The 57,406-nt window shown below is 69.7% G+C and carries 49 protein-coding genes and 1 pseudogene (2 of these 50 only partly in view); 28 read left to right on the plus strand and 22 right to left on the minus strand.

Going from position 1 to position 57,406, the window contains the following annotated elements:
• From ABZ154_RS09365 to ABZ154_RS09400, 8 genes are all read right to left on the minus strand, one after another.
• A protein-coding gene (locus ABZ154_RS09365; RefSeq protein ID WP_356830597.1) for a DUF3987 domain-containing protein crosses the window boundary here: on the minus strand, nt 1-1,061 show its 5' portion. 256 nt of this gene lie to the left of the window's left edge; only the first 1,061 of its 1,317 coding nucleotides appear in the window; its start codon is at nt 1,059-1,061; the stop codon falls past the left edge of the window.
• Nucleotides 1,058-1,246: a hypothetical protein gene (locus ABZ154_RS09370; protein ID WP_356830599.1), complete on the minus strand. Its 189-nt coding sequence runs from the start codon at nt 1,244-1,246 to the stop codon at nt 1,058-1,060. Before ABZ154_RS09370 ends, ABZ154_RS09365 begins: the two co-directional genes overlap by 4 nt.
• A gap of 265 nt (nt 1,247-1,511) precedes the next feature.
• On the minus strand, nt 1,512-1,748 hold the full coding sequence (locus ABZ154_RS09375) for a hypothetical protein (RefSeq protein WP_356830601.1): 237 nt from the start codon (nt 1,746-1,748) through the stop codon (nt 1,512-1,514).
• 606 nt (nt 1,749-2,354) lie between these two features.
• Nucleotides 2,355-2,738: a hypothetical protein gene (locus tag ABZ154_RS09380; RefSeq protein WP_356830603.1), complete on the minus strand. Its 384-nt coding sequence runs from the start codon at nt 2,736-2,738 to the stop codon at nt 2,355-2,357.
• A gap of 948 nt (nt 2,739-3,686) precedes the next feature.
• Entirely contained in the window at nt 3,687-3,962 is a 276-nt protein-coding gene (locus tag ABZ154_RS09385; RefSeq protein WP_356830605.1) for a hypothetical protein, read from the minus strand.
• Nucleotides 3,963-4,401: 439 nt separating this feature from the next.
• Nucleotides 4,402-4,689: a hypothetical protein gene (locus tag ABZ154_RS09390; protein ID WP_356830606.1), complete on the minus strand. Its 288-nt coding sequence runs from the start codon at nt 4,687-4,689 to the stop codon at nt 4,402-4,404.
• Between the two features lie 76 nt (nt 4,690-4,765).
• Nucleotides 4,766-5,020 carry a hypothetical protein gene (locus ABZ154_RS09395; protein WP_356830608.1) on the minus strand — a complete coding sequence of 85 codons (255 nt, stop codon included), beginning with the start codon at nt 5,018-5,020 and terminating at the stop codon, nt 4,766-4,768.
• 1,403 nt (nt 5,021-6,423) lie between these two features.
• Nucleotides 6,424-6,663, minus strand: a complete 240-nt coding sequence (locus ABZ154_RS09400; protein WP_356830610.1) for a hypothetical protein — start codon at nt 6,661-6,663, stop codon at nt 6,424-6,426.
• A 385-nt stretch (nt 6,664-7,048) separates the two neighbouring features.
• Between ABZ154_RS09400 and ABZ154_RS09405 the strand changes: the two genes are divergently transcribed.
• Nucleotides 7,049-7,603, plus strand: a complete 555-nt coding sequence (locus ABZ154_RS09405; RefSeq protein ID WP_356830612.1) for a hypothetical protein — start codon at nt 7,049-7,051, stop codon at nt 7,601-7,603.
• A 207-nt stretch (nt 7,604-7,810) separates the two neighbouring features.
• Here the strand turns inward: ABZ154_RS09405 and ABZ154_RS09410 are convergent, their stop codons facing one another.
• The 3 genes from ABZ154_RS09410 to ABZ154_RS09420 all read right to left on the minus strand — a co-directional run bounded on the left by ABZ154_RS09410 (nt 7,811) and on the right by ABZ154_RS09420 (nt 9,775).
• Entirely contained in the window at nt 7,811-8,227 is a 417-nt protein-coding gene (locus tag ABZ154_RS09410; RefSeq protein ID WP_356830614.1) for a helix-turn-helix domain-containing protein, read from the minus strand.
• Nucleotides 8,224-8,463, minus strand: coding sequence for a hypothetical protein (locus tag ABZ154_RS09415; protein ID WP_073881602.1), 240 nt, complete (start codon nt 8,461-8,463; stop codon nt 8,224-8,226). The genes ABZ154_RS09410 and ABZ154_RS09415 overlap by 4 nt, the downstream gene beginning before the upstream one ends.
• A gap of 472 nt (nt 8,464-8,935) precedes the next feature.
• On the minus strand, nt 8,936-9,775 hold the full coding sequence (locus tag ABZ154_RS09420; protein WP_356830617.1) for a GntR family transcriptional regulator: 840 nt from the start codon (nt 9,773-9,775) through the stop codon (nt 8,936-8,938).
• A 280-nt stretch (nt 9,776-10,055) separates the two neighbouring features.
• On the opposite strand from ABZ154_RS09420, the gene ABZ154_RS09425 reads away from it, so the two are divergent.
• The 17 genes and pseudogenes from ABZ154_RS09425 to ABZ154_RS09505 all read left to right on the plus strand — a co-directional run bounded on the left by ABZ154_RS09425 (nt 10,056) and on the right by ABZ154_RS09505 (nt 33,578).
• Nucleotides 10,056-11,318: an extracellular solute-binding protein gene (locus ABZ154_RS09425; RefSeq protein WP_356830618.1), complete on the plus strand. Its 1,263-nt coding sequence runs from the start codon at nt 10,056-10,058 to the stop codon at nt 11,316-11,318.
• 39 nt (nt 11,319-11,357) lie between these two features.
• Nucleotides 11,358-12,338, plus strand: a complete 981-nt coding sequence (locus ABZ154_RS09430; RefSeq protein ID WP_356830620.1) for a sugar ABC transporter permease — start codon at nt 11,358-11,360, stop codon at nt 12,336-12,338.
• A complete protein-coding gene (locus ABZ154_RS09435; protein WP_356830622.1) occupies nt 12,335-13,198 on the plus strand; it encodes a carbohydrate ABC transporter permease in 864 nt (287 codons plus the stop codon). The genes ABZ154_RS09430 and ABZ154_RS09435 overlap by 4 nt, the downstream gene beginning before the upstream one ends.
• A gap of 55 nt (nt 13,199-13,253) precedes the next feature.
• Nucleotides 13,254-14,859, plus strand: a pseudogene (locus tag ABZ154_RS09440) (beta-N-acetylhexosaminidase); the annotation flags it as partial.
• Between the two features lie 43 nt (nt 14,860-14,902).
• Nucleotides 14,903-16,357: a cellulose binding domain-containing protein gene (locus ABZ154_RS09445; RefSeq protein ID WP_356830623.1), complete on the plus strand. Its 1,455-nt coding sequence runs from the start codon at nt 14,903-14,905 to the stop codon at nt 16,355-16,357.
• A gap of 216 nt (nt 16,358-16,573) precedes the next feature.
• Entirely contained in the window at nt 16,574-17,413 is an 840-nt protein-coding gene (locus ABZ154_RS09450) for a TIM barrel protein (RefSeq protein WP_356830625.1), read from the plus strand.
• Nucleotides 17,414-17,492: 79 nt separating this feature from the next.
• A complete protein-coding gene (locus ABZ154_RS09455) occupies nt 17,493-18,386 on the plus strand; it encodes a 2-hydroxy-3-oxopropionate reductase (RefSeq protein WP_356830627.1) in 894 nt (297 codons plus the stop codon).
• A 187-nt stretch (nt 18,387-18,573) separates the two neighbouring features.
• Nucleotides 18,574-20,031 carry a catalase gene (locus tag ABZ154_RS09460; protein WP_356830629.1) on the plus strand — a complete coding sequence of 486 codons (1,458 nt, stop codon included), beginning with the start codon at nt 18,574-18,576 and terminating at the stop codon, nt 20,029-20,031.
• A 538-nt stretch (nt 20,032-20,569) separates the two neighbouring features.
• Entirely contained in the window at nt 20,570-21,616 is a 1,047-nt protein-coding gene (locus ABZ154_RS09465) for an iron-containing redox enzyme family protein (protein WP_356830631.1), read from the plus strand.
• A 34-nt stretch (nt 21,617-21,650) separates the two neighbouring features.
• Nucleotides 21,651-22,343 carry a 2OG-Fe dioxygenase family protein gene (locus tag ABZ154_RS09470; RefSeq protein WP_356830633.1) on the plus strand — a complete coding sequence of 231 codons (693 nt, stop codon included), beginning with the start codon at nt 21,651-21,653 and terminating at the stop codon, nt 22,341-22,343.
• Nucleotides 22,344-22,416: 73 nt separating this feature from the next.
• Entirely contained in the window at nt 22,417-23,319 is a 903-nt protein-coding gene (gene dapF / locus ABZ154_RS09475; protein ID WP_356830635.1) for a diaminopimelate epimerase, read from the plus strand.
• Nucleotides 23,316-24,458, plus strand: a complete 1,143-nt coding sequence (locus tag ABZ154_RS09480; protein ID WP_356830637.1) for a pyridoxal phosphate-dependent aminotransferase — start codon at nt 23,316-23,318, stop codon at nt 24,456-24,458. Before dapF ends, ABZ154_RS09480 begins: the two co-directional genes overlap by 4 nt.
• 2 nt (nt 24,459-24,460) lie before the next feature.
• Complete coding sequence (locus ABZ154_RS09485) at nt 24,461-27,640, plus strand: amino acid adenylation domain-containing protein (RefSeq protein ID WP_356830639.1); 3,180 nt, start codon at nt 24,461-24,463, stop codon at nt 27,638-27,640.
• The gene (locus ABZ154_RS09490) at nt 27,633-29,045 is read left to right on the plus strand and encodes a serine hydroxymethyltransferase (RefSeq protein ID WP_356830641.1); all 1,413 of its coding nucleotides are present in this window, start codon (nt 27,633-27,635) and stop codon (nt 29,043-29,045) included. Before ABZ154_RS09485 ends, ABZ154_RS09490 begins: the two co-directional genes overlap by 8 nt.
• Nucleotides 29,042-31,441 carry a non-ribosomal peptide synthetase gene (locus ABZ154_RS09495; protein ID WP_356830643.1) on the plus strand — a complete coding sequence of 800 codons (2,400 nt, stop codon included), beginning with the start codon at nt 29,042-29,044 and terminating at the stop codon, nt 31,439-31,441. Before ABZ154_RS09490 ends, ABZ154_RS09495 begins: the two co-directional genes overlap by 4 nt.
• A complete protein-coding gene (locus ABZ154_RS09500; protein ID WP_356830645.1) occupies nt 31,438-32,253 on the plus strand; it encodes an alpha/beta fold hydrolase in 816 nt (271 codons plus the stop codon). Before ABZ154_RS09495 ends, ABZ154_RS09500 begins: the two co-directional genes overlap by 4 nt.
• Complete coding sequence (locus ABZ154_RS09505; protein WP_356830647.1) at nt 32,250-33,578, plus strand: MFS transporter; 1,329 nt, start codon at nt 32,250-32,252, stop codon at nt 33,576-33,578. The genes ABZ154_RS09500 and ABZ154_RS09505 overlap by 4 nt, the downstream gene beginning before the upstream one ends.
• Nucleotides 33,579-33,629: 51 nt before the next feature.
• Here the strand turns inward: ABZ154_RS09505 and ABZ154_RS09510 are convergent, their stop codons facing one another.
• Nucleotides 33,630-35,249 carry a BTAD domain-containing putative transcriptional regulator gene (locus tag ABZ154_RS09510; RefSeq protein WP_356830649.1) on the minus strand — a complete coding sequence of 540 codons (1,620 nt, stop codon included), beginning with the start codon at nt 35,247-35,249 and terminating at the stop codon, nt 33,630-33,632.
• An 896-nt stretch (nt 35,250-36,145) separates the two neighbouring features.
• Between ABZ154_RS09510 and ABZ154_RS09515 the strand changes: the two genes are divergently transcribed.
• The gene (locus ABZ154_RS09515; RefSeq protein ID WP_356830651.1) at nt 36,146-36,925 is read left to right on the plus strand and encodes a TetR/AcrR family transcriptional regulator; all 780 of its coding nucleotides are present in this window, start codon (nt 36,146-36,148) and stop codon (nt 36,923-36,925) included.
• 22 nt (nt 36,926-36,947) lie between these two features.
• Here the strand turns inward: ABZ154_RS09515 and ABZ154_RS09520 are convergent, their stop codons facing one another.
• Together ABZ154_RS09520 and gcl are read right to left on the minus strand one after the other, a co-directional pair.
• The gene (locus tag ABZ154_RS09520; RefSeq protein ID WP_356830653.1) at nt 36,948-37,865 is read right to left on the minus strand and encodes a pyridoxamine 5'-phosphate oxidase family protein; all 918 of its coding nucleotides are present in this window, start codon (nt 37,863-37,865) and stop codon (nt 36,948-36,950) included.
• A 165-nt stretch (nt 37,866-38,030) separates the two neighbouring features.
• On the minus strand, nt 38,031-39,815 hold the full coding sequence (gcl, locus tag ABZ154_RS09525; RefSeq protein WP_356830654.1) for a glyoxylate carboligase: 1,785 nt from the start codon (nt 39,813-39,815) through the stop codon (nt 38,031-38,033).
• A 261-nt stretch (nt 39,816-40,076) separates the two neighbouring features.
• Here gcl and ABZ154_RS09530 point away from each other — a divergent pair, with 261 nt between their 5' ends.
• The 3 genes from ABZ154_RS09530 (at nt 40,077) to ABZ154_RS09540 (ending at nt 41,675) form a co-directional block, all read left to right on the plus strand.
• A complete protein-coding gene (locus tag ABZ154_RS09530) occupies nt 40,077-40,787 on the plus strand; it encodes a hypothetical protein (protein WP_356830763.1) in 711 nt (236 codons plus the stop codon).
• Between the two features lie 75 nt (nt 40,788-40,862).
• Entirely contained in the window at nt 40,863-41,468 is a 606-nt protein-coding gene (locus ABZ154_RS09535) for a GNAT family N-acetyltransferase (RefSeq protein WP_356830656.1), read from the plus strand.
• A 9-nt stretch (nt 41,469-41,477) separates the two neighbouring features.
• Nucleotides 41,478-41,675 (plus strand): hypothetical protein, encoded by a 198-nt coding sequence (locus ABZ154_RS09540; protein WP_356830658.1) that lies wholly within the window; start codon nt 41,478-41,480, stop codon nt 41,673-41,675.
• Nucleotides 41,676-41,762: 87 nt separating this feature from the next.
• Here ABZ154_RS09540 and ABZ154_RS09545 read toward each other — a convergent pair whose 3' ends face one another.
• Entirely contained in the window at nt 41,763-41,960 is a 198-nt protein-coding gene (locus ABZ154_RS09545) for a hypothetical protein (RefSeq protein ID WP_356830773.1), read from the minus strand.
• Complete coding sequence (locus ABZ154_RS09550; RefSeq protein WP_356830660.1) at nt 41,957-43,633, minus strand: AMP-binding protein; 1,677 nt, start codon at nt 43,631-43,633, stop codon at nt 41,957-41,959. Before ABZ154_RS09550 ends, ABZ154_RS09545 begins: the two co-directional genes overlap by 4 nt.
• Before the next feature lie 132 nt (nt 43,634-43,765).
• On the opposite strand from ABZ154_RS09550, the gene ABZ154_RS09555 reads away from it, so the two are divergent.
• On the plus strand, nt 43,766-44,614 hold the full coding sequence (locus tag ABZ154_RS09555; RefSeq protein ID WP_356830661.1) for a helix-turn-helix transcriptional regulator: 849 nt from the start codon (nt 43,766-43,768) through the stop codon (nt 44,612-44,614).
• 98 nt (nt 44,615-44,712) lie between these two features.
• Here ABZ154_RS09555 and ABZ154_RS09560 read toward each other — a convergent pair whose 3' ends face one another.
• Nucleotides 44,713-45,834 carry a winged helix DNA-binding domain-containing protein gene (locus tag ABZ154_RS09560; protein WP_356830663.1) on the minus strand — a complete coding sequence of 374 codons (1,122 nt, stop codon included), beginning with the start codon at nt 45,832-45,834 and terminating at the stop codon, nt 44,713-44,715.
• 198 nt (nt 45,835-46,032) lie between these two features.
• Between ABZ154_RS09560 and ABZ154_RS09565 the strand changes: the two genes are divergently transcribed.
• Nucleotides 46,033-46,914 carry a DMT family transporter gene (locus ABZ154_RS09565; protein ID WP_356830665.1) on the plus strand — a complete coding sequence of 294 codons (882 nt, stop codon included), beginning with the start codon at nt 46,033-46,035 and terminating at the stop codon, nt 46,912-46,914.
• 10 nt (nt 46,915-46,924) lie between these two features.
• Here ABZ154_RS09565 and ABZ154_RS09570 read toward each other — a convergent pair whose 3' ends face one another.
• Together ABZ154_RS09570 and ABZ154_RS09575 are read right to left on the minus strand one after the other, a co-directional pair.
• Nucleotides 46,925-47,962 (minus strand): glutathione S-transferase C-terminal domain-containing protein, encoded by a 1,038-nt coding sequence (locus ABZ154_RS09570; protein ID WP_356830667.1) that lies wholly within the window; start codon nt 47,960-47,962, stop codon nt 46,925-46,927.
• Entirely contained in the window at nt 47,959-49,458 is a 1,500-nt protein-coding gene (locus tag ABZ154_RS09575) for an MFS transporter (protein ID WP_356830669.1), read from the minus strand. The genes ABZ154_RS09570 and ABZ154_RS09575 overlap by 4 nt, the downstream gene beginning before the upstream one ends.
• Before the next feature lie 89 nt (nt 49,459-49,547).
• Here ABZ154_RS09575 and ABZ154_RS09580 point away from each other — a divergent pair, with 89 nt between their 5' ends.
• The 3 genes from ABZ154_RS09580 (at nt 49,548) to ABZ154_RS09590 (ending at nt 54,370) form a co-directional block, all read left to right on the plus strand.
• Nucleotides 49,548-49,943 carry a VOC family protein gene (locus tag ABZ154_RS09580; protein WP_356830670.1) on the plus strand — a complete coding sequence of 132 codons (396 nt, stop codon included), beginning with the start codon at nt 49,548-49,550 and terminating at the stop codon, nt 49,941-49,943.
• Nucleotides 49,944-50,122: 179 nt separating this feature from the next.
• On the plus strand, nt 50,123-51,208 hold the full coding sequence (locus tag ABZ154_RS09585; RefSeq protein ID WP_356830672.1) for a glycoside hydrolase family 5 protein: 1,086 nt from the start codon (nt 50,123-50,125) through the stop codon (nt 51,206-51,208).
• Nucleotides 51,209-51,961: 753 nt separating this feature from the next.
• On the plus strand, nt 51,962-54,370 hold the full coding sequence (locus ABZ154_RS09590; protein ID WP_356830674.1) for an endonuclease/exonuclease/phosphatase family protein: 2,409 nt from the start codon (nt 51,962-51,964) through the stop codon (nt 54,368-54,370).
• A 25-nt stretch (nt 54,371-54,395) separates the two neighbouring features.
• On the opposite strand, the gene ABZ154_RS09595 is transcribed toward ABZ154_RS09590, so the two are convergent.
• Genes ABZ154_RS09595 through ABZ154_RS09605 form a run of 3 tightly spaced genes read right to left on the minus strand, consistent with a single transcriptional unit; the run spans nt 54,396 to nt 56,821 of the window.
• A complete protein-coding gene (locus ABZ154_RS09595) occupies nt 54,396-55,295 on the minus strand; it encodes an alpha/beta fold hydrolase (RefSeq protein WP_356830675.1) in 900 nt (299 codons plus the stop codon).
• 21 nt (nt 55,296-55,316) lie between these two features.
• A complete protein-coding gene (locus ABZ154_RS09600; RefSeq protein ID WP_356830677.1) occupies nt 55,317-56,591 on the minus strand; it encodes a beta-ketoacyl-[acyl-carrier-protein] synthase family protein in 1,275 nt (424 codons plus the stop codon).
• On the minus strand, nt 56,588-56,821 hold the full coding sequence (locus tag ABZ154_RS09605; RefSeq protein WP_356830679.1) for an acyl carrier protein: 234 nt from the start codon (nt 56,819-56,821) through the stop codon (nt 56,588-56,590). Before ABZ154_RS09605 ends, ABZ154_RS09600 begins: the two co-directional genes overlap by 4 nt.
• Nucleotides 56,822-57,104: 283 nt before the next feature.
• Here ABZ154_RS09605 and ABZ154_RS09610 point away from each other — a divergent pair, with 283 nt between their 5' ends.
• On the plus strand, nt 57,105-57,406 hold the 5' portion of the coding sequence (locus ABZ154_RS09610; RefSeq protein WP_356830681.1) for a nitroreductase family deazaflavin-dependent oxidoreductase. The gene runs 145 nt beyond the window's last position; only the first 302 of its 447 coding nucleotides appear in the window; the start codon lies at nt 57,105-57,107; its stop codon lies off the right edge, out of view.

Below are 57,406 nucleotides of genomic sequence, written 5' to 3' on the forward strand. Positions count from 1 at the left end.
AGGAGAGACGACGTGGCCTCTCCCCCGTGCCTCACCAGAATCTCCCGGACAAGCTCAGGAAGGGTCTTGACGACCCTCCCGCTCACCTTCGAGTCTTCTCGCACCAACTTCTCTACGCTCCGCATGCTGTACTGGACGAATGCCCATGCGGCATCAATCGCCTTACGGCTGATCGTGGTCCTGCACTCCGATGCGGTGAGAACCGCGGCCACCCTCACAATCTGTTCGGGTGTCCTCTCCACATAGCACCGAAGGTGAGAGGGCATGTCTGCCATTTTGCGCAGGAACTGCACCCGGAGTTCATCGAACCTACGGCCGGCATCCTTACCCATGGACATACGCCGCGGAGTGCGGCGGGCCCAATCGTAGGCGTCTGCTAGGCCCTGAATCTCGGGATAGACCTCTACATGGTCATACGGAAGAACCTTGGAGCCTTCCACCATGACGGGAAGCAGTCGGTTGAATGACCCTCCCTTGGCGTCCCGCGGTTTCACATACTCTGACCACTCCCCCGGAGTGATATGAGCGTGGAACCCCAACCGAGGGTTCTCTACGGTCATGCTCACCTTGGTCGTGGTGTGCCGGATGGTAGCCCCATCCCAGCACGTACGGAGCTTAGAGGCGAAGGTAGGGCACCTTGTCTGACGCTTAAGGTTCTCGGACCACTCTTCATCAACCACGATGAGACGAGTGTCCGTTCCATCCTCGGTTCCCTCGGTCTCCTCCTGCTTCTCGTACAGCATCTGAGTGAGAGAGGGTCCGGAGGAAACCCCGCCCGCGGTACGGGCGGTGAGGAACTTCCCAATGGATTGTTCCAGCATCTTGGATGCCACTCGTACCGCGGTTCCCTTCCTGCCTAGCGCGCTCTCGCCGGCTAGGACAGTCCAGACGACTACGGGCCGACCGTTGTACATGACGACGTCTCCGTTGATGGCACTGGACCAAAGAGACAGGATGGCAGCGTAGACACCGATAGGGTCAGCTTCCGTGTGAGGTTCTGCGGCTATGACCGCGTCACCAATGGGCCCGTACTTCATTGCCTGGAATGCTTCGAGACTCACGACTTGTCCTCTCCCGGATCTCCGAGCATCTTGACCAGTTCCCGTGCTAGAGCCTTTTCGTGCTCAGCACAGAAGAACCAGGTCTTCCCGTCAAGCTCAATGTCCATGATGGATTCCGTGGCAGTCTTGCTCTTGGTCCAGCACGGATCGCACGCATCATCAATCGTGATTACTGCTCTTGCCATGACTCTTACTCCCTTCGGTCTGAACATCCATGAACACCAACAACCCCTAGGAATCCCTAAGGGTTGTCAATGAACATGGGCGTTCAGGACCTAAAGCAGTGAACCGTTTCCCACCCCTCCGGGGTATCTCGTTCGACTTGAACAAACGACGAGACTGCTGGTTCCCGAGAAGGAACATACGTGAAGGAGTACTTAGCCCCGTTGATGTCGCGGTGCCACACTGTTTGTCGTGTTCCCAGGTAGACGTTGTACTGCGGACCAATCTTCATGCCGTTGCCTTTCTCTGAGACATCCATTCCGTGGCGTAGGTCTCCGAGACCGTGTGAACGAACAGCGCTGCCACCTCAGCCGGCGAGTGGTAGACCGTGGCAGCATTGCCACAGTCCTCAAACAGGTCCGACAGAGCTAGAGCCCTCTCCAGGTCATCCGTGATCCAGGCTGTTTCGATGGCTCGGAGCTTGAAGTGCTCTGTGTCTTCTGCGTACCGCTTCATGAGGCTCATTTACTCGTCCCCCCAGACAGTTGAGATGGTGACTTCCTGACCGCTCATGCTCTGAGCTTTGATCCGGATGTAATACAGGAGAGGAGAGGTGCGGAAGTATCCGTCCGCAGCTTTCTCCGATTCTGCGTGGTTCTGGAAGGACTTGGGCGGAGCAATTTCCTCGTAAGGCTCCCCATCCAGACGCGTCCCCACGAACTCAAGGAACAGAGTTGTCGGATCGAACGTGATTCCTCGTACCGTTTCCTGTCGTGTCTTCACTGGGAAATCCTCTCTTCCACCTGAAGTGAAAGGCCCTTAGGCTCATCACCTCGTGCGTACGTCCCTGTCAGTGCGTCTGAGTAGTCATCCTTGAACTGTCGTTCACGAGAACGGCACTCCCTGAGACTTCCCCCCATAACGGGAATGGGCCGGGTGACCTCTCTCCAATTGCTTGTCCAACCCCAGAGAACGAAAGATGCATTCACTTCTCTGCCTCCACACCGTTGGTGTACGTAGCGGGGAACCTTTGGCTGTGCCAGTAGTCCTCATGTAGTTGCCGAGTCTCTGGCTCATCATGAATGCTGGTTCCGCAGGAACAGAGAATGGTCTGTGACCACGGGTGCTCGCTCACATCCAATACTTTCCCTCGGAGTGCCAGACTTCTCGGAGTACCCGGAAGATCTCCTCTTCGATGTTGGACCATTCCTCGCACTGCTCTACCGAAGTGTTCAGGTCCGTGTGTCCGCCATTGCGCCGGCCCTTACGCCAGCCAAGGGCCCGGTAGATGGTGTGTAGTTCGAGCTTGGTCAGCTCCCATGTCTGCTCATCGGGGAGCTTGGTGGTGACGTAGGTGTTCGGCACCAAGGCCATAGCTGCGTACACGTACTCTGTGCCGGTCCACACCTTCTGTGTGCTCTGGAGTTCCAGTGCTCTGCGGAGTGTGGTTCGTACATACGCCGTGCAGGCGTATGAGTAGGTAGCTACCCTGTACCGCTTCTCTGTGTCGTTCATTTCCCTACCTCTCTCGTTCGGAATCTGTGAGCCATAGTGACTCGGCAACGGGGACCGACTTCTCAGCCGGCCACCCGAAACCCAATCTCCAGAGATCAGACCGAACGGTAGGATGTGTGAGGCTCGTTCTCCTGTCGGTGCGTCTCACACCGAACCTGGCAGTGGTGATGCTTGTCTCCGCGGTACTCCGCGCATGCCCAGTGGGTGACTTCCTCCAGACAGAAGGGGATGCACTTCATCCCTTCTGCGGCTACGTAGCTTGAGTAGTGGACACCGATTCGGTTGGACATCTGCTGACCCCTAACGGCGCACGTAGTGCGCTTAGTGACTTCTGGGCATAGAAAAGGGATCTAGAGCGTGTTCCCTAGATCCCGCCTGCTTGTCCTAGGCTTAGAAAGCCCCACTCAGCGATGCACAGAAGATGCATTCTGTCGTCTCACCCAAAAGGATGCCGACGTTGTCACACACCCAAATGGTCCAGTGTTCCCGAGTCTCGCCCATGCTCTTTCCTCCCTGTGCCGATAAGTTGAATGCAGCCGGCGAACCCCGCTAGGGGTTCGCCTACCACATTCACCCGACCGATTCAGTTGTCGTATCTCATCTCAACCCTCACGACATGCTGATAGGCCTCCGTTCGTACGAACCAGGATGCGGGCAGCTTCGGCCACACTGGGTACTCCTGGGACGTACGGGCCCATGAGAGGCCTTACCTCCACCTTCCCGTGTCCGTGGTAGACAGTGCCGAGAAACGCCCCGTTGTGCCTCACGTACGAGGTGACCGAGCCTGCCCACGAGACGCCGGCCTTACGGCTGGTCTGGATCGTTGTTCCGTCATCGTGACGGATGGTGCGGTGAAGCAACTTCACTTGCTCTCCCCCTCACAGCTCGAAAGCCAGCTCTAGACGATGAACATGATCCCTCCGAGGATCGGAAGGAACTCAGAGAGAGTCATGCTGACCTCTTAACGAACTTGTAAGGGCCCGTAGAGCCCTGTCGAATCATCAGCCGGCCGTTCTTGCTCCACTTGGTCTCGTAGCTGTTGAACAGGACGTCGAACGCTTCCGCGTGCTCGGAGTGGGAGAGGGTGTGGAACTCCTCCCACTCGTCTTCCTCGCTCTGTGTGCTCTGTGTGGTGACCAGAGCAGCAACCGCGGTGAAGGCGGAGGGTGCTCCTCCCGTGGCGATGCTCAGGGGAAGAACCAGGCTCAGAATCCAGGCGATCATTGTGTGCTCTCTCTTCTTCCGTATCTCATATCAACCATAGGCGGAAACAAAAGGACGCACGGAGGTGAAGCCGTGCGCCCGATGTCTCTTACCTAGCGACGAACACCAGGGATGAGGCCCTGTATGATCCGTCCTGCTTCTGCGTAGTCGCCAAGGCTAGGCCCGGACTCCTGTTCACTGCTTGCCTGATGAGCCCTGTCGTGGCCCGAAGTCTTGGTGCAGTAGACAAACTGACCAGTCTTCATGCTGAGCATCTTGTGACCACACTGGGGACCAAGCTGCGCAAAAGGCTTGTTGCTCCCCTCACACACTCCGAGTGCCTTGACTTGCTTCCTTGTGTCATCCGACCGGATGAAGTGCTTGCGCATGGTTCCGTCCTGGTTAACAGGCCCGTACCACATGCAGTGGTTGCAGCACTCTCGCTTTGTCTCAGTCATGCTCAGTACCCCCGGATCTCTTCGGTGTTGCAGACCCAATCGAACACGACCTTTGCAGCCTGTACATGGGTTGTGGGGCCAGGGATGAATAGATCATGGGCACGATCGATCTCCCTGCCTCCAGAAAACCTAGCGATGAATCGCCACGTTTCCCCTGTGTACTGCCTGCCTACCGTCCCACCCCCTGTCTTCTCAATCTCGACCACGAAGGCTTCATGCTCTCCGTTGTGCTCCCCCGTGAATACCTCTCGGTACTCACACTCAAAGTCACGCAAGTCTGTGTAGCTCACTCGGACTGTCCTTCCTGTAAGCGGGACCAACAGGATACAGGGGCGAGTGATGAGCCGGCCCTGTACCCGATGATCCTTACTTACTGTTCAATGCCCGGTGCTTGTTCATGTAAGAGCGATAGGCAGCCTGTGCGCCCGTCTTAGCCTCTGCCAGGGTACGGAAGCCGGTCACCTGCCATGCGAGGCTCATCTCCCCGAAGGGCCTTACTGTGTAGCTCCAGGATCCATCCCCATCCCGCCCTACCTGAGCCAGGATAGTCTTTCCGTCCGAACCAATACGCTGGTAGTAGCCCGCGAACACGCGCTTCCAGCTAGATGCTTCCTTGCTCATGGGCCACTCTCCTATGCAGGTGGAAGTAAGAGGACGCTCATTCGAGATGAGCGCCCGATACCACTTACCTACTGTGCCGGCCTAGGTGGACTAGAGCCGCCGGCCGCTCCACCCCTAGCTACCCACCTAGTGGGCAGCGTCTATGGGGAATGTGCTTGCTGTGGGTATCTCTGTATCAGATACCTCTATTACGCTTAGGCGGTTTCGCTATGGAGTTCTCAAGTAGCTGAGGCTTCCTTCACTAGGCTTTCGGCCTAGGTTCCGGTCCTTCGCTTCGCTTCCGGGGGCTACACCCTCTTCGGGTTCCTCTCCCCCTTGGCGATGTCTCTACTATGCACCCTGCCCACATCTCATGTCAACCTTGCCTGGAGACTTCTTTCATTCATGCATGGGTGTGCCGGCTGTAGGTGGGTGGCTGTATGCCCCTGCCCTGTATATAGGAACGTGCGCACGCGTGTAGCACATCATGTGCTGTTACACAAACCTACAGGTCACATGCTTGATAGACCTTGATCCCTTGAGTGCGCCTACCTACCAACACAGGCTCTGTGAGGGGTGCCTAGCCCCCTGCTAGAGAGCCTTGACCCCCATGCTCGAAGGACTCGGGGACCGGCCTACAGGCCGGCAAGAGGTCACATCTCATGCCCTCTCCCTGCCCCACACAGGGCCCGCGGAGCGGGCAGGCTCCCTCCCTGCCTCACCTCTCATGCCGGCTGTGCGTCGCCCTGTCAGGCGACGTGGTGTCTCTCTGCATCCCCTCTAAGCGCCTGTCGCTGATATCCCTCGAATGAATGCGTGCATTCCCGTGCCTATTTGTGCGAATGAAAGAATAGCCATGCGGATACCTGCTCACCCCTTTATTCATTCACTCATTCCATGCTGTGTGCACCTGGGGTAATGCTTATGTTCATACGCAACGGACCCGCCGGGGGCACCTTCCTTCGATCGTGTACGGGTAATGAAGTCTTCAGTGCCCCTCTAAGGGCCTACCAGAACCCTGCCCCACCAAGTCCCCAGACCCCCTTAGAACGCCCCTCAGAGCCCGTCCTGAGCCCTTTTTCAGCCCTCTAGGCCTCCAAGCCCTCCTGTCGGACCAAGATTGAATGAAAGAAGGGGCCAAACCGTGTGATCTGTGTCTCAGTTTCCTCATCTGGTGTCACAAAACCCTCGTTTTGACACCTACATATATATTGTAAGGGTTGGTTATATACCCCCCTTAGTGATCTTGGTAGTGTGTGGAGCCCACCCCCGAAGGTGGGCGACCCTACTCCCTCCTTCAGTGTCAAGAATGAATGAAAGAATGGTAGTCGGCACCCCCAAGGTGCCGGTATGAAGTAATTCATCTGACCCAGGACACAAGAATGCCCCTCTCCCCGAAAAGGGAGGGGGGCTATTTCTGTTTGTCAGGCCATGGCGCCACAAGAGCCACAGATATACAGAGACTCGTTGGTCGGATTACCGTTCTCATCCGTTTCCACGGTCTTGTACATCGTGCCGCCGCAGCCTCTGGTCTGGATCGTCTGGCCCATGCGGAGGTCCATCTCGTTCGTGATTGCCTTGTCCTGGTTCACACGCTTGTCGTAGTCCGCCAAGGCGATGTCCAGAAGAGCCCTGGCCTCTCGAAGCTGTTCTTGTTGGGTCACTTCGAGGATCCCCTCAGCTCTGCCAGTCGCCTGCCGGCCGCGGTGCGACACTCACTGAACTGGAGATGCCGGTAGCCAAGCTCTCCGCCCAGGGACACACGTGAAGCCATCTGAGTCTTCTGGACAGGGTAGCCGCACTTCGCACACCTAGTCCCCGAGGGGGCATAGGTGGCATATTCCAGTACTTCTTCAGACATACGAAACTCCCGTGAGTCGGGAGGTCGTTGGACTCCACCACTCAACGGGAGTGATCTAGTCAAACGGCCTTCTCCGTCGCGCCCGTAGGCGCTAGGTCCGCTTGTGGTCTATGAAGTTGGCCCGCCAGTGGTTGATCACTGTCGGTAGTGCCTGTGCTACACGGTACACCTCCCACTAGGCTCATGTCATGTCTGGAATTGGGATCGTTGGCCGACCGCGGGTCGGCAAGGACACAGCAGCAGAACGACTGATCGAGAGACACGGGTACACCAGAGTCTCCATCGCAGAACCGATCAAGGAGATTGGTCTAGCTGCTGATCCGATCATTGGGTGGAGTCACCTCGGAGAAGAGCCCATCCGGTTGGCCCAGGCCGTTGAGCATCTTGGCTGGGAAGAGGTAAAGGACCGCTTCCCTGAGGTTCGTCGCTTCCTGTGGGCCATGTCCGTGGATGGAGTCTCTGCAACGTTCGGGGAAGACGTCTGGACCGATCTTGCAGTCAAGGAGATCAGAACCCTTGAAGGCCCTGCTGTTGTCACAGATGTTCGCCTCTTGGAGGAGGCCAAGGCCCTCCGTGCTGAGGGCCTGACCATCGTCTACCTGAGTCGAGAAGGGATCTCCGAGGAAGACGACCGAGCCGGCGAGCTCCTGGGCCCCGATGCAGCGGACGTACGTCTTCACAACGGAGGCTCCTTGGAGGAGTTCTGGGCCCAGGTGGACGCCCTTGCCTCCCGGCTGACCTGACCCCTCACCCTCTCTTCGGCAGAGCTACCCGTCTCGTTCGGACAGCCCCAACGGGCTGATCGACGACCACCCGAGCGCGGGGGATCTTCCTCTCAGCTCCGTCCAGGCTACCTAGGTACTCGGACAACCGGACCCTGTCCTTCTGGGACAGGGCTTCAGCCATCTTGGCTAACAACTCAGTCGTTTCCGCAGGTGAGGGGCTGTTCATCACGCGCCATCACGGCGCTGACCAACCCGCTTCTCCTCTTGGGAATTGATGTAGTTGTACACGGTGAAGCGAGAGACGCCCAGGGCGCCGGCCACGGTCTCGACCCCGTGCCGTACGGAGAAGGCACCGCGTGCCTCCAGGGTCCGGACCACGGACTGCTTGGCCTTACGGTCCAGGTCGGCGAGTGGCATCCCGTGCCGCCGCTCCATCGCGGCGAGGATGTGGTCCAGGGAGTCGGAGAGCTGGGGCAGGCGTACGGCTATGACGTCCTGGCCCTCCCACGCGAGCACCACGTCGTCCGGCTGGGCCTGCTCGGGGCCGAGCAGCTCGGCTCCCATCGCGTCGACGAGCGGCTTGACCGCCGATACGAAGGGGTGATCGACGGCGACCGGAACGTGATCGGCGGATTCGGTCACTGGACTTCCTCCCCGATCACGTTGACCTGGAGCGAGACCCGGGTGGCGCCCGAGGCCAGGGCCCGGCGCAGCAGGGAGTCCACGGCGGTGAGCACCTCGTCCGCGCCCCCTTCCGCCGTGTTGCCGAACGGCCCGACGTCCACGGCGTCGAGTTCGGCGCTCTGGATGACCTCACGGGCCACCACCGCGTGGGCGGGCGCCTCGTCGAGATCGAAGGGCTCGGTGGTGAATTCCACCCTCAAGCGCACTGTGCCTCCCTGATGTCCTCGCCGCGGGTGCGGGCGCGCGGCTCGGCCACGACTGTAACCGCTGGGACGGGCCCCGCTCGGGGGCGTCGGGGCAGGGGCAGGACGCAGACCGCGACCGGCGCCGGGAGAGGATCGCCCGCCGGGGGCAGGGGTGCGGCAGGGCGGGCGGTGGCGTGGGCGGACCCGGCGCGACCGGTGGGGGCGGCGGCCGGCGTGGCCCCGGCGAGCAGGCCGCCGAGAGGGCGCCGGCGGCTGGGGAGGGCGGAGGCGGGGTGTCCGGAAGCAGCGGCGGGGGCGTCGGCGGAGGGGACGGGGACGGGGAGGCCGGGGGCAGGGCTGGGTAGGGCGTACATGCGAGGCCCCTCGTGTGGGGCGGCCGCTTCGGATGTGCCGCCACCGGAGCCCCGAACGGCAGGAGGTGCAACCGGGGAGTCCCGCTCTGCGCCACGCCTGTCGAGGCTCAGGCCCCCGCCTGGATGTCCCCCCTGGTCGAGGACGTGATCGCGTCCCCGTGCGCGAAGTCGCCCGGCGGGATGCCCGGGTGGTGGCCCTCCCGGTCCGGGGCGACCTCGGCGGCCGGTCCGAGGGCGAGGCGGGAGACGATCCGGTAGCGGTCCCCCCGGTAGAGCGAGTGAACGTACTCCACCGGGCGGCCGGACGTGTCGGAGGTCAGCCGTTCGAAGAGCAGGGCCGGGGAGAGCTCGGGCACGTCGAGCAGCTTCGCCTCGGCGCGGGTGACGACGGTGGGCTCGATCGCCTGGACCGCCTCGTGGACGTGCACGCCGTGGGTGGTGCGCAGATGCTCGTACAGGTCGCCGCTCTCCAGCTCCTGCGCACTGAGGCCGGGCACCAGCTCGGCCCGGATGTGCAGGTGCTCGATGGCCATCGGCGCCCCGTCGACCAGCCGCAGCCGGGCCACGTAGACGATCTCGGCGGCGGGTGACATCCGCAGTCTGCGGCCGACCCGGGCCCCTGCCTGGAGGGTGGTGAACTCCAGCAGCCGGCTCGACCAGGTGCCCGCCGCCCGCGGCACGCTCAGCGACCGGTCCCCCGCCACCAGCTCCTGGGTGATCTTGGCGGGCGCGACGAACATGCCCCGGCCGTGTTCCCGCACGAGGAGCCCGGCGGCGACCAGTTCGTCGACGGCCGCGCGCACGGTGGGCCGCGATACGCCGAGCAGGGAGCACAGAGCCCGCTCCGAGGGGATCGCGTCGCCGGGGCTGCGCGACTCGATCAGCTCCAGCACGGCATCGCGCGTCCGCTCCCGCTTGAGCACCGCCCCCGGCACGTCCGCGTCCATGCGCTCCCCTTCCCGACGGGTCCGTTCTTCTTACCAGTTGACCGAGCTGTCAGCCCAACTGGCCTGCTGGTCAGGCGAAGTGTAGCGCTTACTGCGGATTGCCAGAGCGCACGCGTTACGCACAGATCACCAAATCACCTTGCTACGAGGGGGGTTGACGGCCTCATTGGTCTATGCCACCTTCAACCCCCATCGAGAGGTGAGCTGTCCAGTGGACATCACTGGTCAGGTGGTCAGGTCGGACTCAGGTCGGACTCAGTTCTGCATTCCGAGGTGAACCGTGAAGTACCGCTTGCTTGCCGGTGGGTCCGTGCTCGTTCTGGCCGCCGCGCTCAGTGCCTGTAGTTCGCCGTCCGACTCCGCGAGCGGGGACGGACGGACGACGGTGGACGTCTGGCTGATGCGCGACAGCGTCTCGGACACGTTCCAGAAGGAGTTCACCGCGGACTTCGAAAGACGCCACCCGGAGATCGACGTGAAGATCCAGGTACAGGAGTGGGACGGCATCGGCCAGAAGATCACCGCCGCCCTGGCCAGCAACGACGCCCCGGACGTCATCGAGGCGGGCAACACGCAAGTGGCGCAGTTCGCCGAGAGCGGCGGGCTGCTCGACCTCAGCGACCGCGAGGACGAGCTGAACGGCGGGGACTGGCTGAGCGGGCTGGCCGAGCCGGGGGCGTACCAGGGGAAGCAGTACGGCATCCCGTACTACGCGGCCAACCGGGTGGTCATCTACCGCACCGACCTCTTCGAGAAGGCCGGCATCGACGCGAAGGAGATCAGGACCCGCGACCAGTGGATCGACGCCACCACCCAGCTCGACAAGGGCGGTACGCAGGGCATCTACCTGCCCGGCCAGATGTGGTACGCGCTGGCCGGCTTCATCTGGGACGAGGGAGGCGACCTCGCCACCGAGTCCGGCGGCAAGTGGTCCGGTGCTCTGGACACCCCCGAGGCCCTGCGCGGCATGGCGTTCTACGAGAAGCTCCAGGCGCTCGGCAAGGGCCCCAAGGACTCCGACGAGGACGACCCGCCGCAGGCCGAGCTGATGGCGCAGGGGAAGGTCGCCCAGCTCATCTCCACCCCGGGCGGGGCCAACGTGATCGTGGAGAAGAACCCGGAACTCAAGGGCAAGCTCGCCTTCTTTCCCATTCCGGGCAAGACCGCGGACACTCCCGGCTCCGTCTTCACCGGCGGCTCGGATCTCGTCGTACCGGCCGCCGCGGCCCATCCCGACGAGGCGGTCACCTTCATCAAGGAGCTGACCGGCGACGTCTGGCAGAAGAAGCTCGCCGTCGCCATGAGCTACGTCCCGAACCGCACCTCGCTCGCCTCCGCCGTGGCCGGCGACCCGGGTGCGGCAGCGATGGCGGTCGGCGCCGCCAACGGCCATGCCACACCCAACACCCCGGGGTGGGCGGCGGTCGAGGCGGAGAACCCGATCAAGGACTACATGACGGCCGTGCTCACCGGGGGCGATCCGGCCAAGGAGGCGGCGAAGGCCTCGCAGGACATCACCCGAGCCATGAACGCCGGTTCCTGACCCCGTTCCATCCGTTCCAGGCAGGGAAGGAGGCGTGCCGTGCCGGTCGCCGCCGAACGGACCCCAGCACCCCGCACACCCCGGCGGCGGCCGGCCCCGCGCCTCGCCGCACGCGAGGAGCCGGCGATCCGGGCGCACAGCCTCTGGCCGTACGCCCTGATCGCCCCCGCCATCGGCGGCATGCTCTATCTGCTGGTCTACCCTCTGGTGCGGGCCGTCCTGATCTCCTTCCAGGACTTCCGGCTGCGTCAACTGATCAGCGGTGACGCGAAGTTCGTCGGGCTGCGGAACTACCGCACGCTGCTGGCGGACCCGCGGTTCTGGGAGGTGGTCCACCGCACCTTCCTGTTCATGGCGATCAACGTCGTCCTGATCATGGTGATCGCCACGCTGGTCGCCCTGATGGTGGAGCGACTGCGGCGGGTGGGCCGGACGGTGGTGCTCTGCTCACTCGTGCTGGCCTGGGCGATGCCGGTGGTGGCGGCGACCACGGTGTTCCAGTGGCTGTTCCACTCGGAGTTCGGCATCGTCAACTGGGCTCTGACCTCGCTCGGCTTCGACTCCTTCGACCGCTATCCGTGGTTCGCCAACGGGACCGCCGCCTTCGCCATCCTGGTGACACTGATCGTCTGGCAGTCGGTGCCGTTCGCCGCGATCACCCTGTACTCCGCGCTCACCACCGTGCCCCCGGAGCTGTACGAGTCGGCGCGGCTGGACGGGGCGGGGGCAGGGCGGATCTTCCGCTCGGTGACCTTCCCGATGCTCCGGCCGATCTTCCTGCTGGTCTTCTCGCTGGAGGTGATCTGGACGTTCAAGGCGTTCGTCCAGATCTGGGTGATGACCCGCGGCGGGCCGGGCGACGCCACCACGATCCTGCCGGTCTACGCGGTGCAGACGGCCCTCTCCAGCCAGCGGTACGACCTGGGCTCGGCCGCCTCGATGATCACCGTCGTCCTGATGTCCGGGGTGCTCGTCCTCTACTTCCGCCAGATGTTCCGCCAGGAGGACGAGATCCGATGACCATCCGTCCCGCACGCCCCCGAGTGCCCGTAGGCCCCCGGCTGCGGCGCCTGCCCCTGAACATCGCCGCCGCCGTGACCGTCGTGGTCTGCCTCTTCCCCGTGTACTGGATGATCTCCACGGCCTTCAAGCCGTCCAAGGACATCCAGTCCGCCGACCCGCGGCTCTTCCCGCACACCTGGACCCTCGACCACTTCCGACGAGCCGTGGACGCCGACGGGTTCGCGCTGTTCTGGCGCAACAGCATCCTCGTGACGCTGGGCGCCGTCCTGCTCGCCCTGCTGGTGGCGCTGGGCGCGGCCTTCGCGGTGGCGCGGATGCGGTGGAAGGGCCGGCGGCAGTTCATGCTGATGGTCTTCATAGCGCAGATGGCGCCCTGGGAGTCGCTGATCATCCCCATCTACATCATCTCCCGGGACACCGACATGCTGGACCGGCTGCCGACGCTCACGCTGATCTACTTCATGATCACGCTGCCGTTCACCATCGTGGTGCTGCGCGGCTTCATCGGGACGATCCCGCCGGAGCTGGAGGAGGCCGCCCAGGTCGACGGCTGCACCCGGACCGGGGCGTTCTGGCGGGTGGCGATGCCGTTGCTGGCGCCGGGGCTGATGGCGACCTCGCTGTTCGGTTTCATCACGGCCTGGAACGAGTTCGCCTACGCCAACTTCCTGATCATCAAACAGCAGGACAACCGGACCCTGCCGGTCTGGCTGTCGTCCTTCCAGAACACCTTCGGCACCGACTGGGGCGCCACGATGGCCGCTTCCACCCTCTTCGCGCTGCCCGCCCTGGCGATCTTCCTGTTGCTCCAGCGCCATGTCACCTCCGGCTTCGCCGCCGGTGCCGTCAAGGGCTGAGCGGCCGCAGCGCTCCGCCGCCGCTCCACGCCCGCGAAACGAACCCGGAGACCTCGTGCCCGCATCGCGCCCCGACCTCGCCCTCCTCCCCCAGCCCAGCAAGGTCTCCTCGCTGGGCGGCCGGCTCACCCTCGACCGCAACACCACCGTCCGCGCTCTCCCGGGCGCCGAACCGGCCGCCGCCCTGCTGCGCTCCCTGGTCGGCCCGGCCGCCGGGCTGCCGCTGGCCCCGTCACCGGACGGCCGGATCGTGCTCGCGCTGGACGAGCAGCTCGGCGGCCTCGGCGAAGAGGGGTACGGGCTGACGGTCGGCCCCCAGGCGCTCCTCCTGCGCGCCGCCCACCCGACCGGGCTGTTCCGGGGCATCCAGACGGTCCGCCAACTCCTCCCCGCCGAGGCCCTGTCGGGCGGGGCGCGGGGGCACGGCTCCTGGGAGCTGCCGTGCGTCGAGATCACCGACGTACCGGACCGGCCGTGGCGCGGGGCGATGCTGGACGTGGCGCGGCACTTCCGGCCGATCGGGTATCTGCGCCGGTACGTGGACCTCTTGGCGCTGCACAAGCTGAACGTCCTGCACCTCCACCTCACCGACGACCAGGGCTGGCGGATGCCGGTCGACGCCTATCCACGGCTGACCTCCGTCGGGGCCCGGCGGGCACGGTCGCAGCAGGGACCGAGCGGCCCGGACGGGGTGCGCTTCGACGCCGTCCGGCACGAAGGGGCTTACACCAAGGCGGAGTTGCGGGGGCTCGTGCGGTATGCGGCGGAGCGCGGGGTCACCGTCGTGCCGGAGATCGAGATGCCCGGCCATGTGCGGGCCGCCCTCGCCGCGCACCCGGAGCTGGGGAACAACCCGACGCGCGAGCTGGACGTGTGGGACCGCTGGGGCGTCTGCGACACGGTCCTCGGTGTGCACGAGGAGGTCTTCGCCTTCTGCCGAGCGGTGCTGGCCGAGGTCATGGACCTCTTCCCGTCGCCGTACATCCACATCGGGGGCGAGGAGTGCCCGACCACCGAGTGGGAGAACAGCCCGGCCGCCCGGGAACGCGCGGCGGCCGAGGGGCTCGCGGACCCGGCGGCGCTGCACGGCTGGTTCCTGGGCCGGATCGGCGCGTTCCTCGTGGAGCATGGGCGGATCCCGCTCGGCTGGGCCGAGACGGGCACCGAACTCCCCCTGGACTTCACGGTGATGACCTGGCGCGACCCCTCCCACGCACTGGCCGCAGCCCGCCGCGGCCACCAGGTGGTCGCCGCGCACCACCGGGCCACCTATCTGGACTACGCCCAGTCCGGCGACCCGTCCGAACCGGTCGCCCAGCCCGGCGCCCCCGTCACCCTGCACGCGGTCCATGACCACGAGCCCGCCCCCGCCGAGTGGGCGGAGACCGAGCGGGCCCGGGTGCTCGGGACGCAGGCCCAGCTGTGGACCGAGTACGTCCGCACGCCCGAGGAGATCGAGTACCTCAGCTACCCGCGGCTCTGCGCGCTGGCCGACCGTTCCTGGTCCGGCGGGCGCGGCGACTGGCCGGGGTTCGTCGAGCGGCTGCGCCACCACACCGCCCGGCTGGACGCCCTCGGCGTCCCCTACCGCCCGCTGGACGCACGGTCGCTCGCGGCGGCCACATGACGCGTCCCCGTCCTCAAGAACAGCGCGACCCCACTCGTCACCACTCCCCCACCACCGTTCCGGAGAGGAACCCACCCGTGACCACATCACGCAGGAATCCGCGCGGCAGCAGGTCCCGGCTGCGCACCGCCGCCGTCTCGGCCGCCGCCGTGGCCCTGGCCGCCACCGGGCTCGCCGCGCTGCCGTCCTCGGCCAACGCCGCGGCCGACGGGATCGTCGTCCAGTACCGCACCAGCGCGTCCGGCGCGAGCGCCGACCAGAGCGAGCCGTGGCTGAAGGTGCGCAACGCCGGCTCCGCCTCCGTACCGCTGAGCAGTGTCAAGGTGCGCTACTACTTCAAGGCCGACTCGGCCTCCGCCGCCTACCGGTTCGCCTGCTCCTGGGCGGTGAAGGGGTGCGCGAACATCACCGGCACGTTCGGGACGCTCGCCTCCCCGACGGCCACCGCCGACCGGTATCTGGAGATCGGCTTCACCCCGGGCGCGGGTTCGCTGGCGCCGGGGGCGGACACCGGGGACATGCAGCTCCGCTTCCATCAGGCGTCCTGGGCCTCGCTCATCCAGTCCGACGACTACTCCTTCGGCCCGGACCGGACCACGTACGGCGACTGGTCCAAGGTGACGGCCCAGGTGAACGGGGCGACCGTGTGGGGCGAGGCGCCCGGGGGCAACGGGCCGACCGACCCGCCGGACCCCACGGACCCGCCCACCGACCCGCCGGGGGACGGGGCGCGGCTGTTCGACGACTTCGACTACAGCTCGCACACCGACCCGAAGATCAACGCGAACGGCTGGAGCGTACGGTCCAACTCCGGCGGTCCGGGGGTGCCGGGCGCGACCTGGGCAGCCGAGAACGTCACCTTCGCCTCGCAGAGCGGCAACTCGGTGATGAACCTGGAGACCTCCACCGCGGGGACGGGTGCCTCGACCAAGCACACCGAGATCCTGACGCAGTCGATGAAGTTCAAGAACGGCACGTACGCGTCCCGGGTGAAGTTCAGCGACGCGCCGCGCTCGGGGCCGGACGGCGACCGGATCGTGCAGACGTTCTTCACGATCAACGACCTCAAGGCGCCGATGGCGGACGACTACGCGGAGTACGACTTCGAGTATCTGCCGAACGGCGGCTGGGGCGAGCCGGCCAACATCCTCTACGCCACCTCGTGGGAGACCTACCGGCCCGACCCGTGGGAGGCGGTCAACGCGCACAGCGAGGTCCGCCAGTCGTACGCGGGCTGGCACGACCTGGTGGTGACCATCGACAACAACCGGATCACGTACTACGTCGACGGTCAGCACTTCGGGACGCACGGAGCGGCATTCCTGCCGGAGCGGCCCATGTCGATCAACTTCAACCAGTGGCTGATCGACCTGGAGGGGCAGCCGAGCACCACGCCCCGCGCCTACGACCAGCAGGTGGACTACGTCCTGCACGTGAAGGACCAGGTGCTCACCCCGTCGCAGGTGAACGCCATGGTCGGGGCGTACCGAGTTGCGGGGAAGACCTTCGAGGACACGGTTCCGGGCAGCTAGGAGCGGTACGTACGGCGTGAGCGCCAGGCGGGGCGGGGGTCGACGGCGGCCCCCGCCCCGCTTTCGCATGCCCGAAGGGGTCCCTGCCACCGATTCCGTACGCCGCCGGCCGGAGCCAATTTTGCCGCACCCCCTTGACAGCCCCGCCACCTGCCGGGCAATCTTCCGTTAAGCAGAAACTAACTTCCGCAATACGGAAGGAGCGCCGACATCCTCATGGGATACCCGGACCAGCGCTTCGATGTGAACCTTTCGATCCTCTTCACGGAACTCCCGCTCCTGGAGCGTCCCGCGGCAGCCGCCGCGGCGGGCTTCACGGCGGTCGAGCTGTGGTGGCCCTGGATCGAGACCCCGACCCCGCCGCAGGCGGAGCTCGACGCCCTCAAGAAGGCGCTCGACGACGCCGGCACCCAGCTGGTGGGGCTGAACTTCTACGCCGGACAGCTGCCCGGCCCCGACCGCGGCGCGCTCTCCGTGCCCGGCACGGAGTCGGACCGCTTCCGGGCCAACATCGAGGTGGCGGCCGACTTCGCCGCCTCGGTCGGCTGCACGGCGCTCAACGCGCTGTACGGCAACCGCGTCGAGGGCGCGGACCCGGTGGTGCAGGACGCGCTCGCCCTGGAGAACCTGGTGCTGGCCGCCCGCGCGGCGGACCGTACCGGGGCCATCCTCCTCGTCGAGACCCTCAACAAGCCGGAGTCGCCGCTCTATCCGCTGGTCAGCGCACCGGCAGCGATCGAGGTCGTCGACAAGGTCAACGCGGCGACGGGCCTCGGGAACGCCAAGTTCCTGCTGGACCTCTATCACCTGTCGATGAACGGCGAGGAGCTGAGCCAGGTCATCAAGGCGTACGCGGCGAAGACCGGCCACGTCCAGATCGCCGACAACCCGGGCCGCGGCGCGCCGGGCACCGGCACGCTCCCGCTGGAGCGGCTCCTCGACGAGCTGAAGGACGCCGGTTACGCGGGCTGGATCGGCCTGGAGTACAAGCCGGGCGACCGGCCGAGCGCCGAGTCCTTCGACTGGCTCCCGGCGTCGGCCCGAGCCGCCGGCTGACCGGCCGCTGGCGGGCCGGGCCGACCCTCGGTCGCGCCCAACCCCCTTACGTAAAAACGTTTTTCAGGAAGGCACCCTCATGAGCAACAACCTCCCCAAGGTTGCGTGGATCGGTCTCGGCATCATGGGCTCCCCCATGTCGGAGAACCTGATCAAGGCCGGTTACGCCGTCACCGGATACACCCTGGAGCAGGACAAGATCGACCGGCTGGTCGCGGCCGGCGGCAGCGGCGCCTCCTCGATCGCGGACGCGGTCAAGGACGCCGACGTCGTCATCACGATGGTGCCCGCCTCCCCGCAGGTCGAGGCCATCGCCTACGGCCCCGAGGGCATCCTGGAGAACGCCAGGCGCGGCGCGCTGCTGGTGGACATGTCCTCCATCACCCCTCAGACCTCCGTGGACCTCGCCAAGAGCGCGGCCGAGAAGGGCATCCGGGTCCTGGACGCGCCGGTCTCCGGCGGCGAGGCCGGCGCCATCGAGGCGGTCCTGTCCATCATGGTCGGCGGTGAGCAGGCGGACTTCGACGCCGCGAAGCCGCTGCTGGAGGCGCTCGGCAAGACCATCGTGCTCTGCGGCCCCCACGGCTCCGGCCAGACGGTGAAGGCGGCCAACCAGCTGATCGTCGCCGTCAACATCCAGGCCTGCGCCGAGGCCGTGGTCTTCCTGGAGAAGTCCGGGGTGGACCTCGCCGCCGCGCTGGACGTCCTGAACGGCGGTCTGGCCGGGTCGACCGTGCTGACCCGCAAGAAGGACAACTTCCTGAAGCGGGACTTCGCCCCCGGCTTCCGGATCGACCTGCACCACAAGGACATGGGCATCGTGACCGACGCCGCCCGCAACGTCGGCGCCGCCCTGCCCGTCGGCGGTGTGGTCGCCCAACTGGTCGCCTCGCTGCGTGCCCAGGGCGACGGCGGCCTGGACCACTCGGCGCTGCTGCGCTCGGTCGAGCGGCTCTCCGGCTCCCAGGTCTGACCCCCGGCCCCGCAAGGGGCCCCACGAACTCCGGGCCGCGGTGGCGCTGACACCTGTCCTGTCGCGCCCAGGCGCTGCCGCGGCCCGGAACCACACACTTCGTTTTCAACAAACTGTTGACGTTGCCTCGCGGCGAATCTACGCTCCTCAAGCCGTCAGCAGCTCGTACGAAAGGTCATCCCGCCACATGGCTAAGCGTGTGCTCACGACCGAGTCAGGCGCCCCGGTCGCCGACAACCAGAACTCCGCCACCGCCGGTGTCGGTGGACCGATCCTCCTCCAGGACCAGCACCTCCTGGAGAAGCTCGCCCGCTTCAACCGTGAGCGCATCCCGGAGCGCGTGGTCCACGCCCGCGGCTCCGGCGCGTACGGCTACTTCGAGGTGACCGACGACGTCACCGGCTTCACCCGCGCCGACTTCCTCTCCGAGGTCGGCAAGCGCACCGAGACGTTCATCCGGTTCTCGACCGTCGCCGACTCGCTCGGCGGGGCGGACGCGGTCCGTGACCCGCGCGGCTTCGCCCTCAAGTTCTATACGAACGAGGGCAATTACGACCTGGTCGGCAACAACACCCCGGTGTTCTTCATCAAGGACCCGATCAAGTTCCCCGACTTCATCCACTCGCAGAAGCGCGACCCGTTCACGGGCAAGCAGGAGCCGGACAACGTCTGGGACTTCTGGGCGCACACCCCCGAGGCCACGCACCAGGTCACCTGGCTGATGGGCGACCGCGGCATCCCCGCCTCGTACCGCCACATGAACGGCTACGGCTCGCACACCTACCAGTGGACGAACGCCGAGGGTGAGGCCTTCTTCGTCAAGTACCACTTCAAGACCAACCAGGGCGTGCGCTCCCTCTCGGCCGACCAGGCCGCCGAGCTCGTCGGCAGGGACGCCAACTCGCACCAGACGGACCTGCTCCAGGCCATCGAGCGAGGCGTCAACCCGTCCTGGACGCTGCACGTCCAGGTGATGCCTGCCGCCGACGCCGCGGACTACCGGTTCAACCCGTTCGACCTCACCAAGGTGTGGCCGCACGCCGACTACCCGCTCCAGCGGGTCGGCCGGCTGGTGCTGGACCGGAACCCGGACAACGTCTTCGCCGAGGTGGAGCAGGCCGCGTTCTCACCGAACAACTTCGTGCCCGGCATCGGCCCGTCCCCGGACAAGATGCTCCAGGGCCGGCTGTTCGCCTACGCGGACGCGCACCGCTACCGCCTGGGCGTGAACCACACCCAGCTGCCGGTCAACGCCCCCAAGGCGGCCGAGGTCGACAACTACGGCCGGGACGGGGTTCACGCCACCCGCTACGGTTCGCGCCACGACAAGAACTACGAGCCCAACTCGTACGCCGGTCCGGCCCAGACGGGCGCGGCGCTCGCCGCCCCGCTGGCCATCCACGGCTGGACGGGCACGCACGAGGCGCCCGCCCACGCCAAGGACGACGACTTCTTCCAGGCGGGCGAACTCTTCCGGCTGATGTCGGAGGAGGAGAAGGGCCGCCTGGTCGCCAACATCGCCGGAGGCCTCTCGCAGGTCAGCCGCGACGATGTGATCGAGAAGAACCTCGCCCACTTCCACGCCGCCGACACCGACTACGGCAAGCGCGTCGAGGAGGCCGTCCGCGCCCTGCGCGAGGACTGAGCCCCTGTGAAGCCCCTGCCTGTGCCGCGCACCCGGATGAGGGGTGCCGCGCGGTGCGGGCAGGACGACGAGGCCGCGGCGGCTGTGCGATGCCAGTGCGGTGGTGAAGGACCCGGGGACCGTCTTCTGACCTGAAGGAGACGCCCTCACCCGGCTCCGATCGCCGCCGCCGCGGTCCCTGTCATACCCGAGCACCACTTCTCCACCACCCCCTGAACGAGGGCGCGGAGTACGGATACGGTCCCGTACTGCGCGCCCTCTTTCGGCATGCCTCCGGCCAGGTCCGGGCGGCCTCCCCCCGCACCGCACCGGGTGGCCTGAATCCATATAGACCGCGTACAGAGTCTGCCCAGAGGTCTGCGGGCACTATGGGCGCGCATTGACCGCCTCTGCCGTTCTGGCACACACCCTGCCCGGCACATCAGGGCCGTGTGCGGTGCGATACCCCTTCCTCCTCCCTCCTCTCAGCACGACAGACGGCTACCCGCACAGCACGTACGGCACGTCACAGTCATCAGGTGAATACAAGGGGAAGCAGATGCTCGAAGTTGGTACCTCCCGGGCCGGGACCGAGCCCGCCACCGGCTTTCTGGCCACCGTCGACGAGGTCACCGCATTACTCGCGACAGCGGCAGACAAGGTCGACTCGCACGTCGAGGGCGATGCCCGCACCGCCCTCCTCGGCCGGGTGGCCGAGATCAACAAGGCTGCGGCCGCGAACGATCAACAGGCCCTTTATGCCCAGCAGTTCCTGCTCGACCGGGTCTACCGGCTGCACACCAAGCTGACGGACCGGGAGACCGCCGAGGGCTCGGTCGTCGTGCACGAGATCGGCCGGCAGCTGGAGGCCGCGACCGCCGAGGCGCAGGACCGGCTGATCGAGCCGGGGCTGCTGGAGGAGGCGCCCACCGAACCGCGGGCCTACCTCTCCTGGCTGAAGAAGACCGCACGTGAGCACCGGGTGTACAAGCACCCCTACTACCACGAGTTCATCCGCAACCGGGCCACCGAGTCCGACCTGCGCAACTACGTGATGCAGGAGTCCGTGGTCGACGGCCGCTTCGACGATCTGCTGGCGATGATGCAGGTCGGTACGGCGGGGGCCGCGAAGATGGAGATCGCCTCCAACTTCTGGGACGAGATGGGCAACGGGGACCACGCCCAGGTCCACACCACGCTCTTCAACAAGATCTTCGAGGTCTTCGAGATCCCGGACGAGGAGCTGGAGCGCTCGCTCACCGCCAACTCGCTCCTCAACGGCAACCTGGCCGTCCTGCTGTGCCGATACCGCGCCCTGTACCCGGAGGCCGTCGGCTATCTCGGCATGACCGAGTGGATGGCGCCGGACCGGTTCGTCCAGGTCGTGCACGCCTGGGAGCGGCTCGGCCTGCCCGATGTCGGCATCGTCTACCACCGGCTGCACATCACCATCGACTCCCAGCACGCCCAGGGCTGGTTCCACAACGTGGTGCTGCCCGCCGCCGAGTCCCCCCGGATGCGCCGGGCCATCGCCCGCGGCATCCTGTGGCGGCTCAACTCCTCGGCGACATACCTGGACGAGCGGATGCCGTCGGTCACCGCCTGACATCACGCCACCACCCACCAGGAGGGGAGAGCACATGCCACTCGGCGCCGAAGGATTCACCGTCATCGACCTGCCCGAGGTCGCGCCCGACATCCTGCCCAGCTACGACCGTTGCCCGGTCGACGACTACATGGGCAACGGGACCCGCTTCAAGCGGTTCTCGCAGTACAAGCTCACACCCGCCGAGAACGAGAACTGGTCGTTCAAGCGGCTTCCGCACCGCGACTACACCACGTACAAGAAGTTCAACCCGGTCGGTGGCGGTATTCGCCGCGTCTACGAGCCGGTCGAGGTGGACTTCACCCCGCTGATCTCCGAGGGGATCCGCGAACTCGGTCTGGACCGGTCCGAGCCGTGGCAGATCAACGTCCACCAGAACCGGACCCGCGCCGACGGCGGCAAGCCGGGTCCGCTCACCCCGGAGGGGGTGCACCACGACGGGCACGAGTTCGTCATGATCGCCATCCTGAACAAGGTGAACGTGGCGGGCGGCACCACCCGGCTGTGGAAGCCGGGGGCGGACGCGCCCTTCTGGTCGGGGACGCTCGACGCCGGCCAGGCGGTCCTGCTGGACGACCGTGGGCTCGCCCACGACGTCACCGACGTCCTCTCCGCCGACGGCGGGCCCGGCCACCGCGACATCGTGATCATCGCCTTCTCCCGCTGGGCGGAGAAGTGGTACGGCGAGGAGCACGACGCGGCGGCGCTGGAGGAACAGGACGCCTGATGGACGGGGCCGTTCCCGGCGGCAGCACGCGCCGGGAGCGGCCCTGTCCCCCGCCACCTACCTGAGACGAGTCATGACCGACTTCTTCAAGTATCAGGCACTGGGCAACGACTACGTGGTGATCGACCCCCGCTGCACCGACGTCCCCGTCTCGCCGGAGTCCGTACGGCTCGTCTGCGACCGGCACTTCGGCATCGGAGCGGACGGGGTGCTGCACGGCCCGCTGGAGGAGCCCCGCCCCGGGGTTCCGGTCCGGCTGGCCCTCTTCAACTCGGACGGCTCCGTCTGTGAGCGCAGCGGCAACGGGCTGCGCATGTTCGCCCTGCACCTGGCCGAGCGGGAGCCGGAGACGTGGGCGGGCGGTGAGCCGTTCACGCTGCGCACGGCCGCGGGCGACAGCCCCGTACAGATTCTGGATCCGGCGGCCGGGACCGTGCGGATCGGCCTGGGGCAACCCCTGTTCGAGGCCGGCGCCCTGCCGCTGCTGGACGAGGACGGCACCCCCGCCGAGGGGCCGACGCTCTCCGTGCCGCTGACGGTCGGGGAGCGGAAGCTGACGGTGACCGCGCTCCACAACGGCAACCCGCACACGGTGGTGCCCGTGGCCGAGCCGACCGCCGCGCTCGCCCGGAGCCTGGGCCCCGAGATCGCCGGGCACGCCCGCTTCCCGCACCGCACCAACGTGCAGTTCCTGCGGGTGGTGAGCCGGGGCGTCCTGGAGATCGAGGTGTACGAACGGGGTGCCGGTTACGCGCTGGCCTCGGGCAGCAGTGCCTGTGCCGCCGCCTCCGCGGCCCGGGAACTGGGGCTCTGCGACGACCGGGTGGAGGTCCGCATGCCGGGCGGGAGTGTGACCGTGGCCCTCGCCCCGGACGGGTCCGTGACGCTGACCGGGGACGCCCAGCAGGTGGCGAGCGGTGTGTTCGCCCCGCCGCTGCGCGCCCTGCTGGACCGGACGGCGGAGGCCGACCGGTGAGCCTCACGGATGAGTACCCGATGCAGCGGTGGGTCTTCGAGGACGCCGCCGGACGCTTCGACATCGACCTCGGGGACAGCAACATGCTTCCGGGACGGCTCGACCAGCTCGCCGTGGACCCCGGCCTGGAGCTGGACTACGGGCACGACCGGGGCATCGGCGCGCTGCGCGACCGGGTCGCCGATCTCTACGGCGGTGACCCCGCCTCCGTACTGATCACGCAGGGGGCGCAGCAGGCCCTCTACCTCGTCTACGCCTCCCTGCTCACCCCAGGCGCGCAGGTGATCGTCTACCGCCCGGGGTGGCAGCAGTCCTGGGACATCACCGCCGATCTCGGGTGCCAGGTCGACTGCGCCCCCTACCGCGACGACCTCACCTTCGACGTGGAGGCCGCCGCCGCGCTGGCCGGCCCCAGGCTGCGGCTGATCGTCGCCAACTCCCCCTGCAACCCCACCGGCCGGCGGATCACTGATGCCGATCTGCGTGGGCTGCTGGAGCTGGCGGAGCGATGGGACGCCTATCTGCTGCTCGACGAGGAGTACGCGCTCGATCTGAGGGACTCCCCCGCGGTCGGCAGCGACCGGGTGGTCTCGGTCTCCAGCCTCTCCAAGGTGTACGGCTTCCCCGGTCTGCGGGTCGGCTGGCTGTACGGGCCGCCGGAGGTCGTCGAGGGGTGCGCGCGCCGCAAGTTCCTCTCCACCATCGCCAACTCGGTGCTCTGCGAGACGCTGGCCTGCGATGTGCTGGACCACCGGGACCACTATCTGAGCCGGTACGCCGACATCACCGGCCAAGGGCTCAAGCTCGTACGGGAGTTCGCGGAGCGCAACGCGGACGCCGTACAGCTCGTGGAGCCCGAGAACACCCCGTTCGCCTGGCTCCGGCTGACCACCGGGGAGCAGCCGCTGGCGCTCTGCCGCCGGGTGCTGGACGCCGGGGTACTGCTGATGCCCGGCGAGACCCTCGGGGCCTTCGACGGCTTCCGGATCTGTTTCGCCCGCGATCCCGAGGCCGTGACCGAGGGGCTGAGACGGATCGAACCGCTGCTCCGCCCCTCCCCTCATGTCCCCCCGCCCGCTGCTCCCTTCAACGGACAGAACAGCAAACAGAACAGCAACCTGCCGAACGGAGTCCTGTGACCATGAGCGCGTCGGACGCTGACGAGTCCCGTATGCATCTGTCCTTCGGGCAGGAGCAGTTGTGGTTCCTGGACCAGATGAACCCCGGGGAGACCACCTACAACGTCCCCACCGCCTACCGGCTGCGCGGCCCGCTGGACCTGCCCGCGCTGGAAGGTGCGCTCAACCTCCTCGTGGCCCGTCACGACCAGCTGCGGGTGACCCTGCACGCGGTGGACGGCGTGCCGCACCAGGTCGTCGCCCCGGCGAAGGACACCCCGCTGCCGGTCACCGACCTGTCGGGTCTCACGGCCGACGAGCGGGAGCAGGCGCTCGACCAGGCGCTCAAGGCGGAGGCCGACACCCCGTTCGACCTGGCGGCCGGTCCGGTGCGCCGGTTCCAGCTGTTCCGGCTGGCCGACGAGGAGCACGTCCTCTCCCTCAACTACCACCACATCGTCACCGACGGCTGGTCCGGCGGGGTGATCAGCCGGGACATCACCGAGGCGTACCGGCAGCTACGGGCGGGCCTCACCCCCGACCTGCCGGCCCCGGCCGCCACCTACGCCGACCATGTGGAGCGCCAGCGGGAGCAGCGCTCCTCGGGGCAGTGGGAGAGCGAGCTGGACTTCTGGCAGGAGCGGTTGGCCGGTCTGGAGGCGCTGGAGCTGCCCGCCGACCGGGTCCGCCCGGCGGAGCCCACCCGCAGCGGCGAGACCTTCACCGTCAGCTTCCCGGCCGACCTGCTGGGCCAGGCCCGCTCCCTCGCGCAGGAGCAGGGCGCCTCGCTGTACATGGTGGTGGCGGCTGCGCTGAAGGTGGTGCTGGCCCGGTACAGCGGCCAGGACGACATCGCGATCGGGGTGCCGATGCTCGGCCGTACCGATCCCGAACTCGAGGACGTCGTAGGCCTGTTCATCAATATGACGGTGCTGCGCTCGGATCTCTCCGGCGGGATCACCTTCGCCGAGCTGATCGAGCGGATCGCCGACAACAACCTCGATGTGTACGACAACCAGGACGTGCCGTTCGACCATGTCGTCGACCGGGTTCAGCCGGTGCGGGACGCGGGGCGCAACCCGCTGTTCCAGATCGCCGTGCAGCTGCTGGGCGAGACGACGACCGGGGACGCGCTCCAGCTGGACGGACTTGCGACCGAGTCGATCCTGGTCTCCGGCGGGCGGTCCCGCTTCGATCTGTCCTTCAGCTTCATCGAAGGCGCGGACCGGCTGCGGCTGATCGTGGAGTACGCCACCGACCTGTACGACCGGCGCCGGGTCGAGGCCATGGTCGAGCACTTCCGGACCGTGCTGGGCGCGGCCGCCGCCGACCCGGACACCCCGGTGTCCAAGCTGCCCCTCCTCTCCGATGAGGAGCGGCGCGAGCTGCTGGAGGCCGGGCGCGGGGCCGACTTCGACTACCCGACCGAGCCGGTGCACGCCACCATCGCCCGCATCGCACGCGAGCACCCCGACCTGGTCGCCGCCGTGTGCCGGGGCAAGGAGATGACGTACGCCGAGCTGATCCGGCGATCGGACAAGCTCGCCCGCCACATCCGCTCGCGGGGCGTGAAACAGGAGCAGGTCGTCGCCATCGCGATGGACCGGGACCTGGACGCCCTGGTGGCGATCGTCGGCGTGATGGTCTCCGGGGCCGCGTACACGATCATCGACCCCTCGCACCCGAACGCGCGCCTGGACCACATGCTGCGCGACACGGCCGCGCCGCTCGTCATCACCCGGGACGCCGACGTCGGTGATCTGCCGCCCTCCAGCGGGTGGGAGGTCCTGCGGATCGACACCGAGTGGGAGACGGTGGAGGCCGAGGCCGACGACGTACCCCTGGAGGAGTGGGCGGAGCCGACGTCGCTCGTCTATGTCCTCTACACCTCCGGGTCGACCGGTAAGCCCAAGGGTGTGATGATCGAACAGCGCGGGCTGCGCATGTTCATCGAGGCCTACCGGCGGACCTTCGGCGAGTGGGGTCACACGGACCGGCTGCTCCAACTCCCCGCACTCACGTTCGACATGTCGCAGGGCGAGATCTTCGCCGGGCTGATCAGCGGGTCCGCGATGGTACTGGTGGCGCCCGAGGACGCCTCATCGCCGGAGTCGCTGGGGGCGTTGATGCGCGACCAGCGGGTGACCTACGCCGGGCTTTCGCCGGCGATCCTGTCGCTGGTGGAGGCGGAGCCGTATCCGGACCTGAAATACATCATGGGCGGGGCGGAGGCGCTGCCGGCCGAGCTGGTCAACAAGTGGAACCTGCCGGGTCGCCAGTTCGTGAACCTGTACGGGCCGACCGAGGCGTCGGTGGCGACCACGGAGTATCTGTGCGAGCACCGCGAATGGAAGTCGTCGCCGCCGATCGGGCGCCCGGAGTTCAGCCGGCTGCACTATGTGGTCGACAAGGAGTTCAACCTGGTGCCGGTCGGTGTCCCGGGTGAGCTGCTGATCGGCGGGGACGAGGGCCTCTCGCGCGGCTACCTCAACCTGCCGGAGCTCACGGACGAGAAGTTCGTGCCGGACCCGTTCCTCGGTGAGGGACGCGTCTACCGCACCGGTGACCTGGTGCGCTGGACGCCCGACCTCCAGATCGACTTCATCGGGCGCCTGGACAACCAGGTGAAGCTGCGCGGTCTGCGCATCGAGCTCGGGGAGATCGAGTCGGGGCTGCTGACCCACCCCAAGGTCCGGATGGCGCTGGTGCTGCTGCGCGAGGACGACGGGGAGAAGCAGCTCGTCGGTTACTACACGGTCCTCGGCGACACCTCGCCGACCGTGGCGGAGCTGCGGGACCACCTGGGGCGGACGATGCCCGAGTACATGGTGCCGACCGCGTGGGTGGAGCTGGAGGAGTTCCCGCTGACCCCGGCCCGCAAGATCAACCGGGCGGCGCTGCCCGCCCCGGTCGCCGCGGGCGGTGCGGTGGACTCGTACGTCGCCCCGGCCACCCCGACCGAGGAGAAGGTCGTCGAGGTCTTCGGGACCGTGCTGGCGCAGGAGCGCGTCGGGACCGGTGCCAGCTTCTTCGAGCTGGGCGGCAACTCGCTGCAGGCGATGCGGGCGGTGAGCCGGCTGAACAAGCACTTCAAGGTGAAGGTCAACGTCCGTCTGTTGTACGGCGGTGCCACGGTCGGCGCGCTCGCGACGGCGATCGACGAGCTGGTGGCGAAGGCCGGAAAGGCGGCCAGCCGTGCCTGAACCCGTCCTGACACAGGCGGAGTTGGCGCAGCAGGGATCGGCTGCGCTGAGCGCGGCCGACCCCGAGCTGGCGCGGCTGCTGGACGCCGAGGTGGTGCAGCAGCAGGCGACGCTCGCCATGGTGGCGTCCACCAGCATCGCCGACCCCTCGGTGCTGGCGGCCGCCGGATCGGCCCTGTCCAACGTCACGGCCGAGGGGTATCCGGGGGCGCGCTACCACCCGGGAGCCGCGCAGTTCGACCGGGTGGAGCGGCTCGCGGTGGAGCGGGCCAAGCAGGCGTTCGGCGCGGTGTACGCCAATGTCCAGCCCCACTCCTGCTCCTCGGCCAACCAGGCGGTGCTGGCCGCGCTGGTCCGCCCGGGCGGGACCATTCTCGCCCTGGACCTGGACTCCGGGGGGCACCTCACCCACGGCTCCCCCGCCTCGGTGACCGGGATGCACTACAAGGCCGTGCACTACGGGCTGGACGGTGAGGGGCGGATCGACTACGGGCAGGTGGCGGCGCTGGCCGGGCAGCACCGGCCGAGCGTGCTCATCGCTGGGGCCAGCGCCCACCCCCGTACGCTCGACTTCGCTCGCTTCCGGGCGATCGCGGACTCGGTGGGGGCGTACCTGGTCGCGGACATCTCGCACATCGCGGGGCTGGTGGCGGCCGGGGAGCATCCGACGCCGGTCGATCTGGCGCACGCGACGACGACCAGTACGTACAAGCAGCTCGGCGGGCCGCGCGGTGGGCTGATCCTGATCGGGCGTGAGCACGCGACGCCCGGTCCCGACGGCCGCACCCCGCTGTCGCGGCTGATGCAGCGGGCCGTCTTCCCCCTGTCGCAGGGCACACCGAACCCGGCGGCCATCGCGGCGAAGGCCCGGGCCCTCGCCCTGGTCGCGGAGCCCGCCTTCAAGGAGACGATGCGGCTGGTCGTCGACAACGCGGCTGCGCTCGCGGACGCCCTGTCGGCGCTGGGCCACCGGGTCCTGACCGGCGGTACCGACAACCACATGGTGCTGATCGACCTGACCGGCCGCCCCATGACCGGGGTGGTCGCGGAACGGGCCCTGGAGGAGTGCGGCATTCTCGCCAACCGGAACCGGGTCCCGGACGACACCCGGCCGCCGCTCGTCACCAGCGGGCTGCGCCTGGGCACCAACATCCTGGCCCAGCGGGGCATGGGCCCGGCCGGGATGCGCAGCTGTGCCGCGCTGCTGCACCGGGTGCTGGAGGCGACGACGGTCCGGGGAGAGCGGGAGTACGTGCTCGACGCCGGGGAGCGGGACGCGGTCCGGGCCGGGGTGGCGGAGCTGTGTGCCCGCCATCCACTGCCACTGGGAGCGGTGTCCGGGGTGCCGGCTGGAGGGGCGCCGGCTCCGGTGGCCTCCGGCGCGCGGGCGGGAGGATTGGCGTGACGCTTCATCACCAGGGCGGATCGGCGCCCCCCGCCCTGCTGCCCACCGACCGGCCCCGGCAGAGCGAGCCCGCCGGGTGCACCGCCCGGCAGCGGGTGGTGCTCGACGGTGCGGCCGGGGCGGCCCCGGAGGAGCTGCTGCTCGCCGGGTTCGCCGCACTGCTCCACCGGTACACGGGCCAGGCGGAGTTCGGCTTCCGTGTCCGTACGCCCGGTGCCGGTTCCGTCCGGCTGAGCTGTGCCATCGGCGAAGACACGACACCGGCCGGGCTCGCCCGGACCATCCTGGAGAGCCGCGAGCCGATTGCGGACGGCGACGAACCGGCCGATCTGGAGCTGGTGCTGCTGGAGCGCAGTGGCGGGTCCTACGTCCACCGCATCGTGCAACTCCGTTATGACGCGGCGCTGTTCGACCAGGAGACCGTACTCCGTCTGCTCACCCACTTCCGTACGCTGGTGGAGGACGCGCTCGCCCGCCCGGAGGCCGCCGTCTCCCGACTGAGGCTCCTCACCGACGGCGAGCTGCGCCGCACCTTGGTGGAGTGGAACGACACGGCGGCCGACCTCCCCCACGAGCGCTGCCTGCACGAGGCGTTCGAGGAGCGGGCGGCCGCCGATCCCGGGGCCCTCGCACTCATCCGTGGCGCGGAGCAGTGGACGTACGGCGAGGTCAACGCGGCGGCAAACCGGCTGGCGCGTCATCTGCGCGGGCTCGGTGCGGGTGTCGGGGGCCGGGTGGGCATCTGCCTGGACCGGTCGCCCGACCTGCTGGTGGCGGTGCTGGGTGTCCTCAAGTCGGGCTCCGCCTACGTCCCGTTGGACCCGGACTACCCGGAGCAGCGGATCGCGGCCATGGTCACCGGCACCTCGTGTGCGGTGATCGTCTCCCGGAGCGGGCTCTCCTCGCGGCTCTCCGATGTGGGGCCACGGGTCGTGGAGCTGGACCGGGACGCGGGGCAGTGGGCCGGTGCCCCGGCCGGGAACGTCAGCAGCGGGGTGGCGCCCGGAGACCTCGCGTACGTCATCCACACCTCGGGATCGACCGGCGCGCCCAAGCCGATCGCGCTCCGCCACCGCGGGGTGATGAACAACATCGCGGACCTCAACTCCCGCTTCTCGGTGGGTACCGGGGACCGCGTCCTCGCGCTGTCGTCGCCCAGCTTCGACATGTCCGTCTACGAGTTCCTGGGGCTGACGGCCGCCGGGGGCACGGTCGTCCTGCCCGAGCCCGCGCTCGCCAAGGACCCGCAGCACTGGGCCGATCTGCTGGCCACGCACCGGATCACGGTCTGGAACTCGGCACCCGCGCTGCTCGAACTGGTCGTGGAACAGCTGGAGCAGAGCGGCGCCCCGCCGCTCGCGGCCCTTCGCCTGGCGTTGCTGGGCGGGGACTGGGTGCCGCTCTCGCTGCCGGACCGGACACGCAAGGCCGCTCCCCGGCTCCGGTTCGTGGCGCTCGGCGGGGCCACCGAGTCCTCGATCCACTCCACACTGTACGAGGTGGGCGAGGTAGATCCGGGGTGGACGAGCATCCCGTACGGGCGGCCGATGGCCAACCAGCGCACATACATCCTGGATGACGGCCTCCAGCCGGTGCCGCCCGGTGTCGCGGGCGAACTCCATCTGGCGGGCATCGGCCTGGCCACCGGCTATCTCGACCGGCCCGAACTGACCGGGGAGCGGTTCTTCGACTGGTCCCACGGCGAGGTCAGGAGCGAACGGCTCTACCGGACGGGCGATGTGGCCCGGTACGGCCCCGACGGGCTGATCGAGCTGCTCGGCCGGTCAGACTTCCAGGTCAAGGTGAACGGCCACCGCATCGAACTCGGCGAGATCGAAGCGGTGTTGAGGTCCCACGAGGCGGTCAGGGAGGCGGTCGTCGCCACCCGCAGGGACGCGGCCGGTGACCTGCGGCTGGTCGGATACGTCGTGCCGCACCCCGGCCGCACGGTCCGGCCCCGGGTGATCAGCGCCCATCTGGCGGGCGCGCTCCCGCCGTACATGGTGCCGGGCGTCGTCCTCGTCCTGGACCGGCTGCCGCTCTCCGCCAACGGCAAGACCGACCGCAAGGCGCTGCCCGCGCCGCCGCCCCCGGAAGACGGGGAGGCGTCGTACGTCGCGCCGGCCACCCCGACGGAGAAAGCGGTCGCCGACATCTTCTCCACCGTGCTGTCGGCCCCGAAGATCGGGGCGAACAGCTCCTTCCTCGCGGCCGGCGGCGATTCGCTCCAGGCCATGCGGGCGGTCAGCCGGCTCAGCAAACACTTCGGGACCAAGGTGAACGTACGTCTGCTCCACGGCGGTGGCACCGTCAGCGGCGTCGCCGCCGCCATCGACCAGCTCCTCGGTTCGGCGCCACCCGCGACAGCACAGGAAGACGGAGGCCGGAAACGGTGACCGCACTCCCCCACGACAGCCTCGTCCCGCTCCGAGCGGGCGGCCACCTGCCGCCCGTGTACTGCGTCCACCCGGTCTCCGGCTCGCCGTACTGCTACACCGACCTGGCCGCGCGGCTCGACCCCGGCACCCCCGTGTTCGGCTTCGAGGCCCCCGGGTTCGACGGTGTCGACGAACCGGCTCAGTCGATAAGGGAGTTGGCCCAGGTGCACACGGCCACGCTCAGGGCGGCCCGCCCGCACGGGCCCTACCAGCTGCTCGGCTGGTCCCTGGGCGGGGTCGTGGCCTTCGAGATGGCCCGGCTGCTGGCCGCCGACGGCGAGGAGGTGCCGCTGCTGGTCGTGATCGACGCGGCACTGCCCGGCACGCAGCCCTTCCCGCCGGGGCCCGCGCTGGTCCGGTACTTCCTCCACGACTTCCTGGGGCTGGTGAGCGGCGGGGCTCCCGAGCTGGACCGGGCGCTGGCGAAGCTCGGCCCGGAGGCGGGGCCGCAGGAGCGGCTGGCGGCCATCGCGGACTCCGGGACCGTACCGGAGGAGTTCGACGCGGAGTTCCTGCTGGAGCGGTTCACCCTGTTCCGGGCCCATGCCCGCTCGATGGTGGACCACGTCATCGACGGTGCCCACGACGGCCCCACCACCCTGGTCAGGGCCGAGAGGTCGGAGCCGCACCTGCTGCGCTGGGAGCCGTACGCAAGCCGGCTCGACCAGCACACCGTGCCGGGCGACCACCACTCCATCTGGCGGGAACCGGGCCTCGTGGCCATCGCGGACATCGTCAACCGGGCGCTGCGCAGGGGAGCTTCGCTGTGAGCGAGGACAACGGCCGCGGCGACGCGGGCACCGCCACCGGCTCCGGGACGAAGGAGGCCGAGCCCCCGCCGCCCCGGAGCCTGTGGCACAACCGGGACTTCCTGGTGTTCTGGGTGGGGGAAGGGCTCTCCCTGTACGGCACCCAGATAGCCAACCTCGCCCTGCCGCTCACCGCGGTCCTGGTCTTCCAGGTCGGGCCCGAGCAGCTCGGCATGCTCCGCTTCGCCCAGCTGGTGCCGTTCCTGGCGCTCGCCCTGGTCTTCGGCGTCTGGGTGGACCGGGTGCGCAAGCGGCCGGTGATGCTGGGTGCCAACATCGTCCGGATGGTCCTCATCGGCCTGGTGCCGCTGCTGTACCACTTCGGGCTGCTGACCCTGCCCCTGCTGTACGTGCTGGCGTTCGGCGTCGGCACGGCGGCGGTGCTCTTCGATGTCAGCTGGATGAGTTACGTACCGGTGCTGGTGAAGGACAAGCGCAGTCTGCTGGAGGCCAACACCAAGCTCAACGCCACCCTGTCCTCGGCCGATGTGGCGGGCCCCGGGATCGCGGGGACGCTGGTCACCGCCTTCTCGGCGCCCGCGGCGATGGCCGCCAACGCCTTCTCGTACGCCCTGTCGGTGATCTCCCTGCTGCTGGTCCGCGCGCCGGAGCCGGATCCTCCGGCGCGGGCCTCGAAGCGGCAGCTGCGCACCGAGCTGGCGGAGGGGCTGCGCTGGGTGTTCGGCAACCGGTGGCTGCGCGCGATCGCGCTCATCGGCTGCTCCTGCAACTTCTTCCTGACCATGGTGCAGTCGCTGTTCCTGCTGTACGCGGTACGGGACAAGGAGCTGTCGGCGGCGACGGTCGGCTTCGTGATGGGCGCGGCGGCGGTGGGCGGCCTGCTCGGCGCACTGATCGCCGGGATGGTGGTCCGCCGTCTCTCGGTGGGGACGGCCTACCGGGTCTCGGTCTCCATCATCTTCCTGGGTCCGCTGCTGATCCCTGCGGCGGGCGGGCCCTCGTGGCTGCTGGTGGGCCTGTTCGTCGCGTCGTTCTTCCTGGAGTACTTCGGCTCCAGCATCTCCAACGTGATCATCGTGAGTCTGCGGCAGAGCATCACCCCGCAGCCGCTGATGGGCCGGATGACGGCCGCGATGCGCATGCTGCTGTACGGCGGCGGGGCGCTCGGCGGGCCGGTCGGCGGGCTGCTGGCCGGGGTACTGGGGCTGCACGCGGCGCTGTGGGTCGCGGGGGTGCTGTCGGCGGCGATGCTCGTGCCGATCATCCTCTCGCCCGTCGGGAAGCTGCGCACGATGCCGACCGGGCCGGAGGACCTCCCGGCCTGACTCCCTCCGGTGGGACGGGTGCGACCGCGCCCGCCCCACCCGGGCCGCCCCCTACCGCAGGACGACGGTGCGGACGTCGGCCATCTCCACCTGCACGGGCGCCGGCGCCTCCCGCCCGGACCCGGCCTCCCACTCGACCAGGCGGATCAGGGCAGCCGCACGGTTCCCCGGTGACTCGCGCTCCGCGCAGGCGGCGGCGAACCGCTCGATGACGGCGGGGAGCGGCACGGCGGGATTGGCCGCCAGCTCCTCCGCCGCGATCCGCAGGGCCAGCGGCAGTCCGCCGCACAGCCGCACCAGTCGCACCGCGGCCGCCTCCTGCCCGCGGAGCCGGCCCCCGCAGAGGCTGGTGAGCAGGGTCGCCGCGTCACGGTCGGCCAGCGGGCCCATGGTCAGCACGTGGGCGCCGTCGCGTGCGGCCAGTCCGCTGAACCGCTGTCTGCCGGTGGCCAGGACACAGGACGAGCCGCGCGGTATGAGCGGCCTCAGCTGGTCGGCGCCGAGGGCCTCGTCGAGCACCACGAGCATCCGGCGGCCGTGCAGCAGGCTGCGGTAGAGCGTGGAGCGACCGGCCACATCGGCGGGCATCCTGGAGCGCTCGACGCCGAGGCTGGTCAGGAGTTGTTCGAGCGCGTCCGACGCGGTCAGCGGCCGGCCCTGCCGGCCCGTGCCGCAGAGGTCCACGTAGAGCTGGCCGTCCGGGAAGCGGTCCAGCAGCCGGTGAGCCAGCTCCAGGACGAACGCCGTCTTGCCTACGCCCGGCGGGCCGTCGACGGCGGCGATGGGGGTGCTCGCACCGTACCCGCCCCGCTCGTCGTCCAACAGCTCCTCCAGCCTCGCGAGTTCGGCCGTGCGTCCGACGAATCCCCGCGCCAACGGCGGTAGTTGTACCGGCCGCGAGAGGTCGGGGGCTTCGCTCATGTGTCTTCGTCCGCGTCGTGGATCCGTGGCCTCCCCCTCCCTGCGCAGCCTCGGGTGACCGGCCAGTATCTGCTGGTGCAGGCTGCGCAGCTCGGCGCCCGGCTCGATGCCCAGCTCCCGGTTGAGCAGTTGCCTGGTCTTGGTGTAGACGGCCAGCGCGTGCGCCTGGCGTCCGCTGCGGTAGAGGGTGAGCATGAGCAGCCAGCTCAGCTTCTCGCGCAGCGGCTCCTCGCCCAGGGCGGCGGAGAGTTCGGCGACCGCCTCCGCGTGGCGGCCCGCCTCCAGCATGTCGGCGGCCCACTCCTCGACGGCGGTCAGCCGGAGGTCCCGCAGCCGGGTCCGCTCCACGGCGGCGAACGGTCCCGGGACCCCGGAGTACGCCTCCCCGCGCCAGAGCGCGAGGGCCTCCTCGTAACACCGCACGGCTTCGTCCGGGCTCCCCCCGATCCGTGATCGGCGGGCCCGGGCGTGGCGGCGGGTGAAGAGCGTGGCGTCCACCTGTTCCGGGTCCATCCGCAGGCAGTAGCCGCCGGAGACCGAGGTGAGGATCGCCCCCGCCTCGCGTCTGCTGCGCCCCGGCTCCAGCGCGCGACGCAGGCCGGCCACATAGGTGTGGACCCCGTTCGTCGCGGTCTGGGGGATGTCACCGTCCCAGAGCGCGTCGACGATGTTGTCGACACCGACCACCTCGCCCGCCCTGCTGGCGAGCAGAGCGAGCACCGCGCGCTGTTTGGGCGGCCCCAGTGGCACCTCCTGGCCCTGCCGCCATACACGTACCGGCCCCAAGAGCTGTATGCGCAACGGTTCCCCCGACGTGGCCAACACTCGGTCGCCTCCTGTGATCGTGTCGCGTGCGCGCCGCACCGCGTCGGTACGGCGGCCGGTTGGTGATGTCCGGGGGCGGCTCGCGCCAGGACCCGGTGGGGCGCCCCGAAAGGCGCCGCGACGGCGCACCGGATCCACGAGGTGGCTCCGGGACCGGCCGGTCCGGCCCACAAACCCTCCGGGAGGGGCGGGCCGGGCGATGGAGCGGGACGGCTCGAATGGCCGCACCCGGGATCCGGGCGCGTGAGGCTCAGGGCCAGTGGCCCGGGCACGCCCCCCACATCGCGCTTCGCGTGGACGTTTCTCCGGCGATTCCCCGGCGCGGGGAATGACATCGGGTGGAATTCAGACACCCGACAGGATTGCGGACTGCGTGATTCCTTTCGCGGCCCGTACCTGCCTTGACGATCAACACGGCCTCGCCGTCGATGACCACTTCAGGCGCCTCTCTTCCGGCCATTCCTGTATCCCTCAGACGTACGCGTAAGATAACAGTAGCGGGGCGATAGTAAGTTGTCACTGACGCCTTTTCGCACTGCCGTTACCGGCCAACTCGGCCCGCGCCGCGGCTCTGTGGCGGGTCCGTGGCGGTTCGCGAGGTGATCCCGACGCGTCCGCGCACTTCACTGCCGGTGGCCGCATATTCCCCGGTCGTCCAGTTTATGTGCAGCACCCTTCTGTCAAGCTCTCCCTTCCAGGTATTCACCTGACCGGCATATGCCGCCGCCTTCCCTGCCCAGGACGCGGATTCGCCTCAGTGGCCGGAACATTCGGCCCGATCCGGCCGGTTCGCAGGTTGCCTCGCGAAGAAAGATGGATGTATGGAGTCCCGCGGACAACGCTCCGGCCGAACCGGCCGCCCACCCCGCCTCTCGCAGGAGGCGATCCTCGTCGCCGCACAGCGCATCCTCGACACGGAGGGTCCGGAGCGCCTCTCCATGCGCCGGCTGGCCCGGGAGATGTCCAGTACGGCCATGGCCCTCTACCACCATGTCCAGGACAAGGACGAGCTCCTCCTGCTGCTGCTCGACGCACACGCCCGGCGCTACCCGCGCCCGGTGCTGCCGAGCGAACCGCGGACCCGGCTCCTCGCCGCCGCCCAGGTGCTGCACGACCTCCTCGCGGACTGTCCGTGGATCGTGGAGGTGCTCTCCTTCGACGACTTCGTCAGCGAGTCCGCGCTGTGGGTCGTGGAGAGCATCGTCGACGCGGCGGTCGAGTGCGGGATGGCCCTGGAGGACGCCGTGTACGCGTACCGCGTGATCTGGCACTACATCACGGGCGAACTCGCCATCCGGGTCAGCCGGGAACGCGTGCGGGCCCGGGCGGAGCGTCCGGAGTACCGTGAACACGCCCTGGAGCTCCTGGACTCGGTGGACTTCCCCCGGCTGAGCGCGGTCGGCAGGCGGTGGGCGGGCCTGACCGCCCGCGACGACCACGGCAAGGGCCTGGAGGCAGTCGTCGCCGGGCTGCTGGAGCAGAAGACCGGGCGGGGAGAGCGGGAGACCGGGCTGCTGGAGCAGAACTCCTGCGGCGCGGGGTGGGAGGCCGAGGCCGTGGCGGCCCCGGCCCATGTCATCCCGGCCTGCCAGTGCTGCTGACCGCCCCGGGGCGACCGGTCGGCTACCCCGGTGCCACCGGCGGGTTGAACCGGGAGAAGTCCGGATCGCCCCAGCGCAGCCGCACCGCGTCCTGGGTCTCCTGGACGGCCTCGATGCGGAACTCCACGATGCGCTGCGCGCCCGGTACGGCGGCCGCCTCCGCTCCGTCCCAGACGGTGTGGGCGGTGCCGGAGAGCTGGAGGAGCGCACCGGTTTCCCAGTCGGGCACCAACAGGCCTGCCTGCGGGCGGAGTTCGAGGTTGCCGAGGGTGAGGAACATGGCGTTGCCCGCATAGTCGGGCCAGCGCAGCCGGGTGGGCGAGACCACCTGGAGGAAGCCGGGGTTGCCGCCCCGGTGCGAGGCGTCCGCGTCGCCGTCCGGGGAGGCGGTGGCGATGAAGAAGCTGTCGGAGGTGGCGAGGGTGAGCTGCTGGACGGTGGTCAGCGCCTCTCCCCGGCGGACCGCCGTGCGGCGGCCGCCCCGGTCCGGCGGGAGCAGAGCGTACTCCCGCTTCTGGAGGTACTTGGGGCAGTTGCCGATCACCTGGTCGAGAGCGACCCGTACGCCGTCGGCCTCGGGGACCGAGGTCCCGTTGAGGCGGATCCGGCGCCGGGTGGCCGGTTCGATGGCGATCATGCCGACCTGGGCGCCGGGCTCCCGGAGCGCCGCGCCGAGCGGGTCGTCGGCAGCGGGCAGGGCGCCGATCGTCAGGGTCCGCGGGTCCGGCACCCCGAGGAGGCCGGGCTCGCCGGTGAGCAGGGTGCTCCAGAGGCGTCCGGAGGCATCGGCCGCGCCGACGACGATCATCGGCTGGCGGGCCAGGAACACCGCCGCCGCGTCGGGGACCGCGTCGCGGATGGCCCGGAGCGAGCCGGCCGCCGGGTCACTCAGTCCGGCCCGGTGCTGAACGGCGAGCTCGCCGTGGTGGTAGTCGGCCATGGCCCGCTCCCCGCCCTTCGACCGCCGGCGGGCCCGCGTCCCGGCCGGGTGGGCCCCCGGGGCGAGCGTACCTCCGCACAGGGGGAAGGCCCCGCCCCGGAGAGGAATCCGGGGCGGGGCCCCCGCTTCAGGAGGCCTTGCGCCTCCGGACCAGGTGACGATGGGTCAGGACACCGTCAGCGGGCGGATCGCGGTGGGGGCGTGGGACGGGTCCGTGGCGATGTCCTCGAACTCGTTGACCGAGGCGATGTCGGTGCCGCTCATCGCGATGTTGGTGACCCGCTCCAGGATCGCCTCGACGACGACCGGGACCCGGAACTCCGCGGCGAGCTTCTTCGCCTCCTCGAAAGCGGGCAGCAGCTGGTCCGGCTCGGTGACCCGGATGGCCTTGCAGCCGAGGCCCTCGACGACCTTGACGTGGTCGACGCCGTAGACGCCCAGCTCCGGGGAGTTGAGGTTCTCGAACTCCAGGTTGACCTGGAAGTCGATGTCGAAGTTGCGCTGCGCCTGGCGGATGAGCCCCAGGTAGGAGTTGTTCACCAGGACATGGACGTAGGGGATGCGGTGCTGCGCGCCGACGGCCAGCTCCTCCAGCATGAACTGGAAGTCGTAGTCGCCGGAGAGGGCGACGACCGTGCCGTCCGGGTCGGCGGTGGCGACGCCGAGCGCGGCCGGGATCGTCCAGCCCAGGGGGCCCGCCTGACCGCAGTTGATCCAGTGGCGCGGCTTGTAGACGTGCAGCATCTGCGCGCCGGCGATCTGGGAGAGGCCGATGGTGGTGACGTAACGGGTCTCGGGGCCGAACGCCCGGTTCATCTCCTCGTAGACGCGCTGCGGCTTGAGCGGCACGTCGTCGAAGTGGGTGCGGCGCTGGAGGGTGGCCTTGCGCTCCTGCGTGGAGGCGGCCCAGACCGATCGGTCCGCGAGCTGCCCCGCGGCCTTCAGCCCGCGCGCCACCTCGACGAAGAGCGTCAGCGCGGCCTTGGCGTCGGAGGCGATACCGAGGTCGGGGGCGAAGATCTTGCCGAGCTGGGTGGGCTCGATGTCGACGTGGACGAAGGTGCGGCCCTGGGTGTAGACGTCCAGCTTGCCGGTGTGGCGGTTGGCCCAGCGGTTGCCGATGCCGAGGACGAAGTCGGACTCCAGGAAGTTCGCGTTGCCGTAGCGGTGCGAGGTCTGCAGACCGACCATGCCGGCGTTCAGTTCATGGTCGTCGGGGAGGATGCCCCAGCCCATCAGGGTCGGGACGACGGGGACACCCGTCAGCTCGGCGAACTCCACCAGCAGCTCGGAGGCGTCGGCGTTGATGATGCCGCCGCCGGCGACGAGCAGCGGGCGCTCCGAGGCGTTCAGCATCTGCACGGCCCGCTCGATCTGCTTGCGGGTGGCGGCGGGCTTGTGCACCGGGAGGGGCTCGTACAGCTCGGGGTCGAACTCGATCTCGGTGAGCTGGACGTCGATCGGCAGGTCGATGAGGACCGGGCCCGGGCGGCCGGTGCGCATCAGGTGGAACGCCTGCTGGAAGACGCCGGGGACCTGGGCGGCCTCCAGGACGGTGGTCGCCGCCTTGGTGACCGGCTTGGCGATCGAGGCGATGTCGACGGCCTGGAAGTCCTCCTTGTGCAGGACTGCGGTCGGGGCCTGGCCGGTGATGCAGAGGATCGGGATGGAGTCGGCGATGGCGGAGTACAGACCGGTGATCATGTCAGTGCCCGCCGGGCCCGACGTACCGATGCAGACGCCGATGTTGCCGGCCTTGGCCCGGGTGTAGCCCTCGGCCATGTGGGAGGCGCCCTCGACGTGCCGGGCCAGCGTGTGCTGCACCCCGCCGGAGGCCTTGAGGGCCGCGTAGAAGGGGTTGATCGCCGCACCCGGCACACCGAACGCGTTGCTGACGCCTTCGCGCTTGAGGATCTCGACTGCCGCACGGGCAGCGGTCATACGAGGCATTGAGTGCTCCTGCTCGGGATTGGTGGAGTCGGGCTCTGTCGCGCCACCTGAGAGCACCAATTCCGTATCGCGGAAATTCAGTTCTGCTATACGGAAGCAATCTAAAACGCCGCGCGGTTGCCGTCAAGAGCGGACGCGGGCACCCATCGGCGGGAAGTGCACCCATTCCCTCCCCGGAACCTCGCTTCTGGTGGACGATGGGATGACGAGGGAGGCACGGAGCGCAGTCGTCCTGCGGGGCCGTGCCGGAGGGAGACGATGGTGACGTCCGTGCCGGTACGGTGCCCGGTCTGCAGCCGGGACCACGCCTACGTCGCAGCGGCCTACCCGTGTCCGTGCGGAGCCCCCACCGCCCCGCCCCTGCTGCCCGGCGCCCCGCCGCTCCGGGTCACGCGGCGCACCTGGGACGAGGACTGGGTCACTGTCCGCTGCACGGCCTGCGACCGGCGGGACCAGTGGCCCCAGCCGGAGCTGTGCTGCCCGTGCGGGGCCCTGCTGCGGATACCCGTGCGACCGGTGGACGAGCCGCCACCCCCGCCCGGGCCCGTCGCCCCGGCGCACATCCCGCTGCCGCGCACCGCCGCCCAACCGCGCCCCTCGTTCCGGCCCCGGACGATCCGTACCGGCCACGACGCGGTGAGCGCGGCCGCCCTCTACCTCACCTGGCTCGGCTACCGCGAGGTGGCCCGGCCCAGGGTGCGCACCGCCGGCGGAATCGATCTGCGGGCCACCGGCCTCGTCGCCCAGGTCGACGCCACGACCCGGCCGGTGGAGCTGCGGGCGGTGGAGTGCCTCTGGCTCAACGCCCTGGGCGCGTCGGCGGCCGGGGTGTTCTTCTCGCTCGCGGGGTACGCGGCCGACGCGCGGGCCCGGGCGGACGGAGTCGGCCTCCCGCTCTTCGTCATGGACCTCACGGGGGCGCCGCAGCCGGTGAACAGTCCGGCGGACGAGCTGGTCAGCACCGGGGCCTGAGCCTCGGGCTCTTCTCGGAGGACGTTTTCGGGCCACCCCGTACCGGCGCCCCGCCCGGCGCGGCACACTGGGTACATGCGTATCCGCTCCGCCAGACGCTCCGATCTCCGCCTTCTCCAGGACATCGAGCGCGCCGCAGGGGAACCCTTCCGCACCCTCGGCATGCATTCCGTGGCCGACGACGATCCGCCCCCGCTCGACCTGCTGGAGAGCTACCGGCGGGGCGGACGGTGCTGGGTGGCCACCGATCCCCTCGCCGCCACCGGTGACCGGCCACTCGGCTATGTGATCGCCGACCCCGTCGACGGGGCCCTGCACATCGAGCAGATCTCGGTGGACCCGGTGGCGGCCCGCCGGGGCGTCGGCCGCTCGCTGATCGACCGGCTCGCCGCGCTCGCCCTCGAACAGGGGTTCACCGCGCTCACCCTGACCACCTTCAGCGATGTGCCGTGGAACGCGCCGTACTACCTGCGCATCGGCTTCCGGGTGCTCCATGAGGACGAGCTCACCGAGGGACTGCGCACGATCCGCGGGGAGGAGGCGCAGCACGGCCTGGACCGCTGGCCGCGGGTCTGCATGCGGCGCGACCTGCTGCCCGCGCGGTCATCGGCACCGGCACCGCCAGCGGCGTCAGCACCGGCGTCCGCGTCGGCGTCGGTCGCTGTCAGTGGTGCCCCGTAGGCTTAGGGCATGGATTTAACTCCACGTCATGCCGTGCAGCCCGCCGTCGCGTCCGCCGCCCAGGCGAACGAAGCCATCCGCGCGCTCGTCGACTCGCGTGCGGGCCAGGACTGGTCCGCCACGGAGGCCGCGACGTACGAGGTGCTGCTCATCGAATGGGCGACGGCGACCCGGTCGGACGGCTCCGACATCATCGAAGCCGCCTGACCGGCCGCACTCCACGGCGACCGGCCGGCGGACTTCAGTCGGCGTACGTCTCCCGCAGCTCCATCTTGCGGACCTTCCCGCTCCCCGTCATCGGGAAGGAGTCCAGGACCCGCAGCCTGCGCGGGATCCGGTCACGACCGGCGCTTCGCGGTTTCCGTGGGCGGCGATGGCCCGGTCCAGGTCGCGGCCGATGGTGTCGCCGAGCACGGCGGTGGTGCCGGTGCCGTGCGCGTAGGACGGGCCGGTCACCTCCGGCAGCCCGCTCCCCTGGGCCGGCTCGCTCACTTCCAGTCCCCCTCGTCGAACTCGGTGCCGGTGCCCAGGGCGGTGCGCTCCCGCAGCTCGACGCGGCGGATCTTGCCGGAGACCGTCTTGGGCAGTTCGGCGAACTCCAGCCTGCGCAGGCGTTTGTACGGGGCGAGGACCGCCCGCGAGTGCTCGAAGAGAACCTTCGCGGTCTCCGGGCCCGGCTCCCAGCCCTCCGCCAGCACCACGTACGCCTTCGGGACGGAGAGCCGCAGCGGGTCGGGGGCGGGCACGACGGCGGCCTCGGCGACCGCTTCGTGCTCCAGCAGGGCGCTCTCCAGCTCGAAGGGCGAGATCTTGTAGTCGGATGACTTGAAGACGTCGTCGCTCCGGCCCACGTAAGTGATGTACCCGTCCTCGTCGCGAGCCCCGAGGTCACCCGTGCGGTAGTAGCCGCCCGCCATGGCCTCGGCGGTGCGGTCCGGGTCGCCGTGGTAGCCGGTCATCAGGCCGACGGGGTGGTCGGAGAGGTTCAGGGAGATCTCGCCCTCCGCCGCCCCCGGCCGGCCGGTGACCGGGTCGAGCAGTTCCACGGTGAAGCCGGGGCTGGGGCGGCCCATGGAGCCGGTCTTGAGACGCTGACCGGGGGTGTTGGCCACCTGGACGGCGGTCTCCGTCTGGCCGAAGCCGTCCCGGATGGTGACGCCCCACTCCCGCCGGACCCTCTCGATGACCTCCGGGTTCAGCGGCTCCCCCGCCGCGACGACCTCGCGCGGCGGGGCCTTCAGCTGTGACAGGTCCGCCTGGATGAGCATGCGCCAGACCGTGGGAGGAGCGCAGAAGCTGGTGATGCCCGAGCGGTCCATCTCGGCCATCAGCCGGGAGGCGTCGAAGCGGGTGTAGTTGAAGATGAAGACGGTGGCCTCGGCGGTCCACGGGGCGAAGAGGTTGGACCAGGCGTGCTTGGCCCAGCCGGGCGAGGAGATGTTGAGGTGGACGTCGCCGGGCCGCAGGCCGATCCAGTACATCGTCGACAAGTGGCCCACGGGGTAGGACGCATGGGTGTGCTCGACCAGTTTGGGCCGGGCGGTGGTGCCGGAGGTGAAGTACAGCATCAGCGGCTCGTCGGCGTCCGTCTCCCGGCCGGGCGTGAAGCCGGCCGGGGCGGCGGCCACGTCCGCGTACGGCCGCCAGCCCGCCACCTCCTCACCCACCGCGATCCGTGTGTACGAGCCGGGCACCTCGTCGAACTTCCCGGTGTCCGCGTCCCGCACCAGCACATGGCGCACCCGCCCCCGCTCCACCCGGTCGCGCAGGTCGGCGGGGCCGAGCAGCGGGGTGGCGGGGATGATCACGGCGCGCAGCTTCATCGCGGCGAGCGCGGCCTCCCACAGCTCCACCTGGTTGCCGAGCATCACGAGGATGCGGTCGCCCTCCCGGACGCCTTGCTTCGTCAGCCAGTTGGCGGCCCGGTCGGAGCGCTCGGACATGACCGCGAAGGAGACCTCGGTACGCCGGCCATCCTCCTCCACGATGTGCAGGGCGGTGCGGTCGTTGTTCTCGGCGATGACGTCGAACCAGTCCAGCGCCCAGTTGAAGTGGTCGGCCCGGGGCCAGCGGAATCCCGCGTAGGCACGCTCGTAGTCCTCGCGGTGCTCCAGCAGGAAGTCCCGGGCGGCCCGGAACGTCTCCGTCGCACTCGTTGCCGACATGTGCCCTCCTCATTGCGGACCGGACCGGTCGATTAACATCATGCAAACAGTGACCCAGGTCTCACCACCCCCGGACGGGGGTGGCGCGATCCCTTCGGCGGGGAGGTACGGGTCGCGTGGGAAGGCGTCGGAGTGCCGGAACCTGTCGATGCGGTGGAGATGCGGACGGCGCTGGCGGGACTGCGCCGCGCGAGCGGACTGCCGGTGACGTTCGGCGGCCTGCTGTCCGATGCCCGCCACGCGCGGATCGCCGAGCTGAACGGAGCGCAGACCAACGCGTTGCGCGGTCTGGTGATCTCGGCCGGGAGCGGCCTCGGCGGCAAGGCCATCGCGCTCGCCCGGCCCTGCGCGGTGACGGACTACCCCCTCTCGCGCCACATCAGCCACGAGTACGACACGGCCGTGGCGGCGGAGGGGCTGCGCTCGGTCGTCGCGGTCCCCGTCGTCGTACGGCGGACGGTGCGGGGCGTGCTGTACGGAGCGCTGCGCACACCGGTGAGCCTCGGGGACCGGACGGTCGACGCGGCGGTCGCGGCGGCCCGTGACGTGGAGCAGGCACTCGCGGTCCGCGACGAGGTCCGGCACCTGCTCGCACTGACCCGGGAGCAGGTGGCCGGTCCCGGTACGGCTCCGGGTGCCTGGGAGGACGTACGTGAGGCCCACCGGGAGCTGCGCGCGCTGACGCCGAGGGTGGCCGACCCGGCGCTCCGCGACCTGTTGGTGGCCGTCTGCGGGCGTCTGGCCTCGGCGTCCGGGGCGCGAGCCACCCCGGCGGCGGCCCGGGAGGTGCGGCTCGCGCCGCGCGAGGTGGACGTCGTGGCGTGTGTGGCGGCGGGCGCGACGAACGCGGCGGCCGCCCGGCAGCTTGGGCTGCGGCCCGAGACGGTGAAGGGGTATCTGCGCTCGGCGATGCGCAGGCTGGGGGCGCACACCCGGGTGGAGGCAGTGGTGGCGGCGCGCCGGGCGGGGCTGCTGCCGTAAAGGCGTTCCCGACGTGCGGTCCCCTGAGTCCAGGCGCCGCGTTCAGTCCGCGTAGTGCAGCCGCCGAAGTCCATTTGCCGAAGTCCAGTTGCCGAGGTTCAGTCGCCGAAGTCCAGGAACGTACCGAACCGGACGTCGTACGAGGTCGCGTCCGTCATCGCCGACAGCATCCCCTCCGCCTCCTCGGTGATCGCCGCCCGCTCCCCCCGCCGCAGGGTGCGCAGTGGCTGCACGGTCAGGTTCGCCGTGTCCCCGTCCCGCCCGACCCGCCAGACCGCCTCGAAGAACCCGTCGACCAGGACGGTCCCGTACGACTGGTTCCCGACGCCGTTGCGGCCCTTGTTCGCCTCCGCGATCAGGCGTGAGCGGTCGTCGTGGCCGAGGAGCACGTTGTCGAACTCGGGCAGGAAGCGCGGCGGGGCGGGCGTGTCCGGGTCGGGGCGCGGGGCGTCGGGGAGGTCGAACAGCTCGGTGCCGTTCTCGTCGCGGAAGGTGAGGAGCCCGGGCCGCAATCGGTCGAAGACCTCCCGCAGCCGGGTCAGCCCCGCCCAGCGCTGCATGTCCTTGACCGAGGCGGGGCCGAAGGCGTTCAGGTAGCGCAGAACGGTGGCGTCCGGCGCCGGGACCGGCTCCGACGGCCGGCCGAGCCAGTGCTCCACCGTGGTCAGGGCCACCTGCCCGCTGCGCCCCCACAGCCCGCGCGGGGTGACCTGGACCAGCGGCAGCAGGCACCGGGCGGCCACAGTTAGCGCGAGCGGATCCGCCTCCGGCCAGCGGACGAGCAGCTCTTCGCGCAGCTCCTTGACCGGGCGGGGGCGCTCCTGCGTCAACTCCCTGCTCACGGCGGCGAGCCGGGCCAGGTCCACCCCGGCCAGACGGCCCCGGAACGCCTTCAGCTCCCGGTCGCGCGCCGCCTGCACCAGCGGACGCAGGGTCAGGGCGTCGTCCGCCGTATGGGTGTGGAGCGTGGAGCGGAGGGTCACGATCCGGACCACCTCACGGGACTCCATGAGGGCGGACAGCTCGCGCGGGTCGAACTCCGCCAGCCGCGCGTGGAGCTGGAAGTACGGCGGCTTGGTGTTCTGCGCCTGGAGCCCGACGAGATGGGCGACCGCGTCCTTCGCGGACATCGTGGACCGGCGCAGCAGGAGCTGGCGGTCCAGGGTCGCCCGGTTCAGCGCACGGGTGGTCAGGAGGGCGGGGAGCTTCTTCGCAGCCATGGCCCGTACGGTAGCGGCGCATGCGGACAAGTACGGTCCGCAAGCTCCGGGGTACGGGGACGGTGGGCAAGCTCCGAGGTACAGGGACGGTCCGAAAGCTGCGGGGTAGGGGGACGGTCCGCAGCTCCGCAGCAGGGCGTTACGCCCACCGGCCCCACGCCCCGCGCGCTCCTCCTCCGCCCGCCCCATGATGAACCGGTGATCAGTGTCCTCTTCGCCGTCCTGACCGCCCTGAGCAACGGCTCCGCCTCGGTGCTCCAGCGCCGGGCGGCGATGAAGGTGCCCGACAGCGAGGCGATGCACCTCTCCCTGATCGGGCATCTGGTGCGCCAGCAGGTGTGGCTGGCCGGGATCGCCCTGGTGATCGTCGCCGCCGTCTGTCAGGCGGTGGCCCTGGCGACCGGGCCGATCTCGGTGGTGCAGCCGATCTTCGTCATCGAGCTGCCCGCGACCCTGCTGCTGGCCGGCTGGATGATGCGGGTCCGGGCGCCGCGCACGGTCTGGTACGGCGTCGCCGCGGTGACCGTCGGTCTCGCGATCGGGCTCGCGTCGGCCGCGCCGATCGACGGCACCGACGCCGTGCGGGGTGCGGACTGGGTCCCGGCACTGCTGCTGACCGCGGCGTTCGAGGCGGCGTTGATCGTCGCCGCGCTGCGGGCGCGCGGCGATGTCCGGGCGGCGCTGCTGGGGCTGGCCGCCGCCTGCGGCTACGCGCTGACGGCGGCTCTGATGAAGGACGCGATGGCGCACCTGGGCCCGGGCGGCGGGGCCGTCGCGCTGCTGACGTCCTGGCAGCTCTACGCGACGGCCGCGGCTGGGGTGGGTGCCCTCTTCCTGCTCCAGAACGCCCTCCACGCCGGCAGTCTGGTGGCCGTGCAGCCGACGCTGACGCTCGGGGACGCGCTGATCAGCATCCTGTACGGGGTGACGCTCTTCGAGGAGGAGCTGCGCACCGGCTGGTGGCTGCTGCCCGAGCTGGCCGGGCTGGGACTGATCGCCACGGGCTGTGTGGTGCTGGCCCGCTCCCCGCTCGCCGCCGGCACGCTCGCACCACAGCCGCCCCCGCCCCGGGTGAGCTGAGGCCCCGGACTCAGACCTGGTCGATCGGCGTGACCCGCTCGTCCTCCCGTACGGGTCCCGGCGGTGTGCCGTCACCGAACGGGCGGCCGCCGAGCCGTTCGCGGTGGTGCGGGGTGGTCCAGCCGGAGAGGTCGGGGCCGAGGGGGACGATGCCGGTCGGGTTGATGCCCGTGTGCACCTGGTAGTAGTGCCGCTTGATGTGGTCGAAGTCGACCGTGTCCCCGAACCCGGGGGTCTGGTAGAGGTCGCGGACGTACGCCCACAGGACGGGGTCCTCGGTGATCTTCGTACGGTTGCACTTGAAGTGTCCGTGGTAGACCGCGTCGAAGCGGACCAGGGTGGTGAAGAGACGGATGTCGGCCTCGGTGATGGTGTCGCCGACCAGGTAGCGGCGGTCAGCGAGGCGGGCGGAGACCTGGTCGAGGCGGGAGAAGAGGGCCTCGTACGCCTCCTCGTACTCCTGCTGGCTGCTGGCGAACCCCGCTTTGTAGACCCCGTTGTTGATGTCCCGGTAGATGCCCTCCATGACCTCGTCGATCTCCGCGCGCAGCGGCTCGGGGTAGAGGTCGGGGGCGCCGGGGCGGTGCAGGGCGGTCCACTCGGTGGCGAGGTCCAGGGTGAGCTGCTGGTAGTCGTTGGTGACCAGCTTGCCGCTCGGTACGTCGACGATCGCGGGCACACTGACGCCGCCGGGGTAGTCGTGCTCCCGGGCGTCGTACGCCTCGCTCAGGTAGCCGATGCCGAGCACCGGGTCCTTGCCGTCCGGGTCCAGGGTGAAGCGCCAGCTGCGGTCGTCCTGGATGGGGTCGGTGACGGCGAGGGAGAGGGCGTCCTCCAGGCCGAGGAGGCGCCGGGAGACCAGGGAGCGGCTGGCCCAGGGGCAGGCGCGGCTGACGACGAGCCGGTAGCGGCCCGCCTCGACGGGCCATCCGTCACGGCCGTCGGCGGTGATGCGGTCGGCGAAGTGGCTGCGGGACCGCTTGAACGGCTTGTGGCCGTAGGAGGTGTTGCCGTCGCTCCCGGCGCTCTTCCCGGATGTGTCGCTCATGCCGCGCTCCTCGTCGGATCGGTGCGTTCTTTCCGTTCACGTCGTCTGCCCCGTCGGTCGGCTCCGACATCGGCCAGCGCCACGATCAGTGCGGTCAGCACGAAGGCGACCGAGACGATCAGGCCGTGGTCGTACGCGTCCGCCCAGCCCTCCGAGCCGACCTGGGCGAAGAACACCGCGCCCACGGCCGCGATCCCCACCGCGGAGCCGACCCGCTGCCCGGTCTGGAGGGTTCCTCCGGCGCTTCCGGCCCGGTGTACGGGGACCTCGGCCAGGGTCAGCGTCTGGTTCGGGGCGATCACCAGACCGCTGCCGAGGCCGGCGAGGAGCAGCGGGGCGGCCATCGCCCAGCCCGCGCCGCTGCCCGGGACCCAGTGGACGGCGAGCGCGGTGCCCGCGAGGCCGAGGGCGACCATCGTGAGTCCGGCCACCACGAGCGGGCGGCCGAACCGCCCGACGAGCCGCCCGCCGATCGAGGCGGCGGCACCCGAGCCGAGGGCGAAAGGGGTGATGGCGAGTCCGGCCTGGAGGGCGGAGTAGTCGAGGCCGGACTGGAGGTAGAGGGTGGTGACGAAGAAGATCGAGGTGAACCCGGCGAAGTAGAGCAGGATCAGCAGGCACCCCAGCCAGTAGGAGCGCAGCCGGAACAGCGAGAGGTCCAGCACCGGGTGGGTGGGCCCGCCCGTGCACCGCGCCTCCCAGGCCACGAACGCCCCGAGCAGAGCGGCGGCGAGCACCACCAGGAACCACTTGCCGTTACCGGGCCACTGCTGGGCCTGGACGAAGGGAAGCAGCAGGGCCAGTACGCCGGCGCCCAGGAGCAGGACGCCGACCGGGTCCAGGTCGCGCGGCCGGACCCGGCCGGCGGAGGGGGTGTCCGGGAGGAGGCGGTGGGCCAGCAGGAGGCAGACGGCGCCGAGCGGGAGGTTGACGTAGAAGACCCAGCGCCAGCCGTGGTCGGGGCCCGCCGCCTGGATGAGCAGACCGCCGAGCAGCGGGCCCACGGCGGTGGAGATCCCGACGACCGTGCCGAACATGCCGAAGGCGCGGCCGCGCTCGCGCCCGGAGAACATCTGCTGGATCAGCGCAGAAATCTGCGGCGAGATCAGGCCGCCCGCGATGCCCTGGACCAGTCGGGCGATGACCAGCCACATGCTGGACTGGGCGGCTCCGCAGGCGGCGGAGGCCAGGGTGAAGAGGGCGAGGCCCGCCATGAAGACGGCCCGGCGGCCGCGCGCGTCGCCGAGGCGCCCGGAGGGGATCAGGAAGAGGCCGAAGGCGAGGGCGTAGCCGGAGAGCACCCATTGGAGGTCGGACTCCGGCGTGTTCAGCCCTTCCCTGATGGACGGTAGGGCCACGTTGACGATGGAGACGTCCAGCAGGGTCATGAACCCCGCCACCAGACAGACCGCCAGCGCCTTCCAGCGCCGGGGGTCGGGGCCGCCGGAGGCGGCGTCGCGTCCGGCCGGGCCGGGTCGCGCCGCGCTCTCTGCCATGGTTCGCACCTTAGGTCGGGCCGGGTGTTTCCTCATCCGGACATCCGGTGCACGGCGTGTCCGGGGTGGCTGCGGGTACCTGTTCCCGCATGACTGTGGAGAAAACGAGCGTTCTCGTCCTTGACTGCGCCGAACCCATGGAGCTGGCGGAGTTCTACGCCGGTCTGCTGGATGCGGAGATACGGATCGGCTCCGACCCGGATTTCGTGGAGATCGTCGGCAACGACGGCGTCCGGCTGGCGATCCGCCGGGACCACGGCTACGCCCCGCCGAGCTGGCCCCGCCCGGAGGACTCCCAGCAGGCCCATCTGCGGATCCTGGTGGGCAGCGACGACATCGACGAGGCCGAGCGTGAGGCGATCTCTCTCGGGGCCAGGCCCGTCGACACCGGTGACAGCAACAGCGGTCCGCGCGATGTCCGGGTGTACGGGGATCCGGCGGGCCACTCGTTCTCGCTGGCGGTGTACCCACTGCCGCAGGGCTGAGGAGCGGGGGCGGGGCGCCGAGGGTCAACGGGCAGGGACAGGCGACTTCTCAAGCCCTTGCGCTCGTTGCGGCGACGGATAGGAAAGTTTCCCAACTCTGTTGCGTCAATTGGAAGGAAGCTTTACTTTCAGTTCTGCCGCCATGGCGCCTCCCACCCCCGTCCGAAGGGAGCACCACCATGCACCAGCGCACCACTTCCGCCACCGAGCCCACCCCCACGGCCGACCGGCGCAGATTCGCCCGCAAGGCCCTGCTCGCCGCGTCCGCGCTCGGCGTGGTCACCGCGCTCCTGGCTCCCGTCCGGGCGGGGGCCGCACCGGCCGCCACCACCACCACTCCCAAGGCCGCGACCCCGCTCGCGGCCAACGGCCGGCTATCCGTCTGCGGCCGCCAGCTCTGTAACGCCTCGGGCCAGGCGGTCGCCCTCAACGGCATGAGCACCCACGGCACCCAGTGGTACGCCCAGTGCGTCACCGACGGGTCGCTCAACGCCCTGGCCACCGACTGGCGCGCCGACGTGCTGCGCGTCTCCACCTACGTACAGGAGGGCGGGTACGAGACCGATCCGGCCGGGTTCACCGCCCGGGCGCAGAAGTTCATCGACGCGGCGCACGCGCGCGGTATGTACGCGGTCATCGACTGGCACATGCTCACGCCGGGCGACCCGAACGCGAACCTCGCGCGGGCCAAGACCTTCTTCACCGCGATGGCGAAGAAGTACAAGGACCACCCGGGCGTGCTCTACGAGATCGCCAACGAGCCCTCGGGAGTGAGCTGGGCGGCCATCAAGTCGTACTCCGAGCAGATCATCCCGGTGATCCGGGCGCAGGATCCCGACGCGGTGGTCCTGGTCGGGACGCGCGCCTGGTCCTCGTTCGGGGTCTCGGAGGGCTCGAACGAGTCGGAGGTCGTGAACAACCCGGTCCGCGCCTCGAACATCATGTACACCTTCCACTTCTACGCGGCGTCGCACCGGGAGGCGTACCTCAGCGCCCTGGACCGGGCCTCCGACAGACTGCCCGTCTTCGTCACGGAGTTCGGGACGCAGAACTACGCGGGCGAGGGCGCCGACGACTTCACGATGTCGCAGCGCTACCTCGACCTGATGAAGCGCAAGAAGATCTCCTGGACCAACTGGAACTACTCCGACGACCACCGCTCCGGTGCCGTCTTCAAGACCGGCACGTGCAACGGCTCCAGCTGGACGGGGACCGGGGTCCTGAAGGAGGCCGGGGTCTGGATCCGCGAGCGCATCCGCCAGTGATCCCGGCCGCACGCATCGAGCCGATCGGCTCCGCGGCAAGGCGCCGTTGAGGACCGACGGAGTGTACCGGCATCTCGCGCCGACAGGTTGGTGCCGTTCGCGGGCGGGGTGATGTCGAAGCGGGCCGCCCGGCGCTCGGTGCGGCTGGAGGCCGGCTGCTCGCCGCCCTTGCGGTGGCGGTCGGCCGGCTGCCGCCCCGCGGGCTCCAGGACAGCACCCCGAGCCTGCGGGGGCCGATCCCCTTCGGCCGGGCGGTCTCCGCGCTCTCCCGGACCAGCTCGCGGGCCGACAGGTGGCCGACGTGGCCGGTCAGCGCCGCCGGTCAGCGCCGCCGGTCAAGAGTCCCGGTGAGGCGGGCGGCATTGGAGCAGGCGACCGGCCCGCGGTCAGGATCGCGCTCAGCACGGAGCCGGTGCCGGAGATCCGGCGGGCGGGCGGCGGTCGAACGCGTTCAGACCTGGTGACACGCCGCCGGAGCACTCGCGTATCAGGTCGACGTGACCTCGCGTCGCCACGTGTGCGGATCGCCGCGCCGCGCAACGCGGCCGGAACGGCGTAACCCGGTCGAACCGTTGACCACATGACGGACGGCCGTCTCACGGAGGCGCGCTGCCCGGACCGTGCCTCACGTGACGGGGCCCGGTGTCCTGTTCTCCATCCGGATGATGCCGGGAATTAACCGGTGATGCCTTGTCATGCCCTGTTCTACGCGCATAGCTTTTGGCTCTTACCACCGAGCTGAGGGGCACCTCCGTGCAGATATCCAGATCCGGTTCCGTCCTGCTGACCGGCGCCGTCGCCGTCGCGCTCGCGGTGACCGCCCTTCCCGCCGCCCAGGCGGCCCCGTCCGCCACCGCGGTGATCTCCGAGGTGTACGGCGGCGGGGGCAACTCCGGCGCGACGCTGACCCGGGACTTCGTCGAGCTGGCCAACGCCGGTTCCACACCGTTCGAGGTCGGCGGCTTCAGCGTGCAGTACCTGCCGGGCGCTCCGTCGGCCGGTTCGCAGTGGCAGGTCTCCGCACTCACCGGGGCGATCGCGCCCGGCGGCCGCTACCTGGTCGCCCAGGCCGCGGGCACCGGCGGCACCGTCGCCCTGCCCACCCCGGACGCGACCGGCACCATCGCCATGGCCGCCGGAAGCGGCACCGTCGCCCTGGTCGCCGGCACCACGCCGCTCACCTGCAAGACCGCGGCGGACTGCGCGGCGGAGCCCCGGATCGTGGACCTGGTCGGCTACGGTTCCGCGGTCGTCCGGGAGGGCAGCGGCCCGGCCCCCGCCGCCTCGGCCACCGCGTCCGTCTCCCGGGCCGCCTCCCTCGCCGACACCGACGACAACGCCGCCGACCTCTCCGCCGGAGCCCCGACCCCCGTCAACGCGGCGGGCGAGACGTCCGGCGGCGGCCAGGAGCCGGAGGAGCCCGGCCCGACCGAGCCCGGTGCCGTACGGATCCACGACATCCAGGGCACCACCCGCATCTCCCCGCTGGACGGCACGGAGGTCACCGGCGTGCCGGGCACCGTCACCGGCGTACGGGCCACGGGTTCACGCGGCTTCTGGATCCAGGAGACCGCACCCGACGAGGACGCACGGACCAGCGAGGGCCTGTTCGTCTACACCGGCTCCGCCGCACCGGCGGTCAAGGTCGGCGACGCGGTCCTGGTGAGCGGCAAGGTGGCCGAGTACTACCCGGGTACCGGCACCCAGTCGATCACCCAGCTCACCGCGCCGCGCACCACCGTCCTCTCCTCCGGCAACGCACTGCCCGCGCCGGTCGTCCTCGACGCCCGCTCGGTGCCCGGCCGTTACGTGCCCTCGGCGGGCGGCGGCGCGATCGACGCGCTGCCCCTGGAGCCGAAGCGCTACGCCCTGGACCTGTACGAGGCCCTGGAGGGCGTCCGGGTCCAGATCGCCGACACCCGGGTGACCGGGGCGACGACGGCGTACGACGAGATCTGGGTGACGGTCAAGCCCAAGGAGAACCCGACCCGGCGCGGCGGCACGCTCTACGCCTCGTACACGGACCAGAACACCGGCCGCCTCAAGGTGATGTCGCTGGACCCGGCGCAGCCGATTCCCACGGCGAACGTGGGCGACGTGCTGAAGGGCCGCACCACCGGCGTACTCGACTACGCCTCCTACGGCGGCTACAACGTGCAGGCCACCGAGCTGGGCACGCACGTCGACAAGAAGCTGCGGCGCGAGGTGACCCGCAAGCAGAAGAAGGACGAGCTCGCGGTCGCCACGTACAACGTGGAGAACCTGGACGCGGCCGACCCGCAGGCCAAGTTCGACACGCTGGCCGAGGGCGTCGCGGTCAACCTCGCCTCCCCCGACATCGTCTCGCTGGAGGAGATCCAGGACGACAACGGTCCGGTCAACGACGGCACGGTGGGCTCCGAGGCGACGCTGAAGCGGTTCACGGACGCGATCGTCGCGAAGGGCGGCCCGCGCTACGCCTGGCGCTACATCGCCCCCGAGAACAACAAGGACGGCGGCGAGCCCGGCGGCAACATCCGCAACGTCTTCCTCTACAACGCCGAGCGGGTCTCCTTCGCCGACCGGCCGGGCGGCGACGCCACCACTCCGGTCCAGGCGGTGAAGACCTGGAAGGGCGTCGAGCTCTCCGCCTCGCCCGGCCGGATCAACCCGGCGAGCCCGGCATGGGGGGCCAGCCGCAAGCCGCTGGTGGGCGAGTTCACCTTCCGGGGCAAGCCGGTCTTCGTCATCGGCAACCACTTCGGCTCCAAGGGCGGCGACCAGCCGCTGCACGGCCGCTACCAGGAGCCGACCCGCTCCTCGGAGACGAAGCGGATCCAGCAGGCCGCCGAGGTGAACGCCTTCGTCACCTCGCTGCTGAAGGCGGACAGGTCGGCGCAGGTGGTGGCGCTGGGAGACTTCAACGACTTCGAGTTCTCCCCGACGTTCAAGGCGCTGACCAAGGGCAAGGTGCTCAAGCCCCTGATCGAGACGCTGCCCTCCTCGGAGCGGTACAGCTACGTCTTCGACGGCAATGCGCAGACGCTGGACCACATCCTGACGAGCCCGGCGATCCGGCGCTTCGACTACGACGTGGTGCACATCAACGCCGAGTTCGCCGACCAGGCGAGCGACCACGACCCGCAGGTGGTCCGTGTGAAGACCAACGGCCTCTGGTACTGAACCCGGGGCTCGGCGGGCCGGACGCTCAGGTCCGGCCCGCCGGGGCACCCGCCTGGCGCGGCAGGCTGACGGGGGCGGTCGTAGGCGTCCCCTCCAGGAAGAACCGTGACACGAGCTCCGCCACCTCGACGGCCCGCTCCAGGACCACCCAGTGGTCGGACTCCGGAACCGTCAGGAACCGGCTGCCCTCGATGGTCGCCGCGAACTCCCGCTGCCGCTCCGGCGAGGTCACCGTGTCGTGCTCCCCGGCGAAGACCAGTGCCGGTACGCCGCTCAGCCCGCCGGAGAAGTCCGGCCGGTCGGCCAGCGCCCGGTAGAGCGAGTTGGTCGCGTGCGGCGAGTGGGTGAGCGCGTGCAGGAACGAGCGGCGTACGTAGCGTCGGGCCAACTCCCTCCGGTGCACGTGCCGTTCGGGATCCAGGCACATCAGCGCGTCGGCGGCCATCGCCGCGAAGCCCTCGCGGTCCCCGCCCGCCAGCACCTCCCGCGCCCGCTCCCAGCCCTCCACCTGGGCCTCGTCGATATGGACCGGTACGCCGCCGAGGGCGAGCCGGGCGACCCGCTCGGGATGGAGCTGGGCGAAGCCGAAGGCGATGGCGGTGCCGTAGGAGAAGCCGAAGAGGTTCAGCCGGGGGGCGCCGAGGTCGTCGGCGATCTGGAGCACGGCCCGGCACAGGAGGCCGGCGCTCGGGCCGGGCGGCAGGGGGTCGGCGGAACCCATGCCGGGCAGGTCGGCGGTGACCACGTCGGTGGCCGGGCCCAGGTGGTCGTCCATCTGGGGCCACCCGTACATGCCCTGGAGGGCGCCGCCGAGGACGAGCGCGGGTTCGGTGACGGGGGCGCCGCTGCCGGAGGCGTGCGGCAGGACGCGGTAGCCGTAACGCACTCCGTCCACCGACAGCGTCCGGATGATCTCCTCGGGCATCTTTCGCCAACTCCCTACTGCTCAGGCCCTGGTGAGGACGAGCGCCGCGTTGTGACCGCCGAAGCCGAGCGAGGTCTTCACCGCGCAGTCGAAGGAGGCGCTGCGGGCCTCCTTGGCGACGACGTCCATCTCGATCAGCGGGTCGGGCGCGTCGAGGTTGACTGTGGGCGGGACCAGTTGGTGCTGGAGGGCCAGCACGGTCAGCGCGGCCTCGATGCCGCCCGCCGCGCCGAGGGTGTGCCCGGTCATCGCCTTGGTGGAGGTCACCAGAGGGCTTTTCCCGAGGACGCGGCGGAGCATGGTGGCCTCGATGAGGTCGTTGGAGAGCGTCGAGGTGCCGTGCGCGTTGACGTGTCCCACGTCGGCCGGGGAGAGCCCGGCGTCCGCGAGGGCGGTGCGCAGGGCACGTTCGATGCCGAGTCCGTCGGGGTCCGGCGCAACGGCGGAGTGGGCGTCGCTGGAGGCTCCGTAGCCGCGGACATGGGCGCGGACGGTGGCGCCCCGGGCGCGGGCGTGCTCGGGGTGTTCCAGGACGAGGAGGCCCGCTCCCTCGCCGACGACGAAGCCGTCGCGGTGGGTGTCGAAGGGGCGGCAGGCGGCCGTGGGGTCCTCGCGGCGGGTGGAGACGGCCTTGAGGCTGCAGGCGCTGGCCAGCAGGAGGCGGGTGCAGGTGGATTCGGCGCCGCCCGCGATGACGATGTCGCAGGCCCCGGAGCGGAGCATCTGGTGGGCGGTGCCGATGGCGACGGTGCCGGAGGAGCAGGCGGTGGAGACGGCCTGGCTGGGGCCCTGCACGCCGAGGTCCAGACTGACGCTGCTGGCCGCGCCGTTGACGACGCTGAGGGGGGCGAGCTTCGGGGAGACCCGGCGGGCGCCGCGCGCGGTGAGGGCGGCGTGCTGCTCGTCGTAGAAGGGGAGCCCGCCGTGGGCCGAGCCGATGACGATGCCGACCCGGCCGCTGTCCCAGAGAGCCGGGTCGAGCCCGGCGTCCGCGACCGCCTCCCGGGCGGCGATGACGGCGAGCTGGGCGAACCGGTCCATCAGCCGCTGGGCGGCCACCCCGAGCACCTCGCGCGGGTCGCAGTCGGTGACGGAGTAGAAGAAGTCGCAGGGCAGGCCGTCCAGTTCGGGCCGGGGGCCGACGGACGGGGCGAGCGATGCGGTGACACCGCGCCAGGCGGCCCGGGCGCCCGTACCGGCCGCGGTGACCAGGCCGACCCCGGTGACGGCGGCGGCGAACGGGGGAAGCGGCGTACGGCGGTAGGGACCGGCAGCGCGGGCCGCTGGGGCGCTCACGCGGTGGCCTTGACGTGGACGACCTCGACCAGTCGGCCGAGGGTGTCACGCGAGGTGAGCGCGACGTCCTCCAGGTCGACGTCCAGCCGGTCCTCGATGAGCAGCCGCAACTCCTCCAGGGCGAGGGAGTCCAGCCGCAGCCGGTGCAGCGGAACGTCGGGGCGCAGCGCCTCGGGGTCGGTTCCGAACTTCGCTACCAGCAGGGCGCTGATCTCTTCCGAGGTGCTCATTGGCGCTCCTGGGCTCAGTGACGCGGTGACGCCGGCCGCGCGGTTGGGGGTGAGGTGGGGAGGGGCCATCGGGGGACGCCGGCTGCTCCGGAAGGACCCTTTATACGCCTTCACCGACGGGTTCCCGGCCCGCGTTCCCCCGTGCGGTGGGAGCCCTGTCCAGGTGTACGAATCCCCCGGTGCGGCCGGACGGGGGTGCAGGATGGAGGGACGGACCGTTCGAGAAGAAGGAACGGACCGTACGAGGTGAGGGAACGGACCGCACGAGGCGAAGGAGAGGCACATGGCGGCGGAAGCGGACGGCACGGCGGAGGCCGAGGTCAGCCCCACCGGCTGGGTGGCCCGGCAGGCCGAGCTGTACGAGTCGTCCGGCGGAACGAAGGGCACGACCCAGCTCGGGGTCCCGTGCCTGCTGATGGACTACGTGGGGCGGCGCAGCGGGGTCGTACGGCGGACGGTGCTGATGTACGGGCGGGACGGCGAGGACTACCTGATCGTGGCGTCCAACGGCGGCTCGGACCACCCGCCGCTCTGGTACCTGAACCTCCAGGCGAACCCCGAGGTCGGACTCCGGGTGGGCACCGA

This window comes from Streptomyces sp. NPDC006261 (assembly GCF_040613515.1).
Taxonomy (GTDB): Bacteria; Actinomycetota; Actinomycetes; order Streptomycetales; family Streptomycetaceae; genus Streptomyces.

What these genes read in the sequence shown, in the direction of transcription:
- ABZ154_RS09370 (WP_356830599.1), bottom strand. Translation starts at nt 1,246, where the DNA reads ATGGCAAGAGCAGTAATCACGATTGATGATGCGTGCGATCCGTGCTGG.
- ABZ154_RS09375 (WP_356830601.1), bottom strand. Translation starts at nt 1,748, where the DNA reads ATGAGCCTCATGAAGCGGTACGCAGAAGACACAGAGCACTTCAAGCTC.
- ABZ154_RS09380 (WP_356830603.1), bottom strand. Translation starts at nt 2,738, where the DNA reads ATGAACGACACAGAGAAGCGGTACAGGGTAGCTACCTACTCATACGCC.
- ABZ154_RS09385 (WP_356830605.1), bottom strand. Translation starts at nt 3,962, where the DNA reads ATGATCGCCTGGATTCTGAGCCTGGTTCTTCCCCTGAGCATCGCCACG.
- ABZ154_RS09395 (WP_356830608.1), bottom strand. Translation starts at nt 5,020, where the DNA reads ATGAGCAAGGAAGCATCTAGCTGGAAGCGCGTGTTCGCGGGCTACTAC.
- ABZ154_RS09405 (WP_356830612.1), top strand. Translation starts at nt 7,049, where the DNA reads ATGTCTGGAATTGGGATCGTTGGCCGACCGCGGGTCGGCAAGGACACA.
- ABZ154_RS09420 (WP_356830617.1), bottom strand. Translation starts at nt 9,775, where the DNA reads ATGGACGCGGACGTGCCGGGGGCGGTGCTCAAGCGGGAGCGGACGCGC.
- ABZ154_RS09435 (WP_356830622.1), top strand. Translation starts at nt 12,335, where the DNA reads ATGACCATCCGTCCCGCACGCCCCCGAGTGCCCGTAGGCCCCCGGCTG.
- ABZ154_RS09450 (WP_356830625.1), top strand. Translation starts at nt 16,574, where the DNA reads ATGGGATACCCGGACCAGCGCTTCGATGTGAACCTTTCGATCCTCTTC.
- ABZ154_RS09455 (WP_356830627.1), top strand. Translation starts at nt 17,493, where the DNA reads ATGAGCAACAACCTCCCCAAGGTTGCGTGGATCGGTCTCGGCATCATG.
- ABZ154_RS09460 (WP_356830629.1), top strand. Translation starts at nt 18,574, where the DNA reads ATGGCTAAGCGTGTGCTCACGACCGAGTCAGGCGCCCCGGTCGCCGAC.
- ABZ154_RS09465 (WP_356830631.1), top strand. Translation starts at nt 20,570, where the DNA reads ATGCTCGAAGTTGGTACCTCCCGGGCCGGGACCGAGCCCGCCACCGGC.
- ABZ154_RS09470 (WP_356830633.1), top strand. Translation starts at nt 21,651, where the DNA reads ATGCCACTCGGCGCCGAAGGATTCACCGTCATCGACCTGCCCGAGGTC.
- dapF (WP_356830635.1), top strand. Translation starts at nt 22,417, where the DNA reads ATGACCGACTTCTTCAAGTATCAGGCACTGGGCAACGACTACGTGGTG.
- ABZ154_RS09485 (WP_356830639.1), top strand. Translation starts at nt 24,461, where the DNA reads ATGAGCGCGTCGGACGCTGACGAGTCCCGTATGCATCTGTCCTTCGGG.
- ABZ154_RS09515 (WP_356830651.1), top strand. Translation starts at nt 36,146, where the DNA reads ATGGAGTCCCGCGGACAACGCTCCGGCCGAACCGGCCGCCCACCCCGC.
- ABZ154_RS09520 (WP_356830653.1), bottom strand. Translation starts at nt 37,865, where the DNA reads ATGGCCGACTACCACCACGGCGAGCTCGCCGTTCAGCACCGGGCCGGA.
- gcl (WP_356830654.1), bottom strand. Translation starts at nt 39,815, where the DNA reads ATGCCTCGTATGACCGCTGCCCGTGCGGCAGTCGAGATCCTCAAGCGC.
- ABZ154_RS09535 (WP_356830656.1), top strand. Translation starts at nt 40,863, where the DNA reads ATGCGTATCCGCTCCGCCAGACGCTCCGATCTCCGCCTTCTCCAGGAC.
- ABZ154_RS09540 (WP_356830658.1), top strand. Translation starts at nt 41,478, where the DNA reads ATGGATTTAACTCCACGTCATGCCGTGCAGCCCGCCGTCGCGTCCGCC.
- ABZ154_RS09550 (WP_356830660.1), bottom strand. Translation starts at nt 43,633, where the DNA reads ATGTCGGCAACGAGTGCGACGGAGACGTTCCGGGCCGCCCGGGACTTC.
- ABZ154_RS09560 (WP_356830663.1), bottom strand. Translation starts at nt 45,834, where the DNA reads ATGGCTGCGAAGAAGCTCCCCGCCCTCCTGACCACCCGTGCGCTGAAC.
- ABZ154_RS09570 (WP_356830667.1), bottom strand. Translation starts at nt 47,962, where the DNA reads ATGAGCGACACATCCGGGAAGAGCGCCGGGAGCGACGGCAACACCTCC.
- ABZ154_RS09575 (WP_356830669.1), bottom strand. Translation starts at nt 49,458, where the DNA reads ATGGCAGAGAGCGCGGCGCGACCCGGCCCGGCCGGACGCGACGCCGCC.
- ABZ154_RS09580 (WP_356830670.1), top strand. Translation starts at nt 49,548, where the DNA reads ATGACTGTGGAGAAAACGAGCGTTCTCGTCCTTGACTGCGCCGAACCC.
- ABZ154_RS09585 (WP_356830672.1), top strand. Translation starts at nt 50,123, where the DNA reads ATGCACCAGCGCACCACTTCCGCCACCGAGCCCACCCCCACGGCCGAC.
- ABZ154_RS09595 (WP_356830675.1), bottom strand. Translation starts at nt 55,295, where the DNA reads ATGCCCGAGGAGATCATCCGGACGCTGTCGGTGGACGGAGTGCGTTAC.
- ABZ154_RS09605 (WP_356830679.1), bottom strand. Translation starts at nt 56,821, where the DNA reads ATGAGCACCTCGGAAGAGATCAGCGCCCTGCTGGTAGCGAAGTTCGGA.